Raw genomic sequence first — 45,185 nt, forward strand, 5'->3', positions numbered from 1 at the left:
AGTTCTTTTGACGAAGAACTAAGAACGATCAATGATTGGAAAACAGATGTGCTGGGAAACTAAACTATGGGGAACATCAAAAACATCAAGCCATCGCGGCTTGTTCTGTAAGGAAATGATTTATCATATCCGCCTTATCGGTGCGTCAGGCAAAGGTTCTTCAAAATGCAACAGTTGAACAAAATATCAATTTTGGAAACTATTGCACTGGTACGCGATAGCGTACATACAATCTGTGATGTTTGCCGCAATACAAACTTATCGGTTAACGAGGCAGCCCAATTTTGCTGCCGAAGTTATACCTTCCTATAATCATTATGCAAAACAACGCTAGTATTCATTTCTGCTGTAGCACATTCAAAAACCACGGCAGCGGGTATTTTCGAAAGCTGCAAACGATTGCGGCGCTTTTTCTTTTGTGTATCATTGCACCCATTACGCCGCAGCTTTTTGCACAAAATAATCCGGACATCAATGATTCTGAACTGGGGGCATACTATGATGCGCAGCTCAGTTTACCGAAAAATCAGGTAGTAAAGGCGCGTGTTATCGAAATCGTCTATGATGACACTGCAGAAAGCAGACCGGACATGCCAATTGAAGCAGACTTCCGGTATCAGCACCTTAAAATCGAAATCTTAACCGGTAAGCATAAGGGTGAAGTGTATACTGTCCGAAACACTATTGAGCTTGCAATCCCATACCGGCTGATTTTTAAGCTGCATGAAAAGATGATTTTGCAGTTGGATGAGGATGAGACCGGAAAGATCATCAACTTAAAAATTTATGAGCGGGCACGAGATACAAAGGTATACATTCTGATTGCTCTGTTTGCAGCGGCGCTCATCATTGTTGGGAGAAAGAACGGCATTAAGGCGCTCATTACCCTCGGTATAACCGTGGGACTCATTTTTGGGATTTTTTTACCGTGTATTATACGGGGTATGAATCCTATTCTCCTCGCACTAGCAGTATGCAGCGCAGCGGCGGTACTGACTCTGCTCATCATCAGTGGTAATAACAAAAAGACCTATACAGCAATAATCGGTACTATCGGAGGCGTTATTGTTGCGGGGATTTTTGCCTTTATTGCCGGTAAAATATTGATGCTAACCGGACTGGGGAGTGAAGATGCTCAAATGCTCGCCTTTATTCCGCAGCACCGCCGGATTGACTATCAAGGTCTGCTGTTTGCCGGAATTATGATCGGTGCGCTCGGCGCGGTAATGGATGTTGCTATGTCTATTTCTTCAGCCATGTGGGAAATTGTTTCGGTTAGTCCGCATGTTTCCAAAAAACAGCTGATGCAGTCCGGTATGAATATCGGCAGGGATATTATTGGATCGATGTCGAATACGCTGATTTTAGCCTACGTCAGTACTTCGATACCGGTGCTGCTGATCTTCCTGCTTTTCTCTAATGGTTTTACCGAAATTGTCAACCTAGAGCTGCTTGCCTCAGAAGTGCTCCGTGCCGTCGCAGGGAGCATTGGGCTTATATGCACGATCCCGCTAACGGTTTACTGTGTCGGGCAATTATACCATCCGAAAGCATAAATTTTTCGCTAAAAAACACGAGATTCTTTGCAAAAAAAACAGCGGCATAGAAGGTAATACTCAATGCGCAGAGCAAGGCAAACGGAATACAAAACGAATCGCCGAACTGTGTCAGCCAAAGTTTTCCGCTGTCGCTAAAGGGCAAGAGAATAAAGCCTATAATAAGAAGAACGCCCGCAGTCAGCCACGGCAGTAGAGTTGCCTCTTTTTCCTGAGCCGCAGCAATGGACTGATGCGGGCGCTTGTGCTGATATACGGCAGCCATCGTCGCCTGCAGCAGGCGGTTACCGGTATCAAACGGGCGTTCTAAAACTTCTCGCTGTAGTACTTCCGCTGCCTGCATCTTTGCGATGATGTTACGGCATCTTTCACACCGTGCTAAATGGAATTTTACGCCGAGTGGAAGACTACTATCCCGATTATACAGAAAATAGTGATCCAAGAAGGTTTCGCAGTTCATATTTTTCCTTCAAAATACTGCTTACTTACCGGTAAAAATCTTTTTCAGCAACCCTAACAAGCCTTTTTTGGGCTGTTCCGGCGGATTTTGTACTGGAGCAGGCTGTCCGGCAGGCGCTGTGCGGTTCTTTCGTGCAACTTCTGCACCCTGTGTCCCCTTCTTTTTGGGACGCGGACTCTGGCTTGGTTCTGCACCTTGCGCAGGCACATACTTATCGCCCTTCCGCCGCTTCTTTTCAGGCTGTCCTTGCCGTGCTTTACTCCGTGCTGCGGCTGCTCCTGTTTTTGCTTTTTGACCGGCTGCTGCCTTGCCTGTATGCTCGGCGGCTGTCTTACCGGCGGATGCTGCTGTACCGGCGGTCTCGGTTTGCCCCTGTGCGGTAAGATTTTTACCATATTGGTTTTTATAGTACGCCATCCGCTCTTCAAAGCTTAAACCGCCCAGAACATCAGCTGATTTTCTACTATTCCGTTCCGGCAGCCGCGTCTTTTTTGTCTCCGGCTTAGAATCCGCACGGCGGGGAGGCTTTGCTGTTTTTCCGGCGCGGCGGCTTCCGCGTTCATCTTTGCGCGGTCTTTCACTCTGATGCGGCTTATGCCCAAAGCGCCCGTCTGAACGCTCTCCGTCAAAGGAGTCGCGGTCAAGTTTGATATATCGATCAGCGCTTTCGTCTTTTTGCAAGTCTTCTTCACCGGGAATAACCACAGGTATCTTTGCTTCTATGTATTTTTCTATATCGGGAAGATTATACACATCTTGTTCCGAACAGAGGCTGTACGCAGAGCCAGTTTTACCTGCCCGTGCGGTTCTGCCGATCCGGTGTACGTAATTTTCTGCCTCGTTGGGGAGGTCATAATTGATTACCATCGAGAGATCGTTTATATCGATTCCCCGTGCAGCTACATCGGTTGCAACTAAACAGCGCACACTGCCAGCCTTAAAGGATTCGATAATCTGAAGGCGCTTCGGCTGCGGAAGGTCTCCAATAAGAAATTCAGCGGCATACCCGTTGATACGCAGCCGTTTGGCAACAATCTCCGTTGTTTTTTTGGTGTTACAAAAAATAATGGTGTTTTCCGGTTTTTCCGACGCAAGAATACCCAGCAGCAACGGCATTTTTTGATCAGCTGCTACATGAAAGAGCTTTTGACTTATTTCATCAACCGTTACGCTATCAGCATCAATAGTAATTTCCTTTGCATCAACCGTGTATTCCCACGCGAGGTTCTTTACCCATGTGCTCAATGTGGCACTGAATAGCATTGTTTGCCGGTCTTCTGCTTTAGGAATTGCTGAAAGAAGGCTCCGTAAGTCGGGATAAAAGCCCATATCAAACATACGGTCGGCTTCATCTACCACCAAAAAGCCGATGGTACTCAAATTCATAATTTTCCGTTCGAGCAGGTCAATAATCCGTCCGGGTGTTCCAATCAACAGATCAACCCCGTTTTTCAAGGCATCTTCTTGATTTTGATACCCAACACCGCCGTAAAAACTCGCTGTCCGTATTCCGGTATATTTACCGAGCTTACATGCTTCTTCTTCAACCTGTACGGCAAGTTCCCGAGTCGGAACAAGAATTAAGGCAGGGCTGCGGTTCTCTTGGGCAGCCGACATCATACGCTGCATAAGCGTCACTAAATACGCGGCGGTTTTTCCCGTACCGGTTTGCGACTGTACATACAGATCCGAACCGTCCATTCCCGCGGCGATTACCTGTTCTTGCACCGGAGTACACTCAATATACCCGGCTTCTTCGAGCCCTTGTAAAAGGCGAGAATCAAGATTACAATTAGAGAAATTCATTGCGCGCTAGTATATCACACTAAGGCGCGAGTGAATAGGCTTTTATCACCGTAACTCGGTGCATTATGACTGGATTTTGAGTGCTCTTAGATAGTCCTTTGTAGCTGCTGGGATACGCCTGCTTTCTATCGCTTTTTGGATGGTTTTATTGTGAGTAAACGGGGCGAGTTTCCGGTCTATAATATATGGAATAGCTGCGTCATATTGTTTTATCAATGCAAAACTGAAATACCATGCAATCATCATATTGACGTAATATTCTTCTGAATGAACACCGGCAACCAATTCAAGTGCAGCAGGAGTAAATTGTGAATCAAGATAGTTAGAAAGCAGCAGCCCGATAGCATAACGCACCGTATAGGTGTGAGACGAACGAATCCACTCCAGTATTTTTTGATACATTTTATCGGGATATTTTTTAAAGAGCGGCGGTGCAAAAGAATCGCAGGTAGCCCAATTATCAATAAAAGGTAAAAAGCGTTCTGTTTCTGCCAAAGCCGTATCAAAATCCTTGATATTTTCTATCAAAAAGGCATGAAGATTATTTTCTTCAAAATACTGATGAGGAAGCGCTCCCAAAAATGCTGTAACAAGATCAGGTTCTGTTTTAAAAAGCGTTTTAGCAAATTGCTTGAGTACTGGTGTTCTGATTCCAATCATCGTTTTTTCATCAACAGTTGGAATGAGCTTCTTGTTAAAGTCCTTGTAAGCGCTATCCTGCATGGCAAAAAGCCGTGCTTGCAGTGAATCGAGCGGGGTTTGCATGTATGAGCCTCTTTATGATTTCCGCGGGGTTATTTTGATATAGCGGATTAAGTCCTCTTCCATATCGTAAACTTGGAATGAGTATTCGCCGATATGCACTTCGCAGCCGACAGTCGGTTCTTTTCCGATAGCTTTCAAGTAATTGAACAGATAACCGGCAACGGTGTGTCCATAGCTTTCATCAAAGTCGGCATCAAGCCGTTTATTGACTTCCTTCATACTGATACCGCCGTTTACAATATAGTCTCCGCCGGTTTCATGGTTGTGTACTTCAGGATCGTTAAAATACTTGCGGACAGCAAAGAGGATGGCAATAGAGATGACTCCGAGGAGTGCACCGGTCATACTGCTGTGATCAATGATGAGCGCCCGCGCAATAGTATACAACAGCACTTCGATTGCACTGCCTGGTGTATGCTTGGCGAGCATCTTGACAAACTCAATCCCGATAACAAGTTCAAATACCATTGATAAAAACTGTGAAAAAGAGGGAATGGCAGCTCCGGTGAAAGTACCGATAATCATCGTCTTTAATTCTGAAAGAACACGGATGCTGAGTATCAGAATACCGACAATAACTACCAGTGCTAAGAGGATCTCTGTATAACTTGCTAAGAGTCCTAAATACCGTCTGAGGTTTTGCTTATTAAATTGTGCCCGTAGTTGCTTCATAGTGCTGTATTATACATAAAAGCACATAAAAAGGAATACAACTGCTTATATTCCTTTTCAAAAGGAGATACCGGACGTAATGAAGTTCCCCGCTTTGACTTAAATGGAAGAACCTTGAACGTGTACAATTCTGATGGTATACTGATACAGTGAGCCTCTAAAAGCTATACCTGAGTTTTTGGAGATGCTAATGATAGGTATATTAGACTGATTCGATAATTGCGTTTTCGAACAGATCGACGAGTTTAAAATTACACAAATAGTGCGATTTAGAACATCACAGTTCAAGGTGACCAATTCAGAAGCAGAAGTTTCTGAACAGGTTTACTCTCCCGCTCTTATCGAAAAACGGAGGTTTTGGTATGAAACATCTACGATATTATGTATATTGTTGCATATTGTGCATCAGTGTGATGTCATGTACCAGTACACCGACTATCGACGCGCTTTACTTTCCCATTACCGTATTAGCCGGTGTTGCCGATTTAACCGTTTCAACGGATGGAGAAATGCAACCGGATGCTTATGAAAAAGCAGACACCTTTGCAAAAAATGCGAGAACGCTGAATAAGGATTGGACTCTTGATAAAACAGAGCCGCATCCTCAAAAAGAATCTCCGTCCGAATACGATTATCTTTCAAACATCCAGTTACAACCGCGGAAGAATAGTGCTGAAACGGTGAATCAGCAAAAAAATGATATGAAGCCTGTTTCTTCGATACGATTACAAAAAGGAGACTCATTTTCTATGCCGATACCGGTACACAAAAAAGTAACAGTTGTTGTTGAAAATAAGGATAGTAATGAACTAAGGTTTATGTGTACCGGTAAACAGTTCGTCTTGCAGCAGGGAGAAATGGTGATGCTGCATTTTCGGTAAACGATAACAGCCGCGTGTCATCACGGTAGCTGCAAAGACTACCAAGCTCGCAGCGTTTAATGAAATGGTAAAGTGTGCTATACTGCTATGGGATGGATAGATAAGGAGCATTCTATGAATGATATAATGATGCGGCAATACAATATGCTTTCAAAGGAGCTGCAGCAGGAAGTGCAGCATTACATTGAATATTTATTTGTAAAAATGAAAAAAACGAATAGACAACATATTGTAACAATACCTCAGCAAGAAAAAAATAGAGCTTATGATGCCCTGATACAGCATGCTGGTTGTCTACCGCCGGACATTGATTATAAACAAGAAGCTATAGAATTTGTGGTTACGAAATATGAAAGTCTTACTTGATACAAATATTTTGGTTGATTTTCTGGCAAAGCGTCCTGTTTTTTTTAATTCGGTAGATTGCATTATTACACGCAATAAAAAAGATTTTTTTGGGTCAAAAATACCCGTGTATACGCCGGATGAATTTTTAGCATAGACCTTTGAGTAGGTTGACTAAAAAAAGCCTGTTCTTCCGCAAAGGAAAAAAACAGGCTTTTTGCATCTCAAAGGCTCTCTAAAAAACGATCAGTTTTCTAGCAATATAAAATCCGGTGCGTGCTAAGCTAAGCTCAACACGCCCTTAAAAAATTACAGGCTGCCTTTTGCCGCTTTAACTGCTTCGGTCAGCATTGGAAGTACCTTGAACAGGTCTCCTGCAATACCGTAGTCGGCTACACCGAAGATCGGCGCATCAGCGTTCTTGTTGACCGCAATGATGTACTCGGAATCCTGCATACCGGCAAGGTGCTGGATTGCTCCGGAAATACCGACTGCTACATAGATGTGCGGATGTACGGTTTTTCCGGTCTGTCCAACCTGATGGTTTGCATCCATCCAGCCGGAGTCAACAACAGCACGGGAAGCTCCGACAACGCCGCCGAGTGCCTGAGCCAAGTCCTCAGCCAGTTTGATACCCGCTTTTGGATCCTTACCGATACCGCGGCCGACGGAAACAACCACATTTGCTCCGATCAAGTCTACGATGTTCTTTGCGGTTTTCTTGATTTCGAGGATGTCAACGCTGATATCGGCTTTGGAAAGCTCAACAACCGGTTTTTCAACTACGGTCTTTGCCGCTTTTGTCGAATCAAAATCCTGCTTTTTCATAACGCCGGGACGCACGGTTGCAATCTGCGGGCGGAAGCGGGGACACACAATCGTTGCCATCAAGTGACCGCCGAAAGCCGGACGGGTCATTTTCAAGTTGGTGTTTACCTTAAACGGGGTTTTTTCGACATCCATCGTCGAGCTGGTGCGGAGGAATTCCTTGTATTTTTCCGTATCGACATCGAGGTGGGTAGTATCGGCGGTCAATCCGGTATGGAGCCGTGCGGCACAGCGGGGACCTAAGTCGCGTCCGATGGTTGTTGCACCGATTAAGAATACTTCCGGTTTTTTATCCTGTACCAATGCGGTAAGAACCTTGGTATATCCGTCGGTGGTATAATCAGCTAAAAGATCATGTTCACAGTAGTACACCTTGTCGGCACCGTAACCGCCGAGATTCTTTAATGCATCTTCCTTGATACCTTTTCCAAGGACAACACCGCAGAGTTCACCGTTTAATTCATCAGCGAGTTTCCGTCCTTCGCTCAATAATTCAAACGAAGTATTCAGGATTTCTCCATTGCGCTGTTCACAAAATACCCATACGCCTTTGAAGGCTGCTGTGTCTTTGCTATCGTAAGCCATTTGTACATTCTCCTCCTTCATTAAATGATATGTTTTTCTGCCAGCATACCGACGAGTTTTTCACAAGCGGCTTTATCAGCGCCTTCCATCATAGTTCCGGCACCTTTCTGCGGCGGGGTAAAGGATTTGTATACGTTTGTCGGAGAACCTTCCAAACCGATCGTATCTTTATCGATAAGCGGATCATCCTTTAAGGTTTCGTAATTGTATACTTCATACGGCTTTGAGTAGCACTCCATAATACCGCTGACGCTCATATACCGCGGCTGGTTCAGCTCTTTAATACAGGTGATAAGACAGGGAGTTTTTACTTTGAGCATCATGTAGCCGTCTTCGAGCATACGTTTTACTATCAGCGCATTGCCTTCTTTTTTAATATCAGCTGCATAGGTGATCTGAGGCAGTTCGAGTTTTTCAGCGATCTGCGGACCTACCTGTGCGGTATCTCCGTCGATTGCCTGACGACCGCAGAATACAACATCTTCAGGTCCAACACCGACGCGGCGGACTGCTGCTGCCAAAATCTGGCTGGTGGCGTATGTATCGCTTCCGCCGAACTCACGGCTGGAAACCAGTACTGCCTTGTCAACGCCGCGCGCCAACAACTCACGGAGCATACTCTCGGCAGGAGGCGGTCCCATGGAGATAGCAACAACTTCACAGCCGGTTTGATCTTTCAGCTGCAAAGCAGCTTCAATAGCGTTTAAGTCATCAGGGTTGGTGATTGTCATCATCGATGCACGGTCAAGCTGCCCATTTTCTTTGACGGCAACTTTTCCGGATGTATCGGGAACTTGTTTTACACAAACAATTGCTTTCATCTGTTCTTGTCCTCCTTAATTTACACCCAAGTTTGCAGCAATAACCATGCGCTGTACTTCGCTCGTACCTTCGTAAATTTCCGTAATCTTTGCATCGCGCATCATCCGTTCAATCGGGTAGTCACGGGTATAGCCGTATCCGCCGAAGAGCTGTAAACAGCGGCGTGTTACATCGCTTGCAACCTCAGCTGCAACCAGCTTTGCCATTGCCGCTTCTGTAGAATACCGGATGTTTGGGTTTTCATTTGCTTCTTGTTTTTTGCAGGCTGCTGCATAGACAAGGTACTGCGCTCCCTTAATGCGGGCTGCCATGTCTGCAAGCTGGAACTGGGTGTTCTGCTGCTGGCTGATGCGCTTACCGAACTGTACGCGCTCTTTTGTATATTTGATCGTCTCTTCAAGGGCGCCTTCTGCGATACCGAGAGCCTGTGCTGCGATACCGATACGACCGCCGTCGAGGGTTGTCATCGCGATGATAAAGCCTCTGCCCTTCACGCCAAGGAGATTTTCCTTGGGAACGATACAGTCTTCAAAAATCAATTCGCAGGTTGAAGAACCGCGGATACCCATCTTTTTTTCATGCTTACCGACTGAGAAGCCGGGGAAGCCGCGTTCAACGATAAAAGCGCTAATCTCTTTTACAGAGCGTCCTTTTTTGTCTTGTACAACACCGGTTACCGCAATAACGATAAACACGTCGGCATATCCCGCATTAGTGATAAATATCTTGCTGCCGTTTAAAACCCAGTGGTCGCCATCGAGGACTGCGGTGGTCTGCTGCCCCTGTGCGTCGGTACCGGCACCGGGTTCTGTTAAACCGAATGCACCGATCTTCTTACCTGAGGCAAGATCCGGAACATACTTCATTTTTTGTGCTTCCGTTCCGAAGTGCATAATCGGATCAATACAAAGTGAAGTATGGGCAGAAACAATGACACCGGTGGTTCCGCATACCTTGCTCATTTCTTCAACGCACATGGCATAGGTTAAAACATCTGCCCCCTGTCCTCCGTACTGCTTCGGCACAGGAATGCCTAAAAAGCCTAGCTTTGCCATCTTTTTGACATTCTCTTCAGGAAATTTTTCCTCTTCGTCGACTTCGGCAGCGATCGGTTTTACTTCGTTTTGCGCAAAGTCGCGAAACAGTTGCTGCGCCATGAGCTGTTCTCTGCTCAACGTAAAATCCATGTTAGAATCTCCTTCATCTATTGATTTTATGAAAAATCTCTACCCTATATAGAGTGTTTTCTGCTAAACGTGCCACAAGTAGTATATACCATAATTTACAGTTTCTCAAGCAAATAATCGCAGAATTTTTATAGATTCTCGATAATTTTATCGTATCGAAAAAAGAGCCATGCCTTTTAAAAGCTTTGAATATTCTGTGCTTCCGTGGTTATGTAAAAAACAACCGGCAAGTATTTTGAGAATACTGGCTTTTATATCTGCAATGCAGGCTCCTGCTTGGTAATACTGCGGATAGTGCTAAAGGCGGAAAGCGGACCAATGGCTGCAATAGCCGAAAAGGTTATGGCTCCGCACATAAGCGTCCACACTATCGGCGGATTGAGAAAAGGCATCTGGAGACCGGCTATAATCGCTTGATTAAATAACAGAACAACTACACATCCCATAATGGTACCGATACCGGCACCGGCTGAGCTGATCAATAATGCTTCCGATGAGGCAAGCTGTGCAAGTTTTTTCTTGGTGCCGCCGATAACTCTGAGCATCCCAAACTCTTGCTTTCGTTCATGGAAGATTGACGAAAACGACACAGCCAGTACGATAAACGACAAGAGCCACAGAAGGGCAAGCAGCACATAAATATATACATTCAAGTTTGTAATGCTTGCTGAAATATTTGTCATCATCCGTTTTGAGATGAGCGGATAGATTTGTTCCCCCTCAAACGCTGCAAGAATACTCTTTGCAACCGTCCGCGCGTCGGCATTCGGCTTGATCCTCACCATAACACTGGAAATAAGGTCTTCATCCTGCGCAACCGGATGTTCCATAATCCGCTCATATTCTTTTTTTTGCAAGCCGCTTTGCGTTTTCGATGGTCATAAACACGGAATTATCAAACCCCATCCCGGTTTTTGACAATCTGCCTGCAATAGTAAAGGGCTGATTAAAAAATTTCACCTCAGAATGTGTGTTGCCGACAATATTGCTTCCGACTACAATCTGATTATTTGTAAGCGGCAGCTTTACCTGTTTTTGCAGCCACGGTTTAATGGTAAAGTCGCTATCAAAGTCAATACCGATTACTTGCAGCGGAAACGAACAGCAGCCGGCAGACAGGGTGGCAACAAACAGCTGCGGAGAAGCAAGCTCAACGCCTTCAATCTTTTTCAGCCTATCTACCACCTCCGGCTTAAAATAAAAGCTGTTCGGCTCTCCCCGCAGCAGGGCGCTTTCGATTTTTGAATCATAGCCTTGCGGCACCACAATGATGTCTGCGCCCAGCCGGTTTGCCAGCGACTGCATACCGCCGTTTAAGCTTTTAACTAAAAAGCTCCCGCAAAAAAGACTGAATGCCAGTACGGAGGTCAGTATGATCAAGCTTGCTGTTCTAAAGGGTTTTCGCTGAAGATTCATTTTGGCAAGCTCGATAACCGTCAATTTTTGAATGGGTTGTATAGCAGACATTATCAGTTTGCCGCCTTTGCCTGCTTGAGTGCAATATCTGCTGCATTTTGGAATAGCTCATGCGAAACGGTAGCTCCGGCAACAGCATCTACCATACCAAGCTGCTGTGTTTGTATCAATTTTTGACCGTACTGAGCAGCTCCTGCAAGTGCGGCTTGGGCAATTTTATATAAGCCGGCATTTTTAATCACCCCATCCGTTTTACCGTAATCTTCACCCTTGAGCTTACCGTCTTTGTCATAGGATAAAAATTCACAAGCAGTAATTTTACCGTCTGTAATGGTAATCGTTATCTCCGCATTCCCGCCCCAGTCATCTTTAATATCGGTAAATGCATGGAATGTACCGTCTTTGTAGTGTAGTGCCGGTTCAGCTTTTACAGCTGCTTGTTTCTGCGGTTTTGCAGCAGCAGCTTCTTTTTTACTGCATCCTACAACACAAAATGCTGCAAGACCCAATACAACCGTGAATATACGCAAGGTTATTTTTTTCATTCTTCACTCCTATAAAAATTCAATAAAAAAGTTTCAACTTTTTGTTTGATATTTCTAAAAACTACACCTGAGTTTTTAAAAACTACGCCGTATTATAGCACGTGTGCCCGAAAATTTCAATGTTCTGTGATAATGAGGCAAGGGGTTAAGCGAATTATCTCGTTAGGTTCATCATGCGCAGTAATTTTTCCGTTTTCTCATCATCAGGGTACCCGTATATCTGCATACTCCCCGTATTGGTGAAAGAAATTTCTATTTCGTTTGCGGTTACGAGGTGAGCTTTTGAATATCGGGCTGTAAAAAAATCATAGCATTGATTAGAAGAACCGATAAGCCCCAGTTCCGTGCTCCGTAAAGATTCAATATACGGACCGCTGATCAATACATCAATACATGGGAAAATGGGGGCATAACCTTTATCAATTAACTGTTGTTTTTCGTAGCCGCTATATACGATCAGACTGAGCTTTTCGTCAGCAAGTATCTTGCACAAGTGAAATAGCTCAGTATATTGATCGAAAGGTTCTCCTCCTAGTATAGTAATACCTTCAATAAAAGCTCTTTGTTTGAGAATATGCGCTGCAAGTGCATCTATCGGAATTTCTTTATTCGGTGTAAAATCCCAAAGGTGTTTGTTCCAGCATCCCGGACATCTGATTGAGCATCCTTGTGTCCAGATAACCGACCTGCAGCCGGGCCCGTATATAAAACTATATTCTTCGATATGGGCGATATTCATTTAATAGGTATTCCGCCGCAATATCAATTTTATTTTATTATTCACTTTCCGTTCTTGAACGCTATACCCTTCAGCTTGAGCTTTCTGAATGATAAGCTGCTTTTGCTTTTCAATGTAGGCGAGCCGTTCCTTTTCAATTCGTTTTTTTTCTTCTTCCAAACGAATCCGTTCTTGTTCAGCAAGGGCCGCTTGTCGGAGCCTTTCCAGTTCGGCACATTTTTCGGCATATATGCGGTTGTACTCTTTTTCAACTGCCTGCAAAAACGAACTAACTGTTTTATAATCTTTTACATTAAGATTTCTCCATGGGGTATCTTCATGTATAAATTGATACCGATTATTTTTATACTCGAATTTTTGATTGCCATAGTAATCGATACGGTTCGTTGTAATGGTATTTCCTGAAACAGTATATGAGCATCCTACACAGTCCAGAGCTTTCAGCAATAACTCTTTGTCGATAAATGGGGTAATTGTTTTTACGATTGCGCTCATAGTTTTTTGTTTTTTATCCTCTCATCTACGGTTTGTGTTTGCGTATTATAAAATTCATCGGTTTTATTTATTGATTGCATTTCTCCTAATTCACCGAGCAATTTTTGCAGCTCATCAAGACACATGGAACCTTTTAATCCTTCGGTTTCAGCTTTAATTTTACCGTTTTCATCAATCTCGATACTGATTGTTTGTTCAGCCATTATGGACACTCCTGTGCGCAAAGCTGCGCGTTAAATCGTTTACACTCTTCTATTCCGGTTTGATATTCTTCCCAAAAAGCAATTTCCAGATATGTTGCCCCTTTACCTTCATAAAGTATACCTGCTTTCGGTAATGGTTCTAAGCTATCCGGGATAGCAAAAAACGATTCTTTTGCATTGCGCTTGTGAGATTTTTGATTAAAAACAGTCAACGATGATTCATTTTCTGCGGTGTTTTTATTATCCTGCCCGATATGGGCTTTCTCTTTTTGCTTTTGCTCAATCTCACATTCAAATTTTTCGATACTGGAGCGGATGCTTTTTTCATCGTTTTCTGATTTTGTTTTTAAAATACTGCATTCTTTTTCTTTCCGTTTAATTTCCTGCTTAATCTTTTCGCAGTTCTTTTTTAACGATTCGATACGTTCCCGAATGAGTACTCTTTTATCCGGTTGCGGTGTTTTATCTGCATCTATTGTATCTGTTTTGGTGTTTTTTTCAACTTCACTCGATTGTTTTTCAACACTACCGGGCGTGTATGCAAGAGCTTGCTTTGCGCTCTTTTTAGCCGTTGTTTTTTTGCTCTTTTCCATCAACAACCTCCTTTCCCGCTTCCTCTGCTGCGGCTTTCATTTCTTTTTCCAATCCCGCTAATTCTTGTTGGAGTGCATGAATTTCATCTTCTTTTTCCCGTAATTTATTTTGTAGAGTTTTTTGCAAATTATCAAATTCTTTTTCTTTTATTGACTTTTTATGTTCCAAATCGGCAATAGTATCATCTATGGCTGCTTTTTTTATTTCATTATCAATATCTTTTTTATCTGAAGAAATATTTTGCCTTATTTCATTTACGGTATTTATAATATTTTTTCTTTCAATTTTCTCAAGAGTAGACAGTTGTTTTGTTTCCAGCTCATTCAGTTTAGTTTTATATTGTGTAAATTTTTGATTCTTACCTAGAAAGAATCTTTTTAATCGTTCTGTGATATTCCGTGTGCCTGCTTCGTCAATATTTTGTTTGAGCATATCACAGAAAGCCTTATAGCTTTGTTCAATAGCTTCCCACTCATCATAAAGCCGAGCTTTTTTTGCTCCGTTCGGTAAGAAAAAAGGTTGTACCTCCCACGAATACCGTATACTGCAAGATACGCCATCGTCTTGAAACTGAGGTTCTTGATTTTCAAATACATGCCTTTCGAACAATTGAGTACAAGAGACAGCGGCAAGTTCAATATCCGATTGTGCTTTAAGATGCACTGCTTTTTTTGTATCGGAAGTAAAGTAAATAGTACATCCTGCATATTCGCTTCTTTTTCCTGTATGCAAGTAACGATATGCAGGATTATCAATACAAGAGCGGATGTTTTGAATAAGCATAGCTTTTTGCGTATCATTCAGCTCCAAAGCAAAAATACTATCCGCTTCTGAAATATACGGTTTCGGAACAAGAAAGCTCTTACCGTTTTCTGTTAATAAAAATTGGGCAAAAATATTTTTAAGTGCATAGAGCTCATTTTTGTTCTTGGTAATTTCTGCTAAGGTTTGTTCATCAATATTTCCAAATTGAATAAGTATGGTTGAATTTGTAGCGGTTGTATAATCAATGAGTGATCCCTTACGCAGTTCCGGTATCATTACAAGCGCCTGTTCAAAAGGTATAGTACATTCTTTTTTTACATAATCTTTGCAGCAAAAGTCATTTATATTCGGTAAAAAATCAAGCGGGGATGCCTCAACAGAGGTTGCTGAATTAAAGTCATCAATAATTTCGTGCGATGCCTTGTTCCAAAAAGCATTGCAGAAAAAACGGAAAAGCGTTTTGGTTTGATCGGCATCAAGCGTAAGCATGATATTGCTGCTTGCAAAACTGCTTTCCAAGAACGGAGCGGTAAACAAGTAACCGGCAGAATCCTGCATCCCCGCATTTATCAGTATAAAAGAACCGATGCTTTTTACTCCATAACGTAACAGGCAGCACCCTGCTAGGTTTTTTAGTGTAAGCGGCTTGTCATTAGAAAGAATATAGATGCGGTTATTTTTACTTGCCTTATAAAGCGCTTTTATTAATTCGGAATCATCTATCTGTTCTGACTGTATACAAATAACACTATTTGTACTGTTACTTACCGCTTCTATCAGTATAGTATGGTAATCAGCCGTTTGTTGTGAAGAATGAGTATTGTTTTCCAGCCAAAACCGCTCGATCCGCTTATCTGAATAGTCGATTGTTTTTGATTTTCGAATGCTTTGTATTTTTTCCATTTACGATTCCTTTTTAGCTCTTTTGTTTAGTAATAGAATTTATTCGTGCGGAGAGTTAATGCTCTCTGCCGCGCCGAGGTTGTTAATTTCAGGATTTAAATCATCGGCAGCAAACAGATGCCAAAATGCTTTGCTCTTTTTATGTTTATTGTTTTCTGTTAGGAGCATCTGTTTAAATGTGTCAGCCGTAAGTTCTTGTAATGCTTCTTTTTGATTCATAAAACCGTCTTTATTATTTACCTCATTGAGCAGTATATCCCAATCATGCTGATTGTAAAATTTCTCATCAAGATAATACAGTAAGAGCCAATTACGCCAATGAACAGCATTGTCTTCATCAATAGGGATAAGCGGTATATCCGTAAATTCAACCTCACCGATAGTAGGTATTTCTTTCCGTATGGATTTTCTGAACTGTAATTTTTCATCATTCTGCGTTAAATCATTAAACGTTATTTTTAATTTTTCCAACTCGCTATCCCAATCAGAAAATATTGTCAGAATGTCTTTTTTCAAATCTATCGGCGAATTGATACGATTTTTCATAACGGCTTTACCGTCTATTGTTCCGCTGAAAACGTAATAAGAACTCTCTAAATCTTGCCAGTACCATTCAAGCGTAAGCTGACTCTCCCTTTCATCAATGGTGCCGTAACACTCATCCGGCTTTGTCTTTAATGTTATCTCTTGTATATGAATATCTTGTGCAACCGATAAGTAATAATTTTCCGTGGGAAAACGAAACGGTAATGGAGCTATGTGCTGACTTATTTTTTCGAAAGGAGGTCTTTCCGGTGCAAGTCTTTTAAAATGCAGTATTTTTGTTTTTAAAAGCGTATCCTTATTCGTAAACCAAATCTTATATTTTCCTTCTTCTCTAACAGGCAATTTTCCTGTCTCTTTTACTTTTAAGCCCTTTATTGATGGCTCTCCGTTTACTTTCAGAAGACCGATAGTTTTTAAGTATTCTTTTACTCTTTTATTGATAAGATCATCATCAAATTCTTTACCATTCAAAAAATCTTGAATATCTTTCCGTTCTTTTTCTTTTTCAAAAATAAAATACCCTTCAGCGGATAGTATTTTTAAGATTCTTTTAATTTTTGCTTTCATATCATTCGCTCCGTATTATGCGCTAATTGCCGTAAATCATCCGACTGCTGCTGTTTTGAAAAATAATTGTAATCACCGATGATAACAAGCTGAAATTTTGCCCGTGTAACCGCGACATTCAGACGGTTCGGATTATCCATAAAACCGATGCGCTTTGTTTGTACCATAGATAAAAAAACAATATCAGCTTCATGCCCTTGAAATTTATCCACAGAGTAGAGCTTTATCTGTATCTTTTGCCCGTTTCTTTCAAGGTTGAAATGTGCGTATGCTTGTTCTTTTCCCGTTACTTTTTGTAATCTTTCCCGTATTTTACTTTCTTGTCCTCTATAAAAGGTAAGACAAGCGGCTGTCCAGGGTTTTCCTTCCGGCTGCTCATGGTTACTTGCATACTGTATAAATGCTTTTAATTCGGAAATAAGCCTATCGGCTTCCTCATAGTTGTAGTTTCTAACCGTCTTCCCCGAAACATCAATCCAGATGCTGCGGTTGCCGTACTGCGTGTATGTCCATTCCCGCAAGGAAGCGATATGTTCCGGCTCATCCAAATCTTTGAGAGCATTTTCTTTTTTATAAAATTGTTCGCGGGGAAATATTGAAATTTCCGGATGCATTCTATGTTGATACTGCAAAACAGTACGGCGGGCAGTACGTTCCCGTTCATTAAATCCTTCCGATAATGTTGTTTTCATTTCTTCAGAGGAATATTTTGGCTTGAACCGTTTTGGAACACCTTTTATTAAACTTTCCAAAATAGAAGGAAAAGCAATAAGCGCAACGGTATTTATTCTATTTTGTATTTCTTCGGAATTAAGAGAAACCGGAAGCAGCGCTTCAATTGTTTTGCGGTAATCCTGTGTTTTTGCGTCTGCAATCAACCGCAGTTGGTGTTCCCGATCAATACGCCATGCGATTTCTTCCGCCCACGACCGTTCACGTAATTCTTGATTTATATATTCGGTTATTTCAAAACTGCTGCTGAATTCCCGCCCGCGTGATCTGAATTTAAAATCATTTCCCTTCTGCTGCCAACTGTTATGAATAAAGGCATGTTCGCTCTCCCTCCAAGGATCAAAGCGGAGTACGGCATGTGTTTCCGGTAACTGAGATAGCGCGTGCTTTAGCAGTCCTTGGTCAATGATGATAATGTCACTCGCAGCAAGTAAGAGCGGTGAGGCGGTTGTTATGCTAACCTCATCTTCACTATCCGTACCGTAGACTGCGATACGTTTATCATTTACCGCATTATTGTCTTGCGCTTGAATTTCTTTTATAAATACCGGCAACAAGTTTTTTTCAACCGGTATAATATATTTATTTTTTGCGTATTTCGAAATTTCCTTTAATTTAAATAAATAAAATGCTGCTTTTTGATACAAGATAAACGGTTCGCTCTTATTGTGCCGACTGGGATTGTTTATTGGTATTTCAATATTTTCGATATTGGCAACAATTTGTTCGCGATCGGTAAAAGGAGAAAGCTGCATAACATCCCCAACCAATACCCATTTTTTTGCGTACAATGCCGGGACTAAAAATTCTTGAAAAGTCGTTTTGCTGCTTTCATCTATAATGAGGTAATCGAATAATGGAACAATCGGCTCTTCCTTTCGGTTTCTATTTTTAAACTGCGGATGTTGTAAAATACCGATGGTAGTGCCGCATACCAAATTGGCACTTTCAAGGAGCAACTCCTGCGATATGCCGTGACTTTCAATCAGTCTATCAATTTGAAATTCTTTGACATCTTCGTTAATTCGGTTTTCATCTCCGATACGCACGGGAAGAATAGTGAGCTGCTGCAATAAAGACGGTGTAGTACCATGCTGCTCGTGCAGCCGTTCAAGCACGTTATCAATCGCAACATGAGTTGAGCCGCAGAGGAGTATCCGTTTTTTTGCTGCAATTAACTGGCAGATCAACTCCAAAATAACGGTTGTTTTACCTGAACCGGGTGGACCTTCAAGAATAACAAAATCAGGAGTTGCAAGCGCTTGTTGGACAAAGTTCCGCTGTGCGGTAACGCCGCTTCTCTTTTCATCAAAAAGCGTATACCATTTTTTATTTGAACCACCGGCGCTATCAACAACACCAAATGTAGACGCTTCCCATTGCACTTTTTCCCTTTTTTCAAAGAGCTTTATTATATTGCGGTGCGCTCCTATCGGCATTTGCCGAAGCATCCTAATTGCTTCTAATTGCTTACGCAGCTGATAGGTATTAACTTTGACTTGTAATATATCTCCTTCAGGAAAACAATACAGAGAATCTTTTCCTTTTAAGATAATCTTATATTCGCTTTCAACCGCAGCTGCTATTTTGTATTCTTTTCCATTCGATTGGACATAAACCTCATCATCAAAAAAATATTTTAACGGTGAAAAACCCGGAATATCATCATCGGTTTCTTCAAGTTCTTGCAACTGTATCCAAAAAGCATTTTTATCATCTTTTTGTATAGGCGCTATTGTAAATAAAACATGATCACACACAACCTCTTTACCAATCCATTGTTCATCTTCAATAGTAAATTGCATATTTTCATGCGGTTCGCCTGTAAATACCGACCCATCCGTAAAATATATAGCATCCGTATGTAATAGGGAGAGTAATTTCGGCGTATGTTTACTTCGGTCTTGCGGCTTTCCTGAGTATACGATGAATCGTTCCGCATCTTCACGTATCACCGTCAGTGTATCGGGAACGGCGGTTGTGTGCTGTAATGTAAAATTCAGCATTCGTCCCTGATAACTCAGCTCAGAATGATCTAATAATCCTGTAACAGTAATGCTATTTTCTTGAATATCTTTTATTCTATATGCGTTTCCATTTTGAGTAAGCGTTTCGCCTATTTGTACTGCCGCCCATGCAGGTTCAAGTCCAATATCTTCACCTGCCCAACTAACCTTATCAAACTTTGTATGTGAAAACGGTAATGTAACGATGTCTTCCGAAAGAAAATTACTTTGTGTGATAGCATATTTTTCTTTTTTCCCATCAACGATGTAAATAAGCGGTTCATCAAAATCTTTTTGAGCAATACCTTTCATATAATAATGACCGATCTCGCGATTGGTAATTTCTATTATGCTTTGTTTAGCTATTTCATAGATTGCACCGTTAATGCGTAACTCAATCCTATTTTTTTGAACAACCTTTTTCCATCTTGCCTTTATATCTTCTTTTTTCTCAAGTGTTTTAATTGATGTATTAAGATAGTCTTCAAAAGGACTGAGTGCATTACGTGCCGTATGCATAATAGCGGTTGAGACAGTGTAATTGGTTTCAAAGTCAAGTTGTTTATCTTTCGGCAGATGTAAAAAATAGTGAAGCATACTCATCCTTAAATAAACGGATTATTATATTGTTCTTGTTTTAGTTTCGGTATTTTCTCTTGTCCGTTAGTTTCCAGTTGTTCAGGCGTATCTGCCGAAGCCATAACCGCACGCGCTTTAGCCCAGTTCCGCATATTTTCAATCACCTCCTGCATTGTTTTTGCAAGCGGAAAGGTCTTAGTAATTGCATCTTTTATATGCTCTGTTGCAAGTTCTTCTCCTGTATCATAGGCTTGAAAAAGCGCTTCTTTGATTGCTTCTTCCAATTCAGCGCCGGAAAATCCTTTGCTCATTTTTGACAATGCTTTTAAATCAAACTCTTGAGGGTTTCTGTTTTTTCGTTTAAGATGAATTGAAATAATCATTTCCCGTTCTTTTGCCGTGGGTAAGTCAACAAAAAAGATTTCATCTACACGCCCTTTTCTTAATAGCTCCGGCGGTAATTGAGAAATATTATTTGCCGTCGCTACAACAAATACCGGTTTTGTTTTCTCCTGCATCCACGTTAAAAAAGTACCTAATACGCGGGCTGTAGTACCGCCGTCGGTATTCCCTGATGATGAAATTCCAGACATTCCTTTTTCAATTTCATCAATCCATAAAATTGAAGGAGCTATTGCTTCTGCAATTCCCAAAGCGGCCCGTATATTCTGTTCACTTTCTCCGACAATACCGCCGAATATTTTACCCATATCCAGACGCAGGAGCGGAAACTGCCATTCGCTTCCGATGGCTTTCGCGGTGAGGCTTTTTCCTGTGCCGGGAATACCAAGCAATAAAATTCCCTTAGGAGTATCTAATCCGAATTCTTTGGCGTATTTATCAAAGCCGCGTTCCCGTTTTTTCAGCCAGTCTTTTAAGCGCTCAAGTCCGCCGATATCCGCTAATGTTTCTGCCGGATGATAATACTCTAAAAAACCGCTTTTTTTAATAATATTTTCTTTTTCTTTGATAATCGCCGGAATTTGCGCTGTAGTTAATTCTTTATCTTGCATATATGCTTTTGCAAATGCCCGTTCCGCCTCCATAGTAGTAAGCCCCATCGCGGCTTCAATCAATTCATCATGCGGCTCTATTTCGGCGATATGGTAGTTTTCGCATACGGCACTGTAAATTGCTTTTATATCTGCAAAAGAAGGATAGGGCAATTCAATTACCTGTACTTCTTTTTCAAGTTCTTTCGGCAGTTGATGATGAGGTTGACTTAAAACCAATGTTTTTTGACCGTTCATATTCAATGCGATATTCCGTAAGGTTCGAATAATTTTCGGTTTATCTTCCGTAAAATCGGGATAAAAATCTTGCAGCAGCAAAAGCGTTTTATCAGAACATTCTTCGATAAAGTAATTGAGAATATCAGCAGGATTTTCATGCCCATCGGGTTCTCCAAAACAACGGCTTTCCTCATCCCATCGGCGAATACCCTCAACGCGATCCCAAATTAATAGTTCATATTCCAACTCTTCAACAGCGTGAATTAACTCCGCTTGTATCCGCAATGTTTCATAGCTGATAATTTGGATAATTCTTACCTCAGCTTTAAGCGATGTAAGCAACTCAGACTGTATATTCATTGTTTATCAACCTCTCAATAGCTAAGAGTATAGCATAAAATGAGGTACGGGGGTAGAGGAATGGATAGGCATAATTACCTCATTATACAATCCGCACCGGTAACAAGACTAATCGAGGTGAGGTTTCTGTTCATTTTCAGTTTTTCTTTAACGTCTTGAATTTTTTGACGGTTCACTTAAAAGTGTTTCTAACATCGGCTCGATGCAAAAACTTTCCTTTATGGTACGGTATTTTTGTAACGCTTCCTGCCGCAGCCGCGCTGCTTGTTCCGTATTCTGCGGCTTTTTTACTGCATGAATGAGTATGTTCTTCGGTGTATGCTCTGTTTCGATAAACTCCATGATGTGTACGGTATACCCGTGTGCTTGTAAGAGCAAGGCACGGATAGTGTCGGTCAGAAGCGAGGCAAAGCGTTCGGTGATAATGCCATGCTCCATGAACGGCAGCAGCAGGTGGCGTTCCTCACGCAATACTTCCTTTTTGTCTTTCAGTTGACCGTACAATTCATGCTGACAGCAGGGCACGGCAAAGATAACCGGTACCTTTTGCCGAACAGCCTGTGCAAGGGCTAAATCCGTTGCTGTATTACAGGCATGAAGACACACCATCATCCCGGTATCGGCAGGCAGCGGATAGTCGGCAATATTACCCTCCGCAAAACTCAAGTCCGCATATCCGCAGCGCGCTGCAAGGGAGGCGCAATGAGTAATAACCTCAGTTTTTAAGTCTAAGCCGCGGACACGTACTGGTAAACCTTGCCGCTCATGCAGATAGTAATACAGTGCAAAACTTAAATACGCCTTACCGCAGCCGAAATCGGTAATAGAAAACGGCATACCGGTTTCGGCAATCCGCTCCCGGATAAAAGGTTCAACCCCGGCAATAAATTCCAGAAATTTATTGATCTGTCTAAATTTATGATATTTTTGCTTTAACACAAAGCCTTCCGCATTCATCACACCCTGCTCGGTTAAAAATGCAAGCGGCTGTCCTTCCGGGATAAGATAATTCTTTACCTTATTATGATTCCGGTCTCTTTCGGCATTTGCTGCTGCCGGTTGAGCAAGCGGTATCCGTTTAGTCAGGGCAATAATACCTTTGTTATTCTGTAAAAAAAAGAGCTTTTCCCTTTCCCCGCGGCACTCCGCCGAACGGAAGCGGCAGAAGCAATCCTTTATCACATTAAAAATATCAGCCGGTGCAATATTTTGCTGAAATGCTTGGTTGTTTTTAAACGTTTCAACTTGATAATAAGCTGCTCCTTTCAACTGAATCGCACGGATTGTAATTTTTTTTTCAATAACTGTCTTACAAGGGCGAAAAAAACGAAGCTCCGCCGTACCGGCATTCACGCATTCCTGTGCCGCTTGTTCAGATGTATAAACGATGCTCATGCTTGTTTGAGGCTTTTCAGTTCGTTTTTGAGCGATGCACTTTCACGCGACTGCCGAACGAGCCGCTCTGCAAGCAAGCGGGATAAAAAGACTCCGTAATGCGGATAGGTTTCAATCAGCTGCATAAACTGCGTTTTCGGCACTTTCACTAAGGTACCTTTACCAATCGAGATAATCGTTGCCGACCGCTTATCATTGGTAAGAAATGCCATTTCTCCGATAAAAATATCAGCCGGTGTCAGAACGGTTAAAAGGGCATTATCAACATAGACGGCATAACGTCCAGAACTGATATAAAAGAGATTGCTTGAGTCATCGTTTTGGCGGCATACCAGCTGAAGGTGCTGAAAATGAAAAGTTTCTTGATCTTTGAGTATTGCCGGCGTAAGATTAGTAACATTTTTTTGATTCGGCACTTCAAAAGAGACTTCATTCCCGGCATCGTTGTAGTAGAGCTGCTGCACAAAAGTTTGACTCATCTTAATGCCCATGCCATGTAAGCCCGGTTCAAAAGGTTTATCTAAGGCGCTGCGCCAGTCAAAGCCTTCTCCATCGTCCTTAATGGTGATTCGTGTACGCTGCGGAGAAATGTCATAGGAAATTAATATCTTCCGATCTCCGATTGCAGGATCCATCCGCTTTATTCTGATAAGCTCAAGCACATCTCTTCCCTGCTGGAGCCATTCGTTTTTTTCTTGATAGCTGATATTGCAGTTTCCGTGTTCGACCGCATTAAGAAGCAGCTCCATCATTGCTCCCTGAAACGCGCTTCGCTCCGCCTCATTTATCCGGTCGGTATTATAAAGATAGGTAGAGATCAAGTTTGCATAAAACATAACCTCAAAGGGATCCGTTTCGCTGGTAAAACTGCCTTGTTCGCAATCATTCGCCGGATGATTCATCCCTCTATTTACCAAAAAATGTTCATGATTATTCAGAATTTTGATGATCTGTTCGATGTATTGCTCAAATTCCTCCCGCGTTAAGACAAAGAGGAAATTAGGCTCCTTCCGCTGCATCAGTGTCGCTTTTTGCTCCTGTGAATTGGTAATGGCAATAACACCGCCGAACAGCAGCCACGGGTCATCTTTTACAACGGTAAGGCATCGCTCGGCGCTGATTGCCGGATCGCCGAAGTCGATAATTTTTATTTCGGGCATTTCGTAGCGGAATGTAGCGAGTACTTCCGTGTAGTTATGTAAATGTTGTGAAATTATAGTGAAATTAGATTGTTTACAGGCTTTCTGAATTGCACTGACAGTACTGGAAATAGTAGTAACGATGGGTATCTTCTTCATAGCATTAGAGTATAGCATAATTTTATTTTTCGTGCTACATTGCATCCCGTTCATGGAAAACTTATCATTTTTACCCGGCTACCCGCTTCCTGCCGGTGCTGCTGTTCATAATGACGGGGTGAATTTTAGTCTTTTTTCCCGTCATGCTTTTTCGGTGGTTTTGAATATTTTTGAGAATGCCGATGATTCGGAACCGGTATGCTCCTATACCTTTGATCCCCGCCTCAATAGAACAGGCGATATCTGGCATGTTTTTGTAAAGGGACTCAAAAAGAACGCCTTGTATCTCTATCGTGTTGACGGGCCTTTTGCCCCGCTGGAAGGTATGCGCTTTAATGCCGGTAATTATCTTTTGGATCCATACGCCCGCGGGCTGACCGGTACGGAATCGCTGGGGGGAATATTTGCGGCACAGACACCGCCCCCGCATATAGACGGTGATCTTGCCTTTTTAACTCGACAGACTGCTGCCCATTTTCCCAAGTGTATTGTGATTGATGATGGCGATTTTGACTGGGAAGGAGATCATCCTTTAAACTACCCGCTGCGGGATTGTATCATCTACGAGGCACATGTCAAGGGGCTTTCCTGTCATCCGAATGCGCCGCAAACGCATAAAGGAACGTATCAAGGGATTATCGAATCGATTCCGTATCTCAAAGCGCTTGGCATTACCAGTATCGAACTCTTACCCATCCACGAATTTAACGAAAATGAACTGACCCGCATTAACCCGCGCACTGGGGCGCAGCTCAAAAATTATTGGGGCTACAGCACTATTGCCTTTTTTGCGCCGAAGGCATCATACGCAGCAGACCGGAACGGAGCAAATCCCGTGTTTGAATTTAAGCGGATGGTGCGGGAACTGCATAAAAACGGGATAGAGGTTATCCTCGACATTGTGTTCAATCATACGGCAGAAGGCAGTGAATTCGGACCGACACTCTCGTTCCGCGGTTTAGATAATGTTATCTATTATATACTTGAGGATAATCCGCGCTATTACCGGAATTATTCAGGCTGCGGGAATACAGTCAACTGCAATCACCCGGTGGTGCAGACATTCATTTTGGACTGCTTGCGGTATTGGGTTATAGAAATGCACGTGGACGGTTTCCGGTTTGACCTCGGCTCTATTTTAGGAAGAGACCAAAAGGGAAAACTGATGGATAATCCGCCGACAATCGAGCATATTGCCGAAGACCCTATCTTACGCAAAACAAAGATTATTGCCGAAGCATGGGATGCCGGCGGAGCGTATCAGGTAGGGAACTTTCACGGCGGCAGGTGGGCTGAATGGAACGACCGCTTCCGCGATGATGTCAGGCTATTTTGGCGCGGAGATTTCCCTTATGCACGGGAGCTTGCTACCCGTGTAACCGGTTCTGCGGATTTGTATCTCCGCAATGGCCGAAAACCCTTTCATTCCATCAATTTTGTTACCAGTCATGATGGATTTACTCTCTATGATTTATTGAGCTATAATAGAAAACATAACGATGAAAACGGCGAAGAGAACCGGGACGGCACCGATACAAACTGCAGCTACAACAACGGTTTTGAAGGTAAAACTGAAAATGTGCATATTGAACGGCTGAGGAAACAAAAAGCAAAGAACATATTGCTTACCCTCTTGCTTTCGTTGGGAACCCCGATGCTGACAGCCGGAGATGAAGTACTGCGTACTCAGAAGGGTAATAACAACCCCTACTGTCAAGATAATGAGATTAGCTGGTTTGACTGGTCGCTAGCGGAAACCAATGCCGATATGCTGCACTTTGTACAAAAACTGATCCGCTTGCGCAAGCAGCACCCGGTCTTTTTGCGTTCAGAGTTTTTAACGGGCTATCTGTCGGGAGACCGCCGCAAACCGGATATTTGCTGGTATAATGCCCAAGGGGAAAGTCCCGATTGGAATCAGCCGTCTTCGTTCTTAGCATATTTTTTGGACGGCTCAACCGCAGAAACGCGGGCAGAGCGGGATGATAACAGCTTTTATATCATATTGAATAGCGGCGGGCTTGACGTAACAGCCGTACTGTGTCCACCTCCTGAAGGGAAACACTGGCACCGACTGATCGACACGTCTTATCCTGCCGGGGAAGATTTTACGGAGCCCGAGTGTGCGCCGTTGCTGGAAAACCAGCAGAAATATGTTGCATTAGCGGCAAGCGCCGTGGTGCTTATTCTAAAATAAGCAGTTTTTTCCGGTTTACGGGTCGTCCGTCAAACTGAAAAACTGCTCTATATGAGGTGATTATGTCTTCGGTAAAGGAAACGTTACGGGCAAGTATTTTAGGCAAGCTGAAACGTAATTTCAGCAAAGAACTGCATGAGGCAACAAAACGGGAACTCTACGATGCCGCTGCCAGCAGTGTTATGGATATGATTCAGAGCAATATCGCCGCAACGCGGGAAGTGCAGGATAAACCCGGCATCCGGCAGATGTATTATTTTTCTGCCGAGTTTTTGATGGGGCGTGCGCTTTCCAATAACTTGAACAATACCGGTATGCGTGAAGTAATGGAGGAGCTGCTTGCGGAACTGTCCGTTCAGTATCAGGATGTTGAGGATGAAGAGCCGGATGCCGGACTTGGTAACGGCGGTCTTGGGCGGCTTGCTGCGTGCTTCTTGGATTCGCTTGCAACACTGGACTATCCCGGACATGGGTACGGGATTCGGTATCAGTACGGTATGTTTGAGCAGCGGATAGAAAACGGGTATCAAGTTGAATATCCCGACAACTGGCGGCGCTACCGTGATCCGTGGGAAATCCGCCATGATGATTTAGCAGTTACCGTACGCTTTGGCGGAACCCCGATTTGCACCCAGCAGCCGGACGGAACGCTTTTGTACCGGCTTGAGAATGCAGAAGAGGTTATTGCAACCCCTTATGATATGGCGATTATCGGGTACGGCACCAAAACGGTAAACAGACTGCGGCTCTGGGAAGCCTCATCAGCAGACGGCTTTGATTTACAGCTTTTTAATAATATGGAATATACCGCAGCAGTTGCACGGCAAAATTCCGCTGAGAATATCTCCCGTGTATTGTATCCCAATGATACAGGTCCCTCAGGGAAGGCATTGCGCCTCAAGCAGCAGTACTTTTTTACATCGGCGAGTCTTCAAGATTTAGTACGCTCGTTTATCCGTAAACACGGTACAAATTTTGCCGACTTCCCCCGTTATAATGTCATTCAGCTGAACGATACACACCCTGTTGTCGCAATCCCAGAGCTGATGCGGCTTTTAATGGATGAACATCACCTCGGTTGGGAGGCTGCATGGAAGATTGTAACAGAGACCTTTGCCTATACCAATCACACGATTCTTGCTGAAGCGCTGGAAAAATGGCCGATTGATATATTCCAGGGCTTATTACCGCGCGTATATCAGATTGTGGAAGAAATAAACCGCCGCTTCTTAGGAGAACTGCGCGAAAAATACCCGAACGACTGGAAAAAGCACAATAAAATGTCGATTATCGGAGATGGAAAAATCCGTATGGCATGGCTTGCCATTGCCGGTTCGTTCTCGGTAAACGGTGTTGCGGCGCTGCATACGGAAATCCTTAAAACAAAGGAGCTGGCAGACTGGTATACGCTCTATCCGCAGAAATTTAACAATAAGACAAACGGAGTAACCCAGCGCCGCTGGCTTTTAACGGCAAACCCCTTGCTTTCAGCCTTTATCAGTAAGCATATTGGTACCGGCTGGATTACAGACCTTACAGAACTGAAGCAGCTGGAAAAACTCATTGATAATACGGAAGCGCTGCAGGAGCTGATGGCGATAAAACGGCAGAACAAAGAACGGCTTGCCGCCTTCCTCAAGCGTACTCAGGATGTTACTATTGATCCTGCCTCCATTTTTGACGTACAGATTAAGCGGCTCCACGAATACAAGCGGCAGCTGTTGAATATTTTGCATGTTATGACCCTTTACAACCGGATTATCGAAGACCCGTCGTACAATCTCGTACCGCATACCTTTATCTTCGGGGCAAAGGCTGCATCAGGCTACCGCCGGGCAAAGCTCATCATCAAACTGATCAACACCGTTGCTGATCGGATCAACAACGACCACCGGGTAAACGGTAAGCTCAAAGTGGTATTTGCCGAAAACTATTGCGTTTCAACTGCGGAAAAAATCTTCCCAGCATCGGATATTTCCGAACAGATTTCTACGGCAGGCAAAGAAGCCTCCGGTACCGGCAACATGAAGTTTATGATTAACGGCGCTGTAACGCTGGGTACCTTAGACGGAGCCAATATCGAAATTGTGGAAGAAGTTGGGGAAGATAATGCCTTTATCTTCGGTATTACCGCCGATGAAATACAGAAAATCGAGCAAGAGCATAGTTATAATCCGCAGGAATACCTCAACCGGAATCCGGCATTGGCACGGGCGCTGACACAGCTGATTGACGGTACCTATACACCGCCTTTTGATAACAGCTTTAGAGAACTCTATGATTCGCTGGTATACGGTGTAGAAGGGCAGCGTCCTGATGTCTATTATGTCCTTGCCGACTTTGACGCATACACAGCAGCACAGGAGCGGATTGTCGAATGCTACCGTGATCCCATACGCTGGGCAAAAATGTGCTTGCTGAATATTGCCCGCTCTGGTAAGTTCAGTTCTGACCGCACTATCGAAGATTATGTGCGGGATATTTGGAAGTTGGAAAAGGTTGCCGTTAAGTAAAGTGCTGCTGATTTAATCTCATCCGAGCACCTGTGCAGTTGATTCGTGCGGAGTATTCAACACGGGGCTGTCCAAAAAGTAACCAATTTTTGAGACATCCCCTGTTGATTCGTGCGAAAGATTTAATACACCGACGCTTGCGTCGGGGTTGTTGATTTTTAACTTGACGGCAAGGAGGCGCACCGTTTGAGTATCCGCCCCTATTCTATTACGGTATTAAATAAAATTGAGCACTGTTTTCAGGATTGAATGACGTGCTCCCCCCATTTTGGAGCCAGAAGTCTGCGATATGTGTGGGATCTCCGCTGGCAGGCTCTGTTCCCGTATCCAAATCAAACATATAGGTTCCATTAACCCTTCTATCGCTTTCTTCTTTTATAACGCGATTATCATTATCACGTGTTTTGTAATTAAACTTAATAAATCCGGATTCGGATCCGGATATAGTGTTGTCTACTTGCGTAATGTACATAATGCCGTAATTATTGGAACTCGTCTTATAGACCAATATTTTATTCAATAATTGAGCACGGTTACTAATTACATCAGGCTTCATAAGAGGCTCGTATGCTTTTATTACAGGGGTAGATAGATATTCAAAAATCTTATCGGGGGTACTGTTCAGTTTACCGGCATTATCCACTACCCAATAGGTATGATTATGGGGCTTTACCATAACTCTTAGGTAGTTTTCCGGAGCGCTGCTTATAATATCTCCTGTAAGTACCTGACGCGCAGTGTAGGATTGCGGTATAATGCGGGCGGCCATTTTATTGTCACCTACGTGACCTGTAAGCTTAATTTTTGCATTATTTTCAAGATACACGGCGTTTTTATCTCCGGTTGCTTCATCCTTGGCATCAACCTCGATTACACTGCTGCCCTTCATTTCAAATGAGCTGCCGTTCTCTACATATACTCCGCCACCCTGTCCCGCAGTGCACTGCTTAACAGTAGAATTCTCTAATACTACTGTACTGGTAGTACCTATATAGATACCTCCGCCCTGCGGTGTGGGCGTTGTCCCTTGCGCCTGATTATGAGAAATAGTACTATTGCGCGTTTCGCATCTTGCACGGTTTCCGGTAAGGTAGATACCTCCGCCTTTTTTGGACGCTTTGTTTGCCTTCCCCGAGCTGCCGCCGATAGTTACATTGTCGAGTGTTACCTTGCCGTTGCTTCTGATAGCACCGCCTTGTTCTGCCGTGCAGTTTTCGATATTCGTATTTTTGAGATTCAGAGTACCTCCATCTGAATAAATACCGCCGCCGGAGCCTCCCAGTATTTTGCCGTTTTTTAAGGTAAGGTGTTCAAGCGTAAGCTCGCAGCCACTTTCCACGTCGAATATGCGGTTCTTTGTGTCAGCATTAAGGATATCTGAAGCGCTGTTTGTTCCTTTGATCGTGAGGTTCTTGGTTATCTTGAGGTCTCCCTTGTTTGCCGTTTCTCCTGAACCGTTCCCCGATGCTTTGATTTCACCGCTGATTGTCAGCGTTGCTCCTGCAGGTGCCGCTTTTATAGCACGCCGAAGATCACGCCATGCATATGCTCCATTGCTTATTGTGGACTTGTAAAACTTGACCGTAACGGTTGTATTTGAGGTTATATTGGAAAGCGTTCTTGATCCGCCGGTCGCACTGCCGGACAAACTCCCGGAAGAACATGTCCATTCTGCAACCTGCCAGTTCGTGTTAGTAGGCGATGCGGTGAATGTTATGTTACTATTATATCGAATCCTAACCGTCTGACCCGTGCTGTCATTAGCTGTGCGGTTCTGAGAAGTCCCGTTGCCGTCAGTGTAGCTGCATTCAAGAGATCCTCCTGTGCCGTCTTCTACCTTGAACGTAATCTGAGGGTTTTCATTCCACTGTGCCGTATATGTTACATCATTTTTCGGGAATGTTGTTGTTATTGTTGGGTTCCATGAATCAAAGGTATAGTCGTCCCTGATGGGGATGACCGGACTGAATCCCGTACCGAATCTGCCGCTGCGTGTTGCATTCGCTATAGCGCCGTTTATGGTTCCGCCGTTCGGATTGAACGTCAGGGTAACGGTCTTGCGCTTGTAGTACACCTTTACCACCGTATTACCTTCACCGGTGATTACCGGTGAAACGGGGTCTAGGTGATCAAATTCAAACCCATCGCTCTCATTCCATTTCCGGCTAATGCCGTTGCCTATGCTTAATACCGTTCCCGTTGTACCGCTGGGTGTTTCGATTGTTGTTGGCGTTGAAAGATATTGCCCTGCAGGATTGATAGGCCGCTCTTGATAATGCTCAACCCTGTATCCCGTACCGGTTCCGGCATCCCATTTTGCATACAGCGTGATATTGCTTGTTACCATGTCCGTTGTAAAGTTCCATTCCTGCCCGCTGGAACAAGCAGCGTCTTTATACCACTCACCGAAGGTATAGCCTGTTCTGGCCGGCGAAGCCGGTTTTGACACCTTGTCTCCGTGCAATACAAATTGCTGCGGCGGAACAGGTGTTCCCTCTTTTGTGTCAAAGGTTACCGTGTACTTCTGCAAAACCTTATAATACACCGTTTTTACGGGTGTTGCAGTAAAGCCTTCACCGTCCGTATAATAGTCGAGCTTATATGTTTTTGTGCCTTCACCGTTCAAAGCAAGCGGCACGGTAGCGGGATTGCCGGTATATTCGGCAGCAGCGCCGCTTCCCATATCGGTCAGGGTACAGTGCACTAATGTATTTCCCGTTGCAGACGAGACTCTAAGTTCAGCACCCGTACCGTCCGCACCGATAATCTTCGGATCGGATATACTGCCGCTTGCGGAACCGGACTCGGTTCCTTTCGTTATAGTCAGTGTTTCACTTTCCGGACGGTTCGGCTTTGTACTTGCATTCAAGGCTTCGGAAACCAAGCCCTTTGCATCCGCAAGGCGGATTGTATAATCTTTTTTTGCAGTGCCCTCTTTTACTTCTACATCGGTTTTGTAGTACAGTACCCATCCGCCGGAGAGAATATCATCAGCATTGGGATCGCTCAACTTTTCAACTTCGGAATGCGCAATAAAGACACCGGATTCCGGCTTGATAAATGCGGTTTGCCCTTCATTTATGGAAAGCCCATAGGGTGTGCCGTTTATTTCAATACGTGTAAGGTCTTTATGCACAAGTCCGCCCGGCACCTTCTGATCCATATCCCGTGCAGCTATGCACAACACATAATATGCAGGTGAACCTTTTGTCTTTGCAACCGTAAAATTGGGCTTTTGAGGTGAGGTATTTGCTCTTATCTTAAAACTATATTTTTGCTTAAACGGTCTGCCGTCTTGAGCTTTCAGGATAATTTCCGGTCCGATGTCTCCGTTCCCCCACTCATGAGTTTGTAAAAAGGCGCTTTTGTACACCAACTGCAGCGTCTCAGGTGCCGTTTGCTGTAAGGTATAATCCGTACCGCACTGAGGCTGCTTGTCAAGACCAGGAAAGTGAATAATATTTTTGTTATTTTCCGTGTTGTCCGCATCTTTAGGAGTGGGCATCACGAAGGGGAAATGTTTAGGATTATACAATGTGAGCGTAACCGTTATGTTGCTAGCCGAGGGTACACAGAGAATACTTTCTCCATCATTATGATGAACGGTCTTAACCGTATGATCTTTAACGTATGGCTCACTCGCCCAGTAACTTAAATACTCCTCAATATCAACAGTGTACTGTCTACAGGCTGTGAACAAAAAAGTAACAAAAAGACCTATTGCAATAGGATAATGTTTACGCATACACTCCTCTATGGTCAACCGGAAATAAACAACCCCGGCGCAGAACGTCGGGGTATAGTACTCAATATATCATATTTATGTTCAGGGTATCTTCTAAGAACTTGAGTATAGTTTTTAGAAGATGTTTTTTTGATAAAAGGCGGCTGCACCAGACTGCAAGCTAAAATACAAATTGCACACCGGCTTTTATACTAAATGAATTGGAAACCGGACCGATACCGTCATACCGTACATCCTGACCTCTACGAGTTTTTGATTCTGTTGCACCTTCAAGTTTTGTAGACACAGCCACCGGTGCATAAATAGTATCGGCAATACCGCCGTAGATACCGACTAATTTATTGAACATATAAGAAACATCTGCATTCAGTCCAAACCCTATGTTCGTACAATTCACGTTCTGCTTTGTATTCCGTATTTTACGGGTAAAACCGTTTCCGCCGATACCTAAGCCTGCGCCAAGTGCAATCTCAAGCTTAGGACGCGGCTTAAACGCATAGAAAAAGCCGAATTGACTGTCAATCGCATAGACTAATCCGTGTTTATAGCGATTTCCGCCATAACTATCCGGAGAAGACCAATGCTCCCAATACGCATTACCGAATGCAAAATTTGTCATAGCATAAACACCGAAGTTTTTTACAAACTCTGCACGCAGCGCAAGATTCACGCCAAAAAGATTTTCCTCGTGAATACTCCTTTCGGAGTTCTTGTTAAAATGATTAGTGAAATTGGTATAGATAGGACCAACATCCAAAACAAGACGTACCGAAGCAGAAAGAACTCCGGCACACAATAACAAAAGTGTTAAAAAAACGCAAGCTTTTTTCATCGGTAATAAAACCTCCTCATAGGCACCGTTAGGCATCTCTAAAAATCCGACTGAGTTTTTGGAGATACCTTAATGATGCTATAAAGTATTCCATTTTTTAGCATTTCAGTCAAGAAACAACGGCTCAGCGCTTCTTGTCTAAGCGCATCAGGATTGATATACTGCCGTATGAATACAGAAAAAATCATTATCCTTGATTTCGGCGGTCAGTACAGTCAGCTCATTGCCCGCCGCATCCGCGAATGCGGGGTTTATTGTGAAGTGCTTCCCTTCGATGCCGAACTCAGCCGTATACAAAGTCCTTCGTTAAAAGGCATTATCCTCAGCGGAGCGCCCGATTCGGTTTATGCTGATGATGCCGCAAAGTGCGATCCGGGCATTTTTCAGGTAGCGGTACCGGTGCTCGGTATCTGCTACGGAATGCAGCTCATGGCGCATACCCTCGGAGGAAGGGTTGAACCTGCCCCAAAGAGCGAGTTCGGCAAAACCGAACTGCATACCGATGGAACAGCAGCGCTGTGGAAGGAGTGTCCAGCCGATTCTATTGTATGGATGAGCCACAACGACAGCGTATCTCACACACCGGCAGGCTTTACCGTCATTGCTCATACCGATAGCTGCCCTATTGCCGCAATGGCATGTACCGAACGCCAGCTGTACGGCGTACAATTCCATCCGGAAGTTCTGCATTCCGTATACGGTACCCAAATACTCAAAAATTTTATACGCGGAATATGCGGATGTTCGGAAATGTGGAGTGCCGCTGCTGCTGCCGATACGGTCATTCAAGAAATCAAACAGAAAGTAGGCAATAAAAAAGTTATTTCAGCCCTCTCAGGAGGGGTGGATTCCTCTGTTTCCTCGGTACTGGTACACAAGGCTGTCGGCGATCAGCTCACCTGTATTTTTGTTGATCACGGGCTATTGCGCAAAGATGAAGCGGCTCAGGTGCTGAAAACATACCGTGAAACGCTTGGACTGAACATTATTCACATTGATGCTTCGGAACGCTTCCTCAAAAAACTGGAAGGAGTAACCGATCCTGAACGCAAACGGAAAATCATCGGCGAAGAATTTATCCGGGTTTTTGAAGAAGAAGCAAAAAAAATCGGTACGGTAGAGTTTTTAGTACAGGGAACAATCTATCCTGATGTCATTGAATCAGGCGGTAGTAAAAAAGCAGCGGTTATTAAATCGCACCATAATGTGGGCGGACTGCCGGAGCATATTGATTTTAAAGAGCTGATTGAACCGCTGCGGATGCTGTTTAAAGATGAGGTACGTGCACTCGGAAAAGCGCTCGGTATTCCAGCTGAACTGGTGAACCGGCAGCCCTTCCCCGGTCCGGGACTCGCTGTGCGGGTGTTGGGGGAAATTACCCCTGAACGGCTCAGGCTGGTACGCGAAAGTGATGCTATTTTGCGCGACGAGATTGCAGCGGCAGGTTTGTCGAATTCTATTTGGCAATACTTTACCGTATTCCCCAATGTCCGCACCGTTGGAGCAATGGGGGACGGCAGAACGTATGACAACTTGATTGCAATCCGTGCGGTAACCTCTGTTGATGCAATGACCGTTGAAGTTGCAGAAATTCCGTATACGCTGCTCCAAAAAATAGCCTTCCGTATCGTCGCTGAGGTAAAAGGCATCAACCGCGTTGTCTATGACATAACACCGAAACCGCCTGCTACGATTGAGTGGGAATAACACAGCTTCCAACTGTTAGCGGCTTTGTGAGCAGCTATCGCGAATCGCTTCCCTAAAACATTCACTATGGAGACCTGTTGAGCAGGATTCTTCCGTGTACCCGGCTTCCGGCATACTTCCGTATATGCCGGAAAAAGCAAATTTTGTACATTAAACCTGTTCGGAAACTTCCGTTTCTGAACAGGTTACCTTGAAATGCGATGTTCTAAATCGTGCTATTTGCGCGATTTAGAACTCGTCGACCTATTCGAAAACGCAGTTATCGAATAGGTCTATTGAGCCTATCGTCACTCCCCCTATTGGGTATGCCGATTTATGTGGTGGGGTAATGCTCACAAGCTGCGCCGGGCTTGTTGATTTTCCGTATATCATTGACTCCGAAAATTGACATTTCATGCGAATCACTGTACATTGATACAATGATTACAGATAAAATAATTAAAGCCGTTTTCGGTTCACAGCATGAACGGGACATTAAAGCACTCCTTCCCGTTCTTCATCAAATAAATGAAAAAGAAGCATGGGTGCTGGCTCTTGCTCCCGAAGATTTTAAGCAAAAGACCGCTGAGTTTAAGGAGCGGTTTGCAAAAGGCGAATCGCTCGATGCCTTTATCCCCGAAGCCTTTGCACTTGCACGGGAGGCGGCTCGGCGCATTTTGCACGAGCGTATGTACGATGTACAGCTCTTAGGTTCGCTGGTTCTCCATTCGGGACGTATCGTCGAAATGAAGACCGGTGAAGGTAAAACCTTGATGAGTATTGCCGCTTCATACCTCAACAGCCTTTCCGGGAAGGGTGTACACATTGTAACCGTCAACGACTACCTTGCAGAACGCGACGCCGATTGGATGCGCCCCGTCTACGCATACCTCGGAGTTAGTGTCGGCGCAATCCTTTCCAACATGGATAACGCCGCACGGAAAGCTGCCTACAATGCGGACATTACCTACGGCACCAATAACGAATTCGGTTTTGACTATCTGCGCGACAATATGCAGCTTACAATAGAAGAAAAAGTGCAGCGCGGCTTTTCTTTCGCTGTTGTGGACGAAATAGACTCCATCCTTATCGACGAGGCGCGTACCCCGCTCATCATCTCCGGCGCTGCCGAAGACGACACCAAGCGGTATTTTGATGTCGATAAGTTCGTCGATCAGCTTGAAGAGGTCAAAAAAAATCCCGAAACCGGTGAATACCCCAACGAGCTGGAAGGGGAAGAGATTGTCGGCGACTATACCCTCGACGAAAAGAGCCGCCGTGTGTCCTTTACCGACTCCGGTATGCTGCACATTCAGGATATTCTGCAAAAACAGGGGCTGATTAACGGCAGCCTCTTTGAAGAAGAAAACTTTGAATATATCCACTACTTTACGCAGGCAGTGCGCGCCCACATCCTCTATCACATTGATGTCGATTATGTTGTAAAAGAAGGACAGGTGCAGATTGTTGATGAGTTCACCGGGCGTATTCTTGAAGGGCGCCGCTATTCGGACGGCTTGCATCAGGCTATCGAAGCGAAAGAACATATCCGTATTGCTCAGCGCAACCGCACGATGGCAACCATCACCTTTCAGAACTTCTTCCGTATGTACGACAAGCTGTCCGGTATGACCGGTACGGCGGACACCGAAGCGGTTGAATTCAACAAGATTTACTCGCTCGATGTTGTGGTTATCCCAACCAACTTGCCGGTTATCCGCAAGGACGAACACGATGTGGTCTACCTAAACGAAGCAGAAAAATGGGAAGCGCTCTGTAACGAAATTGCCGAAGCGCATAAACGCGGACAGCCGGTACTGGTCGGTACGGTGTCTATCGAAAAATCGGAAAAGCTTTCGGCGCTGCTCACCCGGAAAGGGGTTCGGCACGAGGTATTGAACGCCAAAAACCACGCACGGGAAGCTCTCATCATCGCGGAAGCCGGCGCAAAAGGTTCGGTTACGATTGCAACCAACATGGCAGGACGCGGTACCGACATTAAGCTCGGCGGCAGCCCCGAATTTAGGGCGCGCAGACGGGCAGGAACCGAAGCCGAGCCGGAAGTGTATCAAAAAATATACGAAGAAGAATACAAGAAGTGGCAGGAAGACTACAAGGAAGTCAAATCGCTCGGAGGTTTGTATGTTATCGGTACCGAACGGCATGAAAGCCGCCGTATCGACAATCAGCTGCGCGGACGTTCGGGACGGCAGGGCGATCCGGGGCGTTCAAAATTCTTCCTTTCCCTCGATGATGATTTGATGCGTCTGTTCGGCGGCGAAAACCTCAAGCGGGTGATGACAAAGGTCGGTATGGAACCCGGCGAGCCGATCGAACATCCGTGGCTCAACAAGAGTATCGAAAAGGCGCAAACCAAGGTTGAAGAGCGCAACTTCGATATCCGCAAGCACCTCCTTGAATACGACGACGTGCTGAACGAACAGCGCGGCTTTATCTATGAACAGCGCGATAAGATTTTGCAGGATGAACACCTTGTTGAGCGCATTTATACCACGGTAGAAGAATACCTTGATGATGCATTCGAGCAGTTCAAGCACGGCTCCCGCAAGGAAAAACCGGAAGAGCTCAAGGAGCTGCAAGCAAATCTCAAAGCAAAATTCGGCTACATTTTCAGCGATGAGGACACAAAGCTGGCTCATGCTGCCGACACCAGTGCATTGCAGCAGAAAATCTACGCCGCGCTCAAAGCAAATATCGAAGAAAAGATTGCGCTCGCCGGTAACGAAAACCTTAATATGTTTATCCGCTATCAGTATTTACAGGCGATAGACCGTAAATGGCTCGATCACTTGGAAAATCTGGAAGCCCTGCGCGAAGCTGTCTACCTCCGCTCTTACGGTCAGAAAAATCCGCTCACGGAATACAAGCTTGAAGGTTTCGACATCTTCTACGCGATGCTCGATGAAATCCGCTTCTCCATTGCCTCCTTACTGGTATTGGTACGAATAAGCGCCGACGAACCCACTTCGCGTACCCAAGGCCGCCGCATCCCGCAAGGCTCCGCGCACCACAGCTCCATTGGCTCCTTTCATCAGAGCAGCTCTCCGATGGGTTCCAGCAGCAAGCCGGAAAATGCCCAAGTAGTACGCACTGCGCCTAAAGTCGGCAGAAACGATCCCTGCCCCTGCGGCTCCGGCAAAAAATACAAGCACTGCTGCGGGAGGTAAATGATGATTTATGATTATTCAGTGCAGGATGCACAAGGGAACAGCATTCCGCTTAGCCGATACAAAGGCAAAGTATTGTTGATTGTAAATACGGCAACAGCCTGCGGTTTTACACCGCAGTATAAAGAACTGGAAGAATTATACGAACGTTTATTTTCAGCCGCTAAAATATCGCGGCTGAAAAACACTGCGAGTTTGCTCACCCGCAAACTCGACGATTGACGTATGCGCGTTCCGCGCATCAATGCAACAGTCTTCGAGAATTGATATTCTCTCAACTGTTGCATTTATAGGAACAATACCACGACAAGGGGTTTGAGATAATCGATGTGCCGTGCAATCAATTCGGCGAACAGGCTCCCGGTACGGATGCGGAAATTCACGCGTTCTGTACGCTTCGGTACAATACAAAATTCCCTCAAATGAAGAAGTCGGATGTAAACGGTGAGCATGCATTGCCGCTTTTTAGCTATCTAAAATCACAGAAAAGTTTTGAGGGGTTCGGCAAAGGAAAGATGGCAGAAATGATGGACGGCTTTATTCAAAAAATCGACAGCGATTATAAAAATAATCCTGAAATCAAATGGAATTTTACCAAATTTCTTGTTGATCGGGGAGGAGCTGTCGTTGCCCGCTTTGAACCGACCGCCCCTATGTCTGATGTTGCAGCACGTGTTGCAAGCTGTATGGCGGGGTAAATCAACATACCCTGATGATCTGCGTCAGGGGAATTGCTTTATCCGATACTGCAATCTATAAATACCGAGCGCTGGTTGGTTTATTTGTCTGATTCGTTTATCCTTCCTGAAAATTCAGCGGCGGAAGTTATACCTTGATATAAGTATAACAGTCCTTCAAGCGTTAAATACGGATCACAGACACATTTCAGTGTCATGTGCTTTTTTACAATATGTGACAAACCACCGGTTAGCGTAACATGCAAAGGCTTGGTAAATTGTTTTTGAATTTCACGTGCAAAGCCTTCCAGCATCAGAGCATGGCCGAACAGCATACCGATCCGCATTGCATCTTGCGTATTCTTGCCGATGTATTCTTTAATAGGAATGGAATAATCAATCATCGGGAGTTGTGAAGCGGATACTGCTAAGGCTGCTAAAGAAATTTTTAAGCCTGGCATAATTGCTCCGCCGATATAATGCCCTTGTTCGTTCAAGACAGAACATGTTGTAGCCGTTCCCAAATCGAATATCAGTTGAGGGCAAGGATATTTTTTTAATGCAGCAGCAGCATCAGCTTTTAGATCCATCCCCAATTTATCAGGCGAATCGATATCAATGACAAGTTCCTGCCGGGCTGCAGTATCTGCCGAAACGGGATGTATGCCGTAGATAGTACAAACGGCTTTTTCCAGTTTTCCGGTAACTTCCGGCACTACGGAAGACAACATTACGCCATCGGCTGTTCCGATTTTTTCTTTCCGGCATAGTAAATCCTGCAATACCGGCACATAATCAAAATCCGTTTCTTTGACTGTTTCTGTCCGCAGTGTATTTATGATCTTTTCTCCGTCAGAAATACCGAATACAATATTCGTATTTCCTACATCAATTAATAGAACCATAGTATTCCTCCTTTATACATTCAGCATTTCATACTAATACAAAACATGCTGTCCGTAAATATGTAGGGTACATATAAAAGCCCCTAAAAACTGCAAGCTTATCGGCTTAGTCTGTGAGGAAATGTATTAAGGGGGCTGTCTAAAAACTTCACTTTTTAAAGATGTCTATATACCATTACTTTCATTTGAAAATGAGGTAAAAAGAAATGATTTCGTTAAGAAATATTTGGTATAAGACGGAACCCGGCAACATTGTACACCTGTCAGCTGCTGCAACCTGCTTGCGTAAAACTGAAGAATGTGCTATAGTATTCACCGTTGTTGAAGCGGACGATTAACTCAGTGGTAGAGTGCTACCTTCACACGGTAGAAGTCACTGGTTCAAACCCAGTATCGTCCATCTCTTTTGTTTTATTCCATCCGGTCTTGGAGGTTCTACAGGAGTGCAGAACCTCATCAGATATGAGCCTCAGCCCTTTCTTGTGAATCCTCCAGCTGCTTTAAAATTGTTTGGTCAAGTTTAATCAAAAGGTTTTTTTCATTTGAAGGCAGGACAGTGCCTTTTGGGGCATTCTTTGCCCGCCGGAGGTTTTTTACCGCGGTATAATAGAGGTCAGCCTGTCCGTTTCTGCGGGCTTTTGAATAAAATACTGCAAGATTTCCCGCAGCGATTAAGACAGGAAGCGGTACCGTCTTTCCGTTTTTATTTTTGATAAAGACATAGCCTCCTGCATAGTCCCGCGTATGGAGCCACATATCTTTTCCGCGTACATGGTGCCGCAACAGTTCATCGTTTTCGGCTGCGGTTCTGCCGACATAGAGAATCCAGTCCTGATAATAAAAGGTGAGTCCCGGGCGTTCTTTTTCTTGCGCTGCGTGTTTTTGCTGTGCAGGGATTTTCTTTTTACGAAGGATTTTATCTATGATATGCGGATTTTCTTCATGCCGCAGCTGTTCGCGTTCAGCAATGAGTGATTCTATTGCCCGTTTAGAGGCTTCAATATCATCGGTAAGCGCTTCCAGCCCTGATACCGCTTTTTTATACCGCTCGTAGTACACGGCAGCATTTTCCTGTGCGGTTTTTCGGGGATCAAGGTTGATGTGGATAATGCGGTTATCCTCTGCATAGTCTTCAAGTTCGATAACTGAAGCTCCCGGTGGTATACGGTAGAGGTTTGCCAGCAGTATGTCCCCTTGGTGTTTGAGCGTACCGGATTCTAAGAACGACTGCTTTTTTGCAGTGAGTTTTTCCAGTGCGCGGGTGAGTTTTTCGATTTTAAGCCCATAGAATTGCTCAGCTTCCGCACGGAGGGCTTCCAGCGAAAGGACGGGGGCTTTTTGTGCATACCATTGGTCAATAGCCTCGTTAAAGCTGAGCGCCGGGTCATAGCTGCGGATGGTATACACCTTTGCCGGTTGTGCTGCCGTGTCAGGCTGCGCGGCTTCAGGCTCCCGCCATGACTCACCGCTTATTTCATGGCGGGAAGGGCGGCGGTAGAAGGCATCCACGATAACTCCGTTATCGGTGAGAATCATGTTTGCCGCCCCGCTCCATAACCGAATGTAAAGATGGAGCGAGCCTGAAGCCGCTTCGAGTGAAAGCTTAACAATGCGGTCATGGTTGAGCTGTTCAGCTTTTGTGATTTTTGCTCCGCGGAGCCGGGATCTCAGCAGTTCCATAAACCGGAGCGGCTTATCGAATTTTGGGATTTTCTGCCGTGTTTCGTGGAGACGGCACGCCCCCGGTTCCAAACAGATGAGCAAGTTTACCGGGCGGTTTTTATAGAGATGCAGTACCATCACTGAATACGAAGACTGCACAATTTTCTGGATATATGAGCCTTCAAGGTCAAGTTCTTCCAGAATTTTATCAATTTCAGTACAGTTTAAAGACATAGTGTATCTCCATAAGAAAACCGCCGGGCTGTAGCGATCGCAGTTTGCTTTTTGACGGCAGCTATCGGCTATTCGTGCTAAATGTTAATGCTTACACACCGTATCGGTGTATGGTGACCGTATAGCAGCTATTTATCGAGATTATACAGCCCGCCGTACTCTGTGTTTTGCGAGCTCTTACCGGATAGAAGCGAGCGCTTCTTTGAGCCGCTGTGCGCTTGATTCCAGCGCAGCCTGTTCGTCTGCCGGTAACTCCCCTTCGATAATCTGCTCTACACCGCTTCTGCCGACAATGCACGGCACGCTTAAACAAACGTCCTTTAGTCCAAACTCTCCATTAAGCGTCATCGACACGGAAAGAATACTGCGTTCATTCCGGAGAATAGCGCCGGCAATCCGGGTAAGCGCCAAGCCGACTGCAAAGTAGGTAGAACCTTTATAGTCAATGATGTGATATGCTGAATGGCGCACATCGTCGATGATCTTTTCTTTATCAAAATGAATACCTGATTTATGGCTTCCGCTTTGGCAGTATTCATCAACACGCCGGCCGGCAATACTTGTCATCGACCATGCAGCAAATTCGCTATCGCCGTGTTCTCCTAAGATATAACCGTGTATATTACGGGCATCGACATCGCATTCTTTGCTCAGTACGTAGCGGAATCGGGCTGTATCCAGAACGGTTCCGGAACCAATAACCCTGCCGCAGTCCCAGCCGCTTGCTTCTTGTGCAACCTTGGTGAGTATGTCAACAGGATTACTGACAAGGAGCATCACCCCTTTACAGCCGCTTGCTGCAATATCTTTTGCAATGGTTTCAATAATTGCTGCGTTTCGTTTGAGAAGGTCTATACGGGTTTCTCCCGGCTGCTGCTTTGCTCCGGCTGTAATTACGATAATATCGCTGTCATGATAGTCCTCTTGACCGCCTGCATGGATGTCAACTTGCGGTAAAAAGGGAAGACCGTGTACTAAGTCCATTGCTTGTCCTTCCGCAAAGTTTTTATTCATATCGGTTATGGCAATTTCATCCGCAAAACCGCTCTGAGCTAGGGCATAGGCAAAGGTTGAGCCAACTGCTCCTGCACCGACAATGGTTACCTTCCGTTTCTTTTGATCCATAATTTCCTCCATAGATGGGATGTACGATAACACCGGAGTTCTTTACAAAAAACCGGCGTTGTCTGAATAGAATAAACCGATTCGGAAACTTCCGTTTCAGAACCGGGTACCTTGAAATGCGATGTTCTAAATCGCATTATTTGTGCGATTTAGAACTTATCGACCTGTTCGGCAACTCAGTTATCGAACAGGTCTAATAGCTCCAAGGATGCTGACCGTTAGAGGTTTTCCGCGGTATCTTCTCACTACTATACACCTTTTACGCTATAAGTTATACCCTCCCGTTTTAAAATTCGTGCGGTGGGGTAATGCTTACAAGTCGCATTAGGGTTGTTGATTTATAGAGGTTCCTCATAGCCGGCAATAGTTCCGGGTAGAGGCATAGATGCGATGCGCTTATTACCGAGCTAATGCGGCTGCAATACGGGATGCAAGCCGTGCATTGTTGAGTACAAGCTGGATATTTGCATCGAGGCTTTTGCCGCCGGTAATTTCTTTTATCTCATTTAAAAGATACGGGGTTGTGTCTTTTCCTTTAATACCGAGTTTTGCAGCCCGTGCAATGGCTTCATTAATTGCCGTATTGATAACATCATAATCCATTGCATATTCTTGCGGAATGGGGTTGGTGACTAACATTCCCGACCGATAGCCGAGTTGCTGCTGTACGGCAAAAGCATCGGCAATAGCCTTTGGTTCATCCATGCGGTAATTTACTTGGAAACCGCTTTTGCGGGTATAAAATGCGGGTAATTCTTCCGTTCCAAAGCCGATAACAGGGACTCCTTTTGTTTCTAAATACTCAAGGGTCAAACCTAAATCGAGAATCGATTTTGCACCTGCACAGACAACCATTACCGGTGTACGGGCAAGTTCGTCAAGGTCTGCAGAAATATCCATGGTAACTTCAGCCCCGCGGTGTACCCCGCCGATGCCGCCTGTCGCAAATACTTGAATGCCGGCAAGATGGGCTATAATCATCGTAGCAGCAACAGTTGCAGCGCCGTCTTCTCCTTTTGCAGTAAGGATGGGAATATCCCTCCTGCTTGCCTTGGTAATTGCTACGCCTTTTTTACCGAAATAATCAATTTCTTCGGCACTGATACCTGCCTTTAAACGTCCTCCGATAATTGCGATTGTCGCAGGTATCGCCCCGCTTTCCCTTACGGTTTGTTCAACCTTCAGAGCTGTTTCTACATTCTGCGGATAGGGCATTCCGTGTGAAATAATCGTTGATTCTAATGCTACAACCGGGCGATGCTCATTCAGAGCCTGCTGTACCTCCGGTGCAATGTCCAAATACTGACAAAACGGTTCCATACTGTATTCCTCTTTATCTTTCATGAATATGCAAGAAGTATACGGGTGTCCTCTCGATAGAGTCAAGGGCATCTGCGATAAATCAACATCCCCCGGCGCAAGTGTCGAGGTATTAAAGCCTCCGCACGAATCAAAGCATATTTCAACTCTGCTGATAGGCGGGAACTCCGTCGATGTATACATACACGGTATCAATATCTTTGCAATTTACGGTGATAGCTTTTTGCAGCAATGTGTAAAAGGTATGAAAATCTGGGGTATGTACTTTCGGGGTTAACACCTGCCGCGGTAGATCAAGATAGAGGACTCGGTTGCGGACAAAACAGCTGCGCGGGCGTATTTCAGGGTCGGTAAAGCGTTCAGCGGTATGGTGAACGGATCCAAGCAGTAATTCTGTTACAAGTGAGGCGGCAAAATCAGATTCCGTACTTGGCGGTATATATCGTTCTTCGGCTCTTACGCTGTCGCTGCTGTGCGGAAAATATAATATAACGCGCTTATAGTGAGGCTTTATCATATATGAGATGAATAAGGCAGCGGCAATTCCGGTGAGCAGCAGCCAACATATCAGTCTCGGTTTTGTAAAAAAATGCATATTTGCTCCAGTTATTTGTGCGGGGGTAATACTCACAAGCCGCATCAGGGTTGTTGATTAAAAATCGGCAGTCTTTAAAAATCAGGCTTTGTATATGCCCTCTCATTATTCACAAGGGATAATTTTACGGTAAATAGCAGGTTTTAACAATAGGGAACCGCTGAAAATCCAGGGATTCCGCATTATAACGACTGCAATACTCTATTGAGGCAATCTTCGCGTTT

Annotated in this window: 34 protein-coding genes, 1 tRNA gene and 2 pseudogenes; 11 read left to right on the forward strand and 26 right to left on the reverse strand. The window is 44.3% G+C overall.

From position 1 onward, the window contains the following. Positions 1-317: 317 nt before the first annotated feature. Positions 318-1,556 carry a YibE/F family protein gene (locus ACTTJ8_RS03680; protein WP_442720339.1) on the forward strand — a complete coding sequence of 413 codons (1,239 nt, stop codon included), beginning with the start codon at positions 318-320 and terminating at the stop codon, positions 1,554-1,556. On the opposite strand, the gene ACTTJ8_RS03685 is transcribed toward ACTTJ8_RS03680, so the two are convergent. The 4 genes from ACTTJ8_RS03685 to ACTTJ8_RS03700 all read right to left on the reverse strand — a co-directional run bounded on the left by ACTTJ8_RS03685 (position 1,495) and on the right by ACTTJ8_RS03700 (position 5,259). Further along, the gene (locus tag ACTTJ8_RS03685; RefSeq protein WP_442720340.1) at positions 1,495-2,016 is read right to left on the reverse strand and encodes a hypothetical protein; all 522 of its coding nucleotides are present in this window, start codon (positions 2,014-2,016) and stop codon (positions 1,495-1,497) included. The two genes, ACTTJ8_RS03680 and ACTTJ8_RS03685, sit on opposite strands and share 62 nt — an antisense overlap. Before the next feature lie 21 nt (positions 2,017-2,037). Beyond that, positions 2,038-3,822 (reverse strand): DEAD/DEAH box helicase, encoded by a 1,785-nt coding sequence (locus ACTTJ8_RS03690; RefSeq protein ID WP_442720341.1) that lies wholly within the window; start codon positions 3,820-3,822, stop codon positions 2,038-2,040. A gap of 63 nt (positions 3,823-3,885) precedes the next feature. After that, positions 3,886-4,587 carry a DNA alkylation repair protein gene (locus tag ACTTJ8_RS03695; protein WP_442720342.1) on the reverse strand — a complete coding sequence of 234 codons (702 nt, stop codon included), beginning with the start codon at positions 4,585-4,587 and terminating at the stop codon, positions 3,886-3,888. Between the two features lie 12 nt (positions 4,588-4,599). Further along, a complete protein-coding gene (locus tag ACTTJ8_RS03700) occupies positions 4,600-5,259 on the reverse strand; it encodes a transporter associated domain-containing protein (RefSeq protein WP_442720343.1) in 660 nt (219 codons plus the stop codon). Positions 5,260-5,621: 362 nt separating this feature from the next. On the opposite strand from ACTTJ8_RS03700, the gene ACTTJ8_RS03705 reads away from it, so the two are divergent. The 3 genes from ACTTJ8_RS03705 (at position 5,622) to ACTTJ8_RS03715 (ending at position 6,642) form a co-directional block, all read left to right on the forward strand. Continuing rightward, positions 5,622-6,140 (forward strand): hypothetical protein, encoded by a 519-nt coding sequence (locus ACTTJ8_RS03705; RefSeq protein WP_442720344.1) that lies wholly within the window; start codon positions 5,622-5,624, stop codon positions 6,138-6,140. Between the two features lie 114 nt (positions 6,141-6,254). After that, a complete protein-coding gene (locus tag ACTTJ8_RS03710) occupies positions 6,255-6,506 on the forward strand; it encodes a hypothetical protein (protein ID WP_442715170.1) in 252 nt (83 codons plus the stop codon). Then, entirely contained in the window at positions 6,490-6,642 is a 153-nt protein-coding gene (locus ACTTJ8_RS03715) for a hypothetical protein (protein WP_442720345.1), read from the forward strand. Before ACTTJ8_RS03710 ends, ACTTJ8_RS03715 begins: the two co-directional genes overlap by 17 nt. A gap of 152 nt (positions 6,643-6,794) precedes the next feature. On the opposite strand, the gene acrA is transcribed toward ACTTJ8_RS03715, so the two are convergent. From acrA to ACTTJ8_RS03790, 15 genes and pseudogenes are all read right to left on the reverse strand, one after another. Next, a complete protein-coding gene (acrA, locus tag ACTTJ8_RS03720) occupies positions 6,795-7,898 on the reverse strand; it encodes an acryloyl-CoA reductase electron transfer subunit beta (RefSeq protein ID WP_442720346.1) in 1,104 nt (367 codons plus the stop codon). A 20-nt stretch (positions 7,899-7,918) separates the two neighbouring features. After that, on the reverse strand, positions 7,919-8,719 hold the full coding sequence (acrB, locus tag ACTTJ8_RS03725; RefSeq protein ID WP_442720347.1) for an acryloyl-CoA reductase electron transfer subunit gamma: 801 nt from the start codon (positions 8,717-8,719) through the stop codon (positions 7,919-7,921). Between the two features lie 15 nt (positions 8,720-8,734). Continuing rightward, entirely contained in the window at positions 8,735-9,907 is a 1,173-nt protein-coding gene (locus ACTTJ8_RS03730) for an acyl-CoA dehydrogenase (protein WP_442715166.1), read from the reverse strand. Between the two features lie 251 nt (positions 9,908-10,158). Continuing rightward, a pseudogene (locus ACTTJ8_RS03735) lies at positions 10,159-11,374 on the reverse strand (ABC transporter permease). 2 nt (positions 11,375-11,376) lie between these two features. Continuing rightward, positions 11,377-11,868, reverse strand: coding sequence for an FMN-binding protein (locus ACTTJ8_RS03740; protein WP_442720348.1), 492 nt, complete (start codon positions 11,866-11,868; stop codon positions 11,377-11,379). Positions 11,869-12,022: 154 nt separating this feature from the next. Beyond that, entirely contained in the window at positions 12,023-12,607 is a 585-nt protein-coding gene (locus ACTTJ8_RS03745) for a 4Fe-4S single cluster domain-containing protein (protein ID WP_442720349.1), read from the reverse strand. Further along, positions 12,608-13,102 carry a hypothetical protein gene (locus tag ACTTJ8_RS03750; RefSeq protein WP_442720350.1) on the reverse strand — a complete coding sequence of 165 codons (495 nt, stop codon included), beginning with the start codon at positions 13,100-13,102 and terminating at the stop codon, positions 12,608-12,610. Beyond that, on the reverse strand, positions 13,099-13,305 hold the full coding sequence (locus tag ACTTJ8_RS03755; RefSeq protein WP_442720351.1) for a DUF2997 domain-containing protein: 207 nt from the start codon (positions 13,303-13,305) through the stop codon (positions 13,099-13,101). The genes ACTTJ8_RS03750 and ACTTJ8_RS03755 overlap by 4 nt, the downstream gene beginning before the upstream one ends. Beyond that, complete coding sequence (locus ACTTJ8_RS03760) at positions 13,305-13,898, reverse strand: hypothetical protein (RefSeq protein ID WP_442720352.1); 594 nt, start codon at positions 13,896-13,898, stop codon at positions 13,305-13,307. The genes ACTTJ8_RS03755 and ACTTJ8_RS03760 overlap by 1 nt, the downstream gene beginning before the upstream one ends. After that, positions 13,870-15,567 carry a hypothetical protein gene (locus ACTTJ8_RS03765; RefSeq protein WP_442720353.1) on the reverse strand — a complete coding sequence of 566 codons (1,698 nt, stop codon included), beginning with the start codon at positions 15,565-15,567 and terminating at the stop codon, positions 13,870-13,872. The genes ACTTJ8_RS03760 and ACTTJ8_RS03765 overlap by 29 nt, the downstream gene beginning before the upstream one ends. Before the next feature lie 39 nt (positions 15,568-15,606). Beyond that, entirely contained in the window at positions 15,607-16,680 is a 1,074-nt protein-coding gene (locus ACTTJ8_RS03770) for a hypothetical protein (RefSeq protein ID WP_442720354.1), read from the reverse strand. After that, entirely contained in the window at positions 16,677-20,015 is a 3,339-nt protein-coding gene (locus tag ACTTJ8_RS03775; protein WP_442720355.1) for an AAA domain-containing protein, read from the reverse strand. The genes ACTTJ8_RS03770 and ACTTJ8_RS03775 overlap by 4 nt, the downstream gene beginning before the upstream one ends. An 8-nt stretch (positions 20,016-20,023) precedes the next feature. Then, entirely contained in the window at positions 20,024-21,589 is a 1,566-nt protein-coding gene (locus tag ACTTJ8_RS03780) for an AAA family ATPase (RefSeq protein ID WP_442720356.1), read from the reverse strand. Between the two features lie 147 nt (positions 21,590-21,736). Next, entirely contained in the window at positions 21,737-22,984 is a 1,248-nt protein-coding gene (locus ACTTJ8_RS03785) for a class I SAM-dependent methyltransferase (RefSeq protein WP_442720357.1), read from the reverse strand. Further along, complete coding sequence (locus tag ACTTJ8_RS03790) at positions 22,981-24,282, reverse strand: cyclic nucleotide-binding domain-containing protein (protein WP_442715155.1); 1,302 nt, start codon at positions 24,280-24,282, stop codon at positions 22,981-22,983. Before ACTTJ8_RS03790 ends, ACTTJ8_RS03785 begins: the two co-directional genes overlap by 4 nt. 52 nt (positions 24,283-24,334) lie before the next feature. On the opposite strand from ACTTJ8_RS03790, the gene glgX reads away from it, so the two are divergent. Both glgX and ACTTJ8_RS03800 read left to right on the forward strand, forming a co-directional pair. Next, positions 24,335-26,479, forward strand: coding sequence for a glycogen debranching protein GlgX (gene glgX, locus ACTTJ8_RS03795; RefSeq protein WP_442720358.1), 2,145 nt, complete (start codon positions 24,335-24,337; stop codon positions 26,477-26,479). 62 nt (positions 26,480-26,541) lie between these two features. Then, positions 26,542-28,992: a glycogen/starch/alpha-glucan phosphorylase gene (locus ACTTJ8_RS03800; protein ID WP_442720359.1), complete on the forward strand. Its 2,451-nt coding sequence runs from the start codon at positions 26,542-26,544 to the stop codon at positions 28,990-28,992. A 208-nt stretch (positions 28,993-29,200) separates the two neighbouring features. Here the strand turns inward: ACTTJ8_RS03800 and ACTTJ8_RS03805 are convergent, their stop codons facing one another. Next, positions 29,201-32,737, reverse strand: a complete 3,537-nt coding sequence (locus ACTTJ8_RS03805; protein WP_442720360.1) for an InlB B-repeat-containing protein — start codon at positions 32,735-32,737, stop codon at positions 29,201-29,203. A gap of 160 nt (positions 32,738-32,897) precedes the next feature. Then, positions 32,898-33,569, reverse strand: a complete 672-nt coding sequence (locus ACTTJ8_RS03810; RefSeq protein WP_442720361.1) for a DUF2715 domain-containing protein — start codon at positions 33,567-33,569, stop codon at positions 32,898-32,900. Between the two features lie 168 nt (positions 33,570-33,737). Here ACTTJ8_RS03810 and guaA point away from each other — a divergent pair, with 168 nt between their 5' ends. The 3 genes and pseudogenes from guaA (at position 33,738) to ACTTJ8_RS03825 (ending at position 39,141) form a co-directional block, all read left to right on the forward strand. Continuing rightward, positions 33,738-35,276 carry a glutamine-hydrolyzing GMP synthase gene (gene guaA, locus ACTTJ8_RS03815; RefSeq protein WP_442720362.1) on the forward strand — a complete coding sequence of 513 codons (1,539 nt, stop codon included), beginning with the start codon at positions 33,738-33,740 and terminating at the stop codon, positions 35,274-35,276. Between the two features lie 422 nt (positions 35,277-35,698). After that, positions 35,699-38,443, forward strand: coding sequence for a preprotein translocase subunit SecA (gene secA, locus ACTTJ8_RS03820; protein WP_442720365.1), 2,745 nt, complete (start codon positions 35,699-35,701; stop codon positions 38,441-38,443). Next, positions 38,444-39,141, forward strand: a pseudogene (locus ACTTJ8_RS03825) (glutathione peroxidase). 80 nt (positions 39,142-39,221) lie between these two features. Here ACTTJ8_RS03825 and ACTTJ8_RS03830 read toward each other — a convergent pair. Beyond that, complete coding sequence (locus tag ACTTJ8_RS03830; RefSeq protein WP_442720363.1) at positions 39,222-40,025, reverse strand: type III pantothenate kinase; 804 nt, start codon at positions 40,023-40,025, stop codon at positions 39,222-39,224. Positions 40,026-40,231: 206 nt separating this feature from the next. Here ACTTJ8_RS03830 and ACTTJ8_RS03835 point away from each other — a divergent pair, with 206 nt between their 5' ends. Together ACTTJ8_RS03835 and ACTTJ8_RS03840 are read left to right on the forward strand one after the other, a co-directional pair. Next, positions 40,232-40,363 carry a hypothetical protein gene (locus tag ACTTJ8_RS03835; RefSeq protein WP_442718752.1) on the forward strand — a complete coding sequence of 44 codons (132 nt, stop codon included), beginning with the start codon at positions 40,232-40,234 and terminating at the stop codon, positions 40,361-40,363. After that, positions 40,354-40,425, forward strand: a tRNA-Val gene (locus tag ACTTJ8_RS03840). The genes ACTTJ8_RS03835 and ACTTJ8_RS03840 overlap by 10 nt, the downstream gene beginning before the upstream one ends. A 56-nt stretch (positions 40,426-40,481) precedes the next feature. Here the strand turns inward: ACTTJ8_RS03840 and ACTTJ8_RS03845 are convergent. The 4 genes from ACTTJ8_RS03845 to ACTTJ8_RS03860 form a co-directional block, all read right to left on the reverse strand. Continuing rightward, positions 40,482-41,921, reverse strand: a complete 1,440-nt coding sequence (locus ACTTJ8_RS03845) for an NFACT RNA binding domain-containing protein (RefSeq protein ID WP_442719786.1) — start codon at positions 41,919-41,921, stop codon at positions 40,482-40,484. A 177-nt stretch (positions 41,922-42,098) separates the two neighbouring features. Beyond that, positions 42,099-43,046 (reverse strand): L-lactate dehydrogenase, encoded by a 948-nt coding sequence (locus ACTTJ8_RS03850; RefSeq protein WP_442716838.1) that lies wholly within the window; start codon positions 43,044-43,046, stop codon positions 42,099-42,101. Positions 43,047-43,445: 399 nt separating this feature from the next. After that, on the reverse strand, positions 43,446-44,366 hold the full coding sequence (locus ACTTJ8_RS03855) for a pseudouridine-5'-phosphate glycosidase (protein ID WP_442716839.1): 921 nt from the start codon (positions 44,364-44,366) through the stop codon (positions 43,446-43,448). A gap of 142 nt (positions 44,367-44,508) precedes the next feature. After that, positions 44,509-44,961 (reverse strand): GerMN domain-containing protein, encoded by a 453-nt coding sequence (locus tag ACTTJ8_RS03860; protein WP_442720364.1) that lies wholly within the window; start codon positions 44,959-44,961, stop codon positions 44,509-44,511. Positions 44,962-45,185: the final 224 nt, after the last annotated feature.

It is taken from the genome of Treponema sp., from assembly GCF_052169735.1.
Classification (GTDB): domain Bacteria; phylum Spirochaetota; class Spirochaetia; order Treponematales; family Treponemataceae; genus Treponema.

Bases quoted from the DNA above. Each gene is read 5' to 3' on its own strand.
- ACTTJ8_RS03680 (WP_442720339.1), top strand. From the start codon at position 318: ATGCAAAACAACGCTAGTATTCATTTCTGCTGTAGCACATTCAAAAAC.
- ACTTJ8_RS03685 (WP_442720340.1), bottom strand. From the start codon at position 2,016: ATGAACTGCGAAACCTTCTTGGATCACTATTTTCTGTATAATCGGGAT.
- ACTTJ8_RS03690 (WP_442720341.1), bottom strand. From the start codon at position 3,822: ATGAATTTCTCTAATTGTAATCTTGATTCTCGCCTTTTACAAGGGCTC.
- ACTTJ8_RS03695 (WP_442720342.1), bottom strand. From the start codon at position 4,587: ATGCAAACCCCGCTCGATTCACTGCAAGCACGGCTTTTTGCCATGCAG.
- ACTTJ8_RS03700 (WP_442720343.1), bottom strand. From the start codon at position 5,259: ATGAAGCAACTACGGGCACAATTTAATAAGCAAAACCTCAGACGGTAT.
- ACTTJ8_RS03705 (WP_442720344.1), top strand. From the start codon at position 5,622: ATGAAACATCTACGATATTATGTATATTGTTGCATATTGTGCATCAGT.
- ACTTJ8_RS03710 (WP_442715170.1), top strand. From the start codon at position 6,255: ATGAATGATATAATGATGCGGCAATACAATATGCTTTCAAAGGAGCTG.
- ACTTJ8_RS03715 (WP_442720345.1), top strand. From the start codon at position 6,490: ATGAAAGTCTTACTTGATACAAATATTTTGGTTGATTTTCTGGCAAAG.
- acrA (WP_442720346.1), bottom strand. From the start codon at position 7,898: ATGGCTTACGATAGCAAAGACACAGCAGCCTTCAAAGGCGTATGGGTA.
- acrB (WP_442720347.1), bottom strand. From the start codon at position 8,719: ATGAAAGCAATTGTTTGTGTAAAACAAGTTCCCGATACATCCGGAAAA.
- ACTTJ8_RS03730 (WP_442715166.1), bottom strand. From the start codon at position 9,907: ATGGATTTTACGTTGAGCAGAGAACAGCTCATGGCGCAGCAACTGTTT.
- ACTTJ8_RS03740 (WP_442720348.1), bottom strand. From the start codon at position 11,868: ATGAAAAAAATAACCTTGCGTATATTCACGGTTGTATTGGGTCTTGCA.
- ACTTJ8_RS03745 (WP_442720349.1), bottom strand. From the start codon at position 12,607: ATGAATATCGCCCATATCGAAGAATATAGTTTTATATACGGGCCCGGC.
- ACTTJ8_RS03750 (WP_442720350.1), bottom strand. From the start codon at position 13,102: ATGAGCGCAATCGTAAAAACAATTACCCCATTTATCGACAAAGAGTTA.
- ACTTJ8_RS03755 (WP_442720351.1), bottom strand. From the start codon at position 13,305: ATGGCTGAACAAACAATCAGTATCGAGATTGATGAAAACGGTAAAATT.
- ACTTJ8_RS03760 (WP_442720352.1), bottom strand. From the start codon at position 13,898: ATGGAAAAGAGCAAAAAAACAACGGCTAAAAAGAGCGCAAAGCAAGCT.
- ACTTJ8_RS03765 (WP_442720353.1), bottom strand. From the start codon at position 15,567: ATGGAAAAAATACAAAGCATTCGAAAATCAAAAACAATCGACTATTCA.
- ACTTJ8_RS03770 (WP_442720354.1), bottom strand. From the start codon at position 16,680: ATGAAAGCAAAAATTAAAAGAATCTTAAAAATACTATCCGCTGAAGGG.
- ACTTJ8_RS03775 (WP_442720355.1), bottom strand. From the start codon at position 20,015: ATGCTTCACTATTTTTTACATCTGCCGAAAGATAAACAACTTGACTTT.
- ACTTJ8_RS03780 (WP_442720356.1), bottom strand. From the start codon at position 21,589: ATGAATATACAGTCTGAGTTGCTTACATCGCTTAAAGCTGAGGTAAGA.
- ACTTJ8_RS03785 (WP_442720357.1), bottom strand. From the start codon at position 22,984: ATGAGCATCGTTTATACATCTGAACAAGCGGCACAGGAATGCGTGAAT.
- ACTTJ8_RS03790 (WP_442715155.1), bottom strand. From the start codon at position 24,282: ATGAAGAAGATACCCATCGTTACTACTATTTCCAGTACTGTCAGTGCA.
- glgX (WP_442720358.1), top strand. From the start codon at position 24,335: ATGGAAAACTTATCATTTTTACCCGGCTACCCGCTTCCTGCCGGTGCT.
- ACTTJ8_RS03800 (WP_442720359.1), top strand. From the start codon at position 26,542: ATGTCTTCGGTAAAGGAAACGTTACGGGCAAGTATTTTAGGCAAGCTG.
- ACTTJ8_RS03805 (WP_442720360.1), bottom strand. From the start codon at position 32,737: ATGCGTAAACATTATCCTATTGCAATAGGTCTTTTTGTTACTTTTTTG.
- ACTTJ8_RS03810 (WP_442720361.1), bottom strand. From the start codon at position 33,569: ATGAAAAAAGCTTGCGTTTTTTTAACACTTTTGTTATTGTGTGCCGGA.
- guaA (WP_442720362.1), top strand. From the start codon at position 33,738: ATGAATACAGAAAAAATCATTATCCTTGATTTCGGCGGTCAGTACAGT.
- ACTTJ8_RS03830 (WP_442720363.1), bottom strand. From the start codon at position 40,025: ATGGTTCTATTAATTGATGTAGGAAATACGAATATTGTATTCGGTATT.
- ACTTJ8_RS03835 (WP_442718752.1), top strand. From the start codon at position 40,232: ATGATTTCGTTAAGAAATATTTGGTATAAGACGGAACCCGGCAACATT.
- ACTTJ8_RS03845 (WP_442719786.1), bottom strand. From the start codon at position 41,921: ATGTCTTTAAACTGTACTGAAATTGATAAAATTCTGGAAGAACTTGAC.
- ACTTJ8_RS03850 (WP_442716838.1), bottom strand. From the start codon at position 43,046: ATGGATCAAAAGAAACGGAAGGTAACCATTGTCGGTGCAGGAGCAGTT.
- ACTTJ8_RS03855 (WP_442716839.1), bottom strand. From the start codon at position 44,366: ATGGAACCGTTTTGTCAGTATTTGGACATTGCACCGGAGGTACAGCAG.
- ACTTJ8_RS03860 (WP_442720364.1), bottom strand. From the start codon at position 44,961: ATGCATTTTTTTACAAAACCGAGACTGATATGTTGGCTGCTGCTCACC.